Annotated in this window: 59 protein-coding genes, 1 tRNA gene and 1 other RNA gene (1 of these 61 cut by a window edge); 33 read left to right on the top strand and 28 right to left on the bottom strand. The window is 65.0% G+C overall.

Translation table 11 applies throughout. The annotated features are described in order from the left end of the window. On the top strand, positions 1 to 236 hold a 236-nt coding region (locus SPHI_RS15295; RefSeq protein ID WP_233130815.1), incomplete at its 5' end, for a hypothetical protein. A 187-nt stretch (positions 237 to 423) separates the two neighbouring features. On the opposite strand, the gene SPHI_RS15500 is transcribed toward SPHI_RS15295, so the two are convergent. The 3 genes from SPHI_RS15500 to SPHI_RS08855 form a co-directional block, all read right to left on the bottom strand. Beyond that, a complete protein-coding gene (locus tag SPHI_RS15500) occupies positions 424 to 663 on the bottom strand; it encodes a DUF6894 family protein (protein WP_076744574.1) in 240 nt (79 codons plus the stop codon). A 101-nt stretch (positions 664 to 764) separates the two neighbouring features. Next, positions 765 to 2,579 carry a M61 family metallopeptidase gene (locus tag SPHI_RS08850; RefSeq protein WP_158049664.1) on the bottom strand — a complete coding sequence of 605 codons (1,815 nt, stop codon included), beginning with the start codon at positions 2,577 to 2,579 and terminating at the stop codon, positions 765 to 767. Between the two features lie 512 nt (positions 2,580 to 3,091). Then, positions 3,092 to 3,463 (bottom strand): response regulator, encoded by a 372-nt coding sequence (locus SPHI_RS08855; RefSeq protein WP_076744576.1) that lies wholly within the window; start codon positions 3,461 to 3,463, stop codon positions 3,092 to 3,094. A gap of 213 nt (positions 3,464 to 3,676) precedes the next feature. Here SPHI_RS08855 and SPHI_RS08860 point away from each other — a divergent pair, with 213 nt between their 5' ends. Beyond that, on the top strand, positions 3,677 to 4,492 hold the full coding sequence (locus SPHI_RS08860; protein ID WP_076744577.1) for an HWE histidine kinase domain-containing protein: 816 nt from the start codon (positions 3,677 to 3,679) through the stop codon (positions 4,490 to 4,492). Next, positions 4,473 to 5,204: a Crp/Fnr family transcriptional regulator gene (locus SPHI_RS08865; protein WP_076744578.1), complete on the top strand. Its 732-nt coding sequence runs from the start codon at positions 4,473 to 4,475 to the stop codon at positions 5,202 to 5,204. Before SPHI_RS08860 ends, SPHI_RS08865 begins: the two co-directional genes overlap by 20 nt. 16 nt (positions 5,205 to 5,220) lie before the next feature. On the opposite strand, the gene SPHI_RS08870 is transcribed toward SPHI_RS08865, so the two are convergent. After that, positions 5,221 to 6,231: a methyltransferase gene (locus tag SPHI_RS08870; RefSeq protein WP_158049666.1), complete on the bottom strand. Its 1,011-nt coding sequence runs from the start codon at positions 6,229 to 6,231 to the stop codon at positions 5,221 to 5,223. Positions 6,232 to 6,461: 230 nt separating this feature from the next. Between SPHI_RS08870 and SPHI_RS08875 the strand changes: the two genes are divergently transcribed. The 5 genes from SPHI_RS08875 (at position 6,462) to SPHI_RS08895 (ending at position 11,840) form a co-directional block, all read left to right on the top strand. Next, positions 6,462 to 6,710, top strand: a complete 249-nt coding sequence (locus SPHI_RS08875) for a hypothetical protein (protein ID WP_076744579.1) — start codon at positions 6,462 to 6,464, stop codon at positions 6,708 to 6,710. 145 nt (positions 6,711 to 6,855) lie between these two features. Further along, complete coding sequence (locus SPHI_RS08880) at positions 6,856 to 8,004, top strand: zinc-dependent alcohol dehydrogenase (RefSeq protein WP_076744580.1); 1,149 nt, start codon at positions 6,856 to 6,858, stop codon at positions 8,002 to 8,004. 12 nt (positions 8,005 to 8,016) lie between these two features. Beyond that, the gene (locus SPHI_RS08885; protein WP_076744581.1) at positions 8,017 to 8,577 is read left to right on the top strand and encodes a hypothetical protein; all 561 of its coding nucleotides are present in this window, start codon (positions 8,017 to 8,019) and stop codon (positions 8,575 to 8,577) included. 311 nt (positions 8,578 to 8,888) lie between these two features. Next, a complete protein-coding gene (locus SPHI_RS08890; RefSeq protein ID WP_076744582.1) occupies positions 8,889 to 11,081 on the top strand; it encodes a hypothetical protein in 2,193 nt (730 codons plus the stop codon). Between the two features lie 15 nt (positions 11,082 to 11,096). Next, positions 11,097 to 11,840, top strand: coding sequence for an SDR family oxidoreductase (locus SPHI_RS08895; RefSeq protein ID WP_076744583.1), 744 nt, complete (start codon positions 11,097 to 11,099; stop codon positions 11,838 to 11,840). 156 nt (positions 11,841 to 11,996) lie between these two features. On the opposite strand, the gene SPHI_RS08900 is transcribed toward SPHI_RS08895, so the two are convergent. From SPHI_RS08900 to SPHI_RS08920, 4 genes are read right to left on the bottom strand one after another with little or no spacing between them, the layout of a single operon-like run. After that, positions 11,997 to 12,938, bottom strand: a complete 942-nt coding sequence (locus tag SPHI_RS08900; RefSeq protein ID WP_076744584.1) for an ROK family protein — start codon at positions 12,936 to 12,938, stop codon at positions 11,997 to 11,999. A 31-nt stretch (positions 12,939 to 12,969) separates the two neighbouring features. Further along, positions 12,970 to 14,103: an N-acetylglucosamine-6-phosphate deacetylase gene (gene nagA / locus SPHI_RS08905; RefSeq protein WP_076744585.1), complete on the bottom strand. Its 1,134-nt coding sequence runs from the start codon at positions 14,101 to 14,103 to the stop codon at positions 12,970 to 12,972. Continuing rightward, positions 14,100 to 15,872, bottom strand: coding sequence for a copper homeostasis protein CutC (locus tag SPHI_RS15450; RefSeq protein WP_158049667.1), 1,773 nt, complete (start codon positions 15,870 to 15,872; stop codon positions 14,100 to 14,102). Before SPHI_RS15450 ends, nagA begins: the two co-directional genes overlap by 4 nt. 4 nt (positions 15,873 to 15,876) lie before the next feature. Beyond that, the gene (locus SPHI_RS08920) at positions 15,877 to 17,196 is read right to left on the bottom strand and encodes a sugar MFS transporter (RefSeq protein ID WP_076744586.1); all 1,320 of its coding nucleotides are present in this window, start codon (positions 17,194 to 17,196) and stop codon (positions 15,877 to 15,879) included. A 230-nt stretch (positions 17,197 to 17,426) separates the two neighbouring features. Between SPHI_RS08920 and SPHI_RS08925 the strand changes: the two genes are divergently transcribed. From SPHI_RS08925 to SPHI_RS08935, 3 genes are all read left to right on the top strand, one after another. Continuing rightward, positions 17,427 to 18,548, top strand: coding sequence for an ROK family transcriptional regulator (locus tag SPHI_RS08925; protein WP_076744587.1), 1,122 nt, complete (start codon positions 17,427 to 17,429; stop codon positions 18,546 to 18,548). A gap of 102 nt (positions 18,549 to 18,650) precedes the next feature. Then, entirely contained in the window at positions 18,651 to 21,077 is a 2,427-nt protein-coding gene (locus SPHI_RS08930; RefSeq protein WP_076744588.1) for a TonB-dependent receptor, read from the top strand. 74 nt (positions 21,078 to 21,151) lie between these two features. Continuing rightward, complete coding sequence (locus SPHI_RS08935; RefSeq protein WP_083719911.1) at positions 21,152 to 22,690, top strand: M81 family metallopeptidase; 1,539 nt, start codon at positions 21,152 to 21,154, stop codon at positions 22,688 to 22,690. A 108-nt stretch (positions 22,691 to 22,798) separates the two neighbouring features. On the opposite strand, the gene SPHI_RS08940 is transcribed toward SPHI_RS08935, so the two are convergent. After that, positions 22,799 to 25,336 (bottom strand): putative bifunctional diguanylate cyclase/phosphodiesterase, encoded by a 2,538-nt coding sequence (locus SPHI_RS08940; RefSeq protein WP_233130819.1) that lies wholly within the window; start codon positions 25,334 to 25,336, stop codon positions 22,799 to 22,801. A gap of 175 nt (positions 25,337 to 25,511) precedes the next feature. Between SPHI_RS08940 and SPHI_RS08945 the strand changes: the two genes are divergently transcribed. The 6 genes from SPHI_RS08945 to SPHI_RS08970 all read left to right on the top strand — a co-directional run bounded on the left by SPHI_RS08945 (position 25,512) and on the right by SPHI_RS08970 (position 30,967). After that, a complete protein-coding gene (locus SPHI_RS08945; protein ID WP_076744590.1) occupies positions 25,512 to 25,856 on the top strand; it encodes an ArsC family reductase in 345 nt (114 codons plus the stop codon). Positions 25,857 to 25,887: 31 nt separating this feature from the next. After that, positions 25,888 to 26,748 carry a 3-methyl-2-oxobutanoate hydroxymethyltransferase gene (panB, locus tag SPHI_RS08950; protein ID WP_076744591.1) on the top strand — a complete coding sequence of 287 codons (861 nt, stop codon included), beginning with the start codon at positions 25,888 to 25,890 and terminating at the stop codon, positions 26,746 to 26,748. A gap of 67 nt (positions 26,749 to 26,815) precedes the next feature. Further along, on the top strand, positions 26,816 to 27,529 hold the full coding sequence (locus tag SPHI_RS08955; RefSeq protein ID WP_076744592.1) for a tetratricopeptide repeat protein: 714 nt from the start codon (positions 26,816 to 26,818) through the stop codon (positions 27,527 to 27,529). Then, on the top strand, positions 27,526 to 28,851 hold the full coding sequence (locus SPHI_RS08960; RefSeq protein ID WP_076744593.1) for an outer membrane protein assembly factor BamB family protein: 1,326 nt from the start codon (positions 27,526 to 27,528) through the stop codon (positions 28,849 to 28,851). The genes SPHI_RS08955 and SPHI_RS08960 overlap by 4 nt, the downstream gene beginning before the upstream one ends. A gap of 246 nt (positions 28,852 to 29,097) precedes the next feature. Then, the gene (der, locus tag SPHI_RS08965; RefSeq protein ID WP_076744594.1) at positions 29,098 to 30,447 is read left to right on the top strand and encodes a ribosome biogenesis GTPase Der; all 1,350 of its coding nucleotides are present in this window, start codon (positions 29,098 to 29,100) and stop codon (positions 30,445 to 30,447) included. An 82-nt stretch (positions 30,448 to 30,529) separates the two neighbouring features. Continuing rightward, entirely contained in the window at positions 30,530 to 30,967 is a 438-nt protein-coding gene (locus tag SPHI_RS08970) for an Hpt domain-containing protein (RefSeq protein WP_076744595.1), read from the top strand. Positions 30,968 to 31,000: 33 nt separating this feature from the next. Here SPHI_RS08970 and bfr read toward each other — a convergent pair whose 3' ends face one another. The 6 genes from bfr to SPHI_RS09000 form a co-directional block, all read right to left on the bottom strand. Further along, the gene (gene bfr / locus SPHI_RS08975; protein WP_076744596.1) at positions 31,001 to 31,486 is read right to left on the bottom strand and encodes a bacterioferritin; all 486 of its coding nucleotides are present in this window, start codon (positions 31,484 to 31,486) and stop codon (positions 31,001 to 31,003) included. A 98-nt stretch (positions 31,487 to 31,584) separates the two neighbouring features. Further along, positions 31,585 to 31,755, bottom strand: coding sequence for a (2Fe-2S)-binding protein (locus SPHI_RS08980; RefSeq protein WP_076744597.1), 171 nt, complete (start codon positions 31,753 to 31,755; stop codon positions 31,585 to 31,587). 86 nt (positions 31,756 to 31,841) lie between these two features. Further along, positions 31,842 to 33,098 (bottom strand): DUF418 domain-containing protein, encoded by a 1,257-nt coding sequence (locus SPHI_RS08985; RefSeq protein ID WP_083719913.1) that lies wholly within the window; start codon positions 33,096 to 33,098, stop codon positions 31,842 to 31,844. Between the two features lie 12 nt (positions 33,099 to 33,110). Beyond that, positions 33,111 to 33,905 (bottom strand): hypothetical protein, encoded by a 795-nt coding sequence (locus tag SPHI_RS08990; protein ID WP_158049668.1) that lies wholly within the window; start codon positions 33,903 to 33,905, stop codon positions 33,111 to 33,113. 128 nt (positions 33,906 to 34,033) lie between these two features. After that, positions 34,034 to 34,933 (bottom strand): RNA polymerase sigma factor RpoH, encoded by a 900-nt coding sequence (gene rpoH / locus SPHI_RS08995; protein ID WP_198927838.1) that lies wholly within the window; start codon positions 34,931 to 34,933, stop codon positions 34,034 to 34,036. 61 nt (positions 34,934 to 34,994) lie between these two features. Next, positions 34,995 to 35,942, bottom strand: coding sequence for an RluA family pseudouridine synthase (locus SPHI_RS09000; RefSeq protein ID WP_076744600.1), 948 nt, complete (start codon positions 35,940 to 35,942; stop codon positions 34,995 to 34,997). A 45-nt stretch (positions 35,943 to 35,987) separates the two neighbouring features. On the opposite strand from SPHI_RS09000, the gene SPHI_RS09005 reads away from it, so the two are divergent. The 9 genes from SPHI_RS09005 (at position 35,988) to SPHI_RS09045 (ending at position 43,883) form a co-directional block, all read left to right on the top strand. Further along, the gene (locus SPHI_RS09005) at positions 35,988 to 36,365 is read left to right on the top strand and encodes a M67 family metallopeptidase (RefSeq protein WP_233130821.1); all 378 of its coding nucleotides are present in this window, start codon (positions 35,988 to 35,990) and stop codon (positions 36,363 to 36,365) included. Between the two features lie 24 nt (positions 36,366 to 36,389). After that, on the top strand, positions 36,390 to 37,034 hold the full coding sequence (locus SPHI_RS09010; RefSeq protein ID WP_076744602.1) for a histidine phosphotransferase family protein: 645 nt from the start codon (positions 36,390 to 36,392) through the stop codon (positions 37,032 to 37,034). Positions 37,035 to 37,658: 624 nt separating this feature from the next. Next, positions 37,659 to 38,075, top strand: coding sequence for a hypothetical protein (locus SPHI_RS09015; protein WP_076744603.1), 417 nt, complete (start codon positions 37,659 to 37,661; stop codon positions 38,073 to 38,075). Between the two features lie 39 nt (positions 38,076 to 38,114). Beyond that, a complete protein-coding gene (locus SPHI_RS09020; RefSeq protein WP_076744604.1) occupies positions 38,115 to 40,388 on the top strand; it encodes a chemotaxis protein CheA in 2,274 nt (757 codons plus the stop codon). Further along, the gene (locus SPHI_RS09025) at positions 40,385 to 40,816 is read left to right on the top strand and encodes a chemotaxis protein CheW (protein WP_076744605.1); all 432 of its coding nucleotides are present in this window, start codon (positions 40,385 to 40,387) and stop codon (positions 40,814 to 40,816) included. Before SPHI_RS09020 ends, SPHI_RS09025 begins: the two co-directional genes overlap by 4 nt. 61 nt (positions 40,817 to 40,877) lie before the next feature. Then, positions 40,878 to 41,243, top strand: coding sequence for a response regulator (locus SPHI_RS09030; protein ID WP_076744606.1), 366 nt, complete (start codon positions 40,878 to 40,880; stop codon positions 41,241 to 41,243). A gap of 5 nt (positions 41,244 to 41,248) precedes the next feature. After that, positions 41,249 to 42,310 (top strand): chemotaxis protein CheB, encoded by a 1,062-nt coding sequence (locus tag SPHI_RS09035; RefSeq protein WP_076744607.1) that lies wholly within the window; start codon positions 41,249 to 41,251, stop codon positions 42,308 to 42,310. Next, the gene (locus SPHI_RS09040; protein ID WP_198927839.1) at positions 42,307 to 43,128 is read left to right on the top strand and encodes a CheR family methyltransferase; all 822 of its coding nucleotides are present in this window, start codon (positions 42,307 to 42,309) and stop codon (positions 43,126 to 43,128) included. Before SPHI_RS09035 ends, SPHI_RS09040 begins: the two co-directional genes overlap by 4 nt. Positions 43,129 to 43,193: 65 nt before the next feature. Continuing rightward, entirely contained in the window at positions 43,194 to 43,883 is a 690-nt protein-coding gene (locus SPHI_RS09045; protein ID WP_076744608.1) for an N-acetylmuramoyl-L-alanine amidase, read from the top strand. Positions 43,884 to 44,010: 127 nt separating this feature from the next. Here SPHI_RS09045 and SPHI_RS09050 read toward each other — a convergent pair whose 3' ends face one another. Then, positions 44,011 to 44,298, bottom strand: coding sequence for a hypothetical protein (locus SPHI_RS09050; RefSeq protein ID WP_076744609.1), 288 nt, complete (start codon positions 44,296 to 44,298; stop codon positions 44,011 to 44,013). Positions 44,299 to 44,548: 250 nt separating this feature from the next. On the opposite strand from SPHI_RS09050, the gene rnpB reads away from it, so the two are divergent. The 3 genes from rnpB to SPHI_RS09065 all read left to right on the top strand — a co-directional run bounded on the left by rnpB (position 44,549) and on the right by SPHI_RS09065 (position 45,817). Further along, positions 44,549 to 44,938, top strand: an RNA gene (gene rnpB / locus SPHI_RS09055) — RNase P RNA component class A. Positions 44,939 to 44,993: 55 nt separating this feature from the next. Further along, positions 44,994 to 45,530 carry a J domain-containing protein gene (locus tag SPHI_RS09060; protein WP_076744610.1) on the top strand — a complete coding sequence of 179 codons (537 nt, stop codon included), beginning with the start codon at positions 44,994 to 44,996 and terminating at the stop codon, positions 45,528 to 45,530. Further along, a complete protein-coding gene (locus SPHI_RS09065; protein WP_076744707.1) occupies positions 45,527 to 45,817 on the top strand; it encodes a hypothetical protein in 291 nt (96 codons plus the stop codon). The genes SPHI_RS09060 and SPHI_RS09065 overlap by 4 nt, the downstream gene beginning before the upstream one ends. 25 nt (positions 45,818 to 45,842) lie before the next feature. Here the strand turns inward: SPHI_RS09065 and SPHI_RS09070 are convergent, their stop codons facing one another. From SPHI_RS09070 to SPHI_RS15115, 9 genes are all read right to left on the bottom strand, one after another. After that, complete coding sequence (locus SPHI_RS09070; RefSeq protein ID WP_076744611.1) at positions 45,843 to 46,247, bottom strand: SufE family protein; 405 nt, start codon at positions 46,245 to 46,247, stop codon at positions 45,843 to 45,845. Between the two features lie 179 nt (positions 46,248 to 46,426). Next, a complete protein-coding gene (locus tag SPHI_RS09075) occupies positions 46,427 to 46,666 on the bottom strand; it encodes a hypothetical protein (protein ID WP_076744612.1) in 240 nt (79 codons plus the stop codon). Positions 46,667 to 46,706: 40 nt separating this feature from the next. Continuing rightward, complete coding sequence (locus SPHI_RS09080) at positions 46,707 to 46,955, bottom strand: hypothetical protein (RefSeq protein WP_233130823.1); 249 nt, start codon at positions 46,953 to 46,955, stop codon at positions 46,707 to 46,709. A gap of 26 nt (positions 46,956 to 46,981) precedes the next feature. Next, positions 46,982 to 47,269, bottom strand: a complete 288-nt coding sequence (locus tag SPHI_RS09085) for a hypothetical protein (RefSeq protein WP_076744613.1) — start codon at positions 47,267 to 47,269, stop codon at positions 46,982 to 46,984. Between the two features lie 13 nt (positions 47,270 to 47,282). After that, complete coding sequence (locus SPHI_RS09090; protein ID WP_076744614.1) at positions 47,283 to 47,609, bottom strand: hypothetical protein; 327 nt, start codon at positions 47,607 to 47,609, stop codon at positions 47,283 to 47,285. Between the two features lie 27 nt (positions 47,610 to 47,636). Continuing rightward, entirely contained in the window at positions 47,637 to 48,020 is a 384-nt protein-coding gene (pspC, locus tag SPHI_RS09095; protein WP_076744615.1) for an envelope stress response membrane protein PspC, read from the bottom strand. Further along, on the bottom strand, positions 48,020 to 48,307 hold the full coding sequence (gene pspB, locus SPHI_RS09100) for an envelope stress response membrane protein PspB (RefSeq protein ID WP_076744616.1): 288 nt from the start codon (positions 48,305 to 48,307) through the stop codon (positions 48,020 to 48,022). The genes pspC and pspB overlap by 1 nt, the downstream gene beginning before the upstream one ends. Position 48,308: 1 nt before the next feature. Further along, positions 48,309 to 48,989, bottom strand: coding sequence for a phage shock protein PspA (gene pspA / locus SPHI_RS09105; RefSeq protein ID WP_076744617.1), 681 nt, complete (start codon positions 48,987 to 48,989; stop codon positions 48,309 to 48,311). A gap of 79 nt (positions 48,990 to 49,068) precedes the next feature. Further along, positions 49,069 to 49,206, bottom strand: coding sequence for a hypothetical protein (locus SPHI_RS15115; protein ID WP_198927841.1), 138 nt, complete (start codon positions 49,204 to 49,206; stop codon positions 49,069 to 49,071). A 251-nt stretch (positions 49,207 to 49,457) separates the two neighbouring features. On the opposite strand from SPHI_RS15115, the gene pspF reads away from it, so the two are divergent. Then, entirely contained in the window at positions 49,458 to 50,507 is a 1,050-nt protein-coding gene (gene pspF, locus SPHI_RS09110; protein WP_076744618.1) for a phage shock protein operon transcriptional activator, read from the top strand. 83 nt (positions 50,508 to 50,590) lie between these two features. Next, a complete protein-coding gene (locus SPHI_RS09115) occupies positions 50,591 to 51,199 on the top strand; it encodes a superoxide dismutase (protein ID WP_066781089.1) in 609 nt (202 codons plus the stop codon). Positions 51,200 to 51,524: 325 nt separating this feature from the next. Here SPHI_RS09115 and SPHI_RS09120 read toward each other — a convergent pair. The 3 genes from SPHI_RS09120 to moaA all read right to left on the bottom strand — a co-directional run bounded on the left by SPHI_RS09120 (position 51,525) and on the right by moaA (position 53,451). Beyond that, positions 51,525 to 51,599 (bottom strand) — tRNA-Asn (locus SPHI_RS09120). Between the two features lie 65 nt (positions 51,600 to 51,664). Then, positions 51,665 to 52,444, bottom strand: coding sequence for an NAD kinase (locus SPHI_RS09125; protein WP_076744619.1), 780 nt, complete (start codon positions 52,442 to 52,444; stop codon positions 51,665 to 51,667). Beyond that, positions 52,441 to 53,451 (bottom strand): GTP 3',8-cyclase MoaA, encoded by a 1,011-nt coding sequence (gene moaA, locus SPHI_RS09130; protein WP_076744620.1) that lies wholly within the window; start codon positions 53,449 to 53,451, stop codon positions 52,441 to 52,443. Before moaA ends, SPHI_RS09125 begins: the two co-directional genes overlap by 4 nt. 95 nt (positions 53,452 to 53,546) lie before the next feature. Between moaA and SPHI_RS09135 the strand changes: the two genes are divergently transcribed. Beyond that, a complete protein-coding gene (locus SPHI_RS09135) occupies positions 53,547 to 55,118 on the top strand; it encodes a GGDEF domain-containing phosphodiesterase (RefSeq protein WP_076744621.1) in 1,572 nt (523 codons plus the stop codon). Next, positions 55,115 to 55,414: the 5' portion of a YybH family protein gene (locus tag SPHI_RS09140; RefSeq protein WP_076744622.1), read on the top strand. The gene runs 117 nt beyond the window's last position; 300 of the gene's 417 nt are visible here — the first part of the coding sequence; the start codon lies at positions 55,115 to 55,117; its stop codon lies beyond the right edge, outside the window. Before SPHI_RS09135 ends, SPHI_RS09140 begins: the two co-directional genes overlap by 4 nt.

Below are 55,414 nucleotides of genomic sequence, written 5' to 3' on the forward strand. Positions count from 1 at the left end.
TTCACTCCAGCCTCGTGCTCACGCAGCACGCCTATGATCTGATCCTCGGTAAAACGGCCTCGCCGCATCGCTCGTCTCCATCTGACCAGCTAACTTACCAATGGCATGATTTCCGGGGAGCAGGTCAGTGCGCCTTTACATGCGTGGTGTGGATAGACGAGGCGACGGGCACAGGTCCAGCACCTGCCATTTCCTCGAGCAAATGCCGCCATATACCGCGTGACCGCCTGTTCTAGCGATTGTAGATCGTGGTGGGCGGCCATACTCGGCTGGCGTGTCCCGCTATCTGCATCCGGTATTCAGCACATGCAGAAGGCCCAAAATCGCTGTTCGATCGTCCACTCGCGTGCCGGGTCTGCCACGCGGAAGATGCGGCACTATCTCTTTCTACGCCGAGTCAGACAGCCAAATGCACTGCTACCTTCACCTCATCTGTTGGGCCACCTCGCGAAGGACGAAGCGGGCGATCGGCTGGCTTGCCTCGTTTTCGATGTCCAGCGTTCCGCCGATCGCCATGTGCCCTCGGCGGACTGGATTTCTAACCAACGTCCGCGCGAGGCGTGACGCTTGAGCCATTGCTTGTTCCAGATCAGGAAAGTCGTGCAACTCCGTTCGGTGCGGTGACTTGTCCGGGGTGCGAACGCGAAAGATGAAGCTGGGCATGTTGTTGTAAATGCCTCAAAAACTAACTAGTTTCTGGCTTAAACACAGGTTGTGGAGATTTGCGCGGCGCCGCCGTTGCCGAGGCGCGCGCCGCTTGTTCTTCACTTCGCCGACAATATCTCGTCCAGCCGCCGCCGTGCTCCCGCAACGGGCTCGAGGTGGGGGTAACGATGGCCGCTGGGTAGCGCGATCGTCACGCTACGCTGATGCTTGCCTGCTTGGAGCAGTAGATCGATCGGTTCTCCGTCGCCAGCCCGGGTGATCGCCAGCGATAGCGTTTCCTGGTCAAAGACCCGGCCGTTGACGCCGGCCAGCGTGGTGCCGGCCGTGATGCCTGCTTCGAAGGCCGGGCTGTCCCAGCGCACTTCTTGCACCTGGCCATCCGATTTGACGGACAGGCCGAGCGAAAAGATGAAGCTGCGGATTCCGACGAGCCGCTCCCTCGCCTGCCACAACTCGCTTGGCGTATCGCGATAAACGAGGCGGTAGCCGCCGCGTTCGATCCCGGCGAGCGGCGCATCGTCGCGGGTATTGTGAAGTCTATCGCGGAAGAACGCGGACCAGTCATCGTCCGCGATGTCGCGAAGCGTGCGAACCACATCGTCAAAGAGATAGGTACTGGTGACGCCGTCAATCGGTGCCTCTGCCGCGAAGAAGGCGCGGGCGAAATCGTCCAGCGAGCGTGCCTCATCGGTCAGTTCGCGGATGCGGGTATCGACATCGAGCCACACGAGCGCGCCTTCGGTGTAATAATCCTCGCTGCGCTGCCAGCTTGGCCATGGCAGCGGGGCGCGGGCGGCGATGATCGGATCCTTGGTGGTATCGCTCATCGGGCGCCAGCGCGAGCCCGCCTGCATGTCATGCGTCGCGGCGATGTCAGCAAGCGCCGCGAGCGATTGTTCGCGCGTCCAAAGGCCGGAGCGCGCGCAAAGCACGCGGTCCCAATATTGGGTCTGCCCCTCATAGACCCACATCAGGCTGTTGCGGATCGGCTTGTAGAAACACGGTGCCCATGAATCGGCGCCGCGGCGGTGCTTGCCGTTCCAGCCATGGATATATTCGTGCGGGAAGCTGTCGCGCCGGGGAAAGCAATTCTCCCAATCGGCGAAATAGCCGGGCACGCTCGCGATCTCGCACGAGCGGTGATGCTCGACGCCGATGCTGCCGATCTCCTCGCTAAGCGCGAGCAGCACTTCATAACGGTCGAACGGGCGGGCGCCGAACAGCAGGTCGGCCTGCTGGATCACGCCACGATGCGGCGCGATCTGCTCTTCGGTGGCGGCGAGCTGGTGTGGCGCGTCCGCGAACACGTTCAGCGCCACGTTTCCGTCATCAAGCTCGATGCGTCGATAGTGGCGCCCCGCCATGACAGGCGAGTCCACCAGTTCATCGAGAGCGACCTGTTCGAAGCGGATCTTGTCTCGCTCTCTGGACCGAACCGGTAAGGCCGAGGCGATCTGCCACTTCGGCGGCACGGTCAGGCTCGCATCGACGGCGATGCGCCGCGAGAAATGGCCTGCCGGATAGAGGGTGACGCAATTCCATTCGAGGTTCAGCAGTTCAGGGCTGACGACGACGCGCCCCTGCGCCTCATTGGTGGGCGACAGGAACTGGAAGCTAGCCTCGATCTCGTTGACGCCGCCGGGCACATCGACGTGAAAGGCGTGAACCTCCGTGGGGTGCCGCGTCCAGTGCAACCGGCGTCCTGCCGCCTGGATCTGCAATCCGGCCAAGAGCTCGATCGGAGCCTGCGGCGCGTGATAGCCGGGCAGCCACTTGGGCAAGAGCAGGGTCAGTACGCCAGGGCGCGCAACCGGGATCACCTCCTGCACACTGAAGATGCGGCGCACAACGTCAGTGACGTCGACATGAAGCTGAAGCGGGCCGCAATAATCGACGTCTTCCGGTTCGGGCATCGGAAGCGGCTGCGACAAGGGCTGTGGAAGCTCGCTCATCACTGCACCGGCCAATGCAAGAAGAAACTGCCAAGGCGGTTGGGATCAGGGAATGTGGCTTCTCGCCGGTTCTTCGTGGGAATACTGAGACGGTGGACACTTACATGTGTTAAGTTCATTTTTTTCTTGGCCGAAACAATGGTTGACTGTCGATCAACATCGATCCCGGGTCGGCGTTCCGGCCAATCGTGTTGATCTCAGTCTATGTCGTCAGTTGCGGCAAGACGGCGCTACCTGAGCGCCAGGGTCGCCGATCCGATGCGCGTGCTAGGAAGGAACTGGCGAACCACTGCCGCGCCGTGCCTTCCACGGTGCTGATTCACAAGCGAGTGCCGGCAGACCGGGCGGGATCTGATCGAATGCGTATCGCACTAAGAGTTCGCCCCGCACGACCTGTCGAATGGACAGCGCTGGCGTGCATGGCAGGACCTATCCGGTGTCCGCCGTCACCGAAAAGCCCGCAAACACGACAGCTAAATCGTTTCGATCCCGCGAAAAGCGGCAAGCAACGCGTTCGGATCGACCGGCTTGCGCAGCGTCGGCTTGCCCGTGAATCGATCGGGCAGTGCCGATTGATCATAGCCCGTGACGAGCACATAGGGGATGTCCCGACGATCAAGGTCGTCCGCCATGTCGAACGCGAACTCGCCGCGCAGATTGACGTCGAGCAGCACGCAATCGATGGTCGGCTCGGCCTCGATAAGAGCCGACGCCGCGGCAATGGTCGGCACCGGGCCAAGAACCTCTGCGCCTGCCGCCGACAACAACGACCGGGCGTCGTCCGCGAGATAATATTCGTCCTCGACGATCAGGATGCGCGATCCCGCCAGCTTCTCATTCGACATAAACATTCTCCGGCTAGCGAGTTGCCTGAATACCACGTGACCAAGCGGCGACCTAATGGAACCGCCGACAGTCGCGGTTCGGGCGGCCAAAGTAGATCGAGGTTAAGGCGATAAGCCGATGTAAAAGGGACATTGCAGCGTCAACCTGCGTTCTTTGTTACGGGTCGGGCACTCACGGAGACGTTGCTGTCCGAAAGAAACGAAAGCGCATGCGTGCAGGAGCAAGATCGTCCTTTTACCGGCCCAGCGACGGCGCCTGACGCGGGCAGCCTTGCGGACGTGGATGCAGCAGCCAGGCTGGACGAGGCGGACCGGACGATCCGGGAGCTTCGCGCCGCGCTGGGCGCCGCCGCCGCGCGCGAACGCAAGTTGGCGCACGAGCTGCAGCATCGAGTGCGAAACATTCTTGGCGTTATCCGATCAATCTACCGGCGGTCGCGTGCGAATGGCGCATCGCAAGACGAATTCGCCGAGCACTTCGAGGGGCGGTTGAACGCAATCACCCGGTACGAGGTGAACATTGCCGAAATCGGGCACGCGGGCGTCGAGCTGGAAGACGTGATCCGCGACGAGTTGCTCCAGGTTCATTCGGGGCCGGAGCACCGGCTGACGATCGCCGGTCCTGCGGTGCGGCTGCGAGGCAAATGGCTGGAACTGATCGGGCTTGCTGTTCACGAGCTAGCGACCAATTCGATCAAGTTCGGCGCCCTTCTGCACCGGGGCAAGCTGAACGTCGAATGGGCGCTTCGCGCCTCGCGTGAAGGCCAGCTTCTCGACCTGCGCTGGACCGAGCATGGCGTGCCCGCCGTAGCACTGGCGCCGCGACCGAGCGGCTTCGGCCGCGAAGTGATCGAGCAGGCGCTGCCGTACGAGCTTGGCGCGACGACGATGTTCGAGATCACGCCCGGCGGGATGGCATGTTCGATCGTGCTGCCACTCCCGCCCCACGACGCTTCGGCGTCCAACAACAGCATCAATAATGATGCGCTGCTTCCTTCCGAGTGGAGTGATGACGATGACCAAAGCTGATGCGCTGCCGCTCTCGTCTCCCTTGCGGACCCGTTTGCGTGCGCTTGCGCCATTGAGCGGCGCCGAGATGCAGGCGCTGGCAGCAGCGGAGCGCGACCAGCGTCGCTGGCCGGCCCGCCGGGAGATGATCGCCGAAGGTGCACCGATCACGCAGGCGCGCGCGATCGTCAGTGGTTGGGCCTGCCGCCAGCGGATCTTGCCGGATGGCCGCCGCCAGATTCTCGATTTTCTTCTGCCGGGCGATCTGATCGGGGTGTCGCCATTGAGCAATCCGCTGGCGCCGGCAACGATCCTGGCCGTGACAGAAGTGGTCACGTGCGCTTTACCGGCCGCTGCCGCCGGGATGCCCGGGCTTTCCCACGCTTATACCGTCAGCGCGGCGCTGACCGAGCTTTACACGCTGGCGCAGGTGACGCGCCTTGGTCGCCTCAGCGCCCAGGAACGATTGGCCGACTGGTTGCTGGAAACGCGCGATCGACTGGCCCTGGCGGGGCAGACGGTGGGGGACAACCTGCCGGTGCCGCTGACACAGGAATTGTTGGCCGACGCGCTCGGGCTCACCAGCGTTCATGTGAATCGCACGCTGCAGTCGATGCGGCGCGACGGGTTGCTGGCCGGAAGAAGCGGCATGTTTCTGCTGGCCGATCGGCAGCGGCTGGAAATCCTCGCCGGCTACAGAAGCGCCCGCGTCACCGCCGATACCGAGCCATGAGGGCCCGGCGCTCCGGTCAGCCGTTGCTGACCGGATCGCGGGTGACGCAAAGACCGATCGCGGCGATCCGATCGACCTCTGCATAAGGCTCCGTGTCGAGCTCGTCCCCGAAGATGTCGGGATCGAGCACGCGATAATCGTAGCGGTAGCCGGTCGCCGGCATGGCCGCGTCCAGTGCGTCGCGCACCACGTCACGGCCGCCGACGATCGACACGCCGGTATGCATGATGAACCTGCCCCCCGGCGCGAGCTTCTCGATTCCGGCGAGCGTCCAGTCGAGCGAGAGCTTTCCGCCGTAAAGATCACCGCCGTCGCGGTAAGCGCGGCGATCCGGATCAATCATGAAGGGCGGGTGGGTGACGATCACGTCATAGTCGCCCGCAACGTCCGCCGGGCTCCGCGCGATGGTCGTTTGATGCTCCACGCCCGCGAAGCTCGCGTTGACCGAGGCGAGCGCCAGCGCCTTGGGGTTGATGTCCGCCAAAGTGAGGTCTGCGTTGCCGTGGAGGGTTGCCGCCACGATCCCACCAACGCCCGCACCCGCCGCATAGTCCAGAATGCGCGCAGGGGACCGTACACCGGCGAGATTGCGGGAGATGAAGTCAGCGAAACGATAGCTGTCGGGACCCAGGAAGACCGAGTCATGTTCCTGCGTGGGGTAGCGAGAGTGGACGAACAGCTTGCCGAAGACGTTCGACACCCGCACCTTTGACGCGACCAGCCCGTCGGGGCGCGGCTCCAGCAACTCGGCGCCGTCCAGCGCGGCGACGATAGCCGGCGGCAATCGGTCCTCGCGACAGGGGAGGGACCAGCCAAGCAGGTCCGCCACGGTCGCGCCAACCTGCCGATCGGGGCGGGCGAGCACCCGCGCCTGCGATGCTGGTGTCGGCGCGAGGAAATCATAATCGAGGCCGCGCAGTTCGCCGAGGAGAGGAAGCAAAGTTCGCCGCAACCTGCCACCACCGGCAGCATCGGCAAAGGTCATTTCCCGAGTATCGGTATCGAGACTTGGATCGGTTGAGTTCATATTGCCGTGCCACGAAATCATCGGAGGTTTCTGTAACCGAGGCAGCGTTCAAGCGTTCCGGAGATTCTTACTGATCTCGGTCTATGCGGTGGAAGCGGATCGGAGCGCGCGCGTGCTTTCATGCGCTTTCCGGCGGAACGCCGCTGTGGCCCCTCCGTTGATCACCTCAGGAACGAACTGAGACGCTGGTCGCCGCAGGGCGGTGACTTCTTCTGTCCAAGGAGAGACATATGACCGACAAGCAGCCGATGCAGGCGGATGGGGCCGGAACCAAGCCGCACATGCCCGATGAGAATGGCGAGGTGGCCAGTCGCCGTCATAGCAGCGGCGAAAGCCAGGGCGGCTCGTACCCCAATCCGCATACGGGCAAAGATGGTGGCGGTTTCGACGGCGGGCAGACCGAGCGCGGTTATCACGGTACCGGGCGACTGGGTGAGCAGAAGACCGGCGAACAACCGAATTCTGCATCCAGCGAATAGGAAGAGGCGCGGCCAGGGCAACAAGTCCTCGCCCTGCCGCCCAACTGGCCTGATCTTGGTTAATGGCGGCAACCCGATCGTGGGGTCCGCGTTGCCGAAGGGCTGATCTGCCGCATCGCGGTGCTTGCTCAGGAGGAATAACAGGATGCTGGCGATGAACTATCGCGGACCATATCGGGTTCGCGTCGAGGAAAAGCCGATGCCGGTCATCCTCCATCCGGAAGATGCAATCGTGCGTGTCACGCGTTCGTGCATCTGCGGCTCGGACCTGCATCTTTATCACGGCATGGTGCCTGACACGCGCGTTGGTATGACCTTCGGGCATGAGTTCTGCGGCGTGGTGGAGCAGGTCGGCCCCGAGGTCCGCAACCTCAAGGTCGGCGATCACGTGCTGGTGCCGTTCAACATCGCCTGCGGCAAATGCCATTTCTGCCAGCAGGGCCTGTTCGGCAATTGCCACGAAGCCAATGCGCAGGCGACGGCGGTTGGCGGGATCTACGGCTATTCGCATACCGCCGGCGGCTATGACGGCGGGCAGGCGCAATATGTCCGCGTGCCCTACGCCGATGTCGGTCCGACGGTGATCCCCGACTGGATGGACCCAGACGATGCGGTGTTGCTGACCGACGTGGTGCCCACCGGCTACCAGGCGGCGGAGATGGGCGGCATCAAGCGCGGCGACACGGTGGTGGTGTTCGGCGCGGGCCCGGTCGGGCTGATGGCGGCAAAGTCTGCATGGCTGTTCGGTGCCGGCCGCGTGATCGTGATCGACAGCCAGGATTACCGTCTGGAGTTCGCGCGGGTCTTTGCGCATGCCGAGGTCTATAACCTGCGCGAGATCGACGACATGGCCGTCTTCCTCAAAAAGCAGACCGACTCGCTCGGCGCCGACGTGTGCATTGACGCGGTGGGCGGCGACGCAGTCGGCAACGGCTTGCAATGGCTGCTTGGCACCAAGCTGAAGCTTGAGGCGGGCAACGCCATCGCACTGCACTGGGCGATCAACTCGGTAAAGAAAGGCGGGATCGTCTCGATCGTCGGGGTCTATGGCCCGACCGGCAACATTATCCCGATCGGCAATGTCGTGAACAAGGGCATCACCATCCGCGCCAACCAGGCGTCGGTGAAGCGCCTGCTGCCGCGGCTGATCGAGCATATTCGCCTGGGCCACATCAATCCCAAAGCGATGATCACGCATCGCGTACCATTGGAGGATGTGGCGGACGCCTACCACATCTTCTCGTCCAAGCTCGACGGCTGCATCAAGCCCGTCCTGATCCCCAACGCTGCCTGAAGGAGACGCGAGATGAGCAAGGCCATCGTCGACACCGCCTCCATTCCCGGCTGGGGCGTGGATGCCGATCCGGACAATGATCCGACCTATCCGATGCGGCATATCGAGAACCAGCAAAGCCGCGGGCTGACATGGGATCGACCGGCGCAGCAGCGCCCCGACGTCGAGATATTGCAATCGATCGAGCACAATCGGCTGCCGGCTGTGATCGGCACGTCCACCCCGCCGGCTGGCCTCAGCGGGGCGATCCGCCGTTCTGCCTTTCGCCGCAGCGAATCCGACTGGTGGCATTGGCTGCTGCTGATGGGTGCGGATCGGCTGAATGTCGTGGAAGGAGTGGTGCAGGATCTCGCGCGGGGCAAAGTGCCCAACGTGCCGGCCGAACTCGGCTGGCGATCCGAACTGCGCCACAATCCCGCTGGCATGGCGAAGAAAGCGGGGGTGGTCGTGGCGCTCGGCGCCGCCCTGTTCGCCTGGTCACGCCAGGGGCGATCGGGCCGCGCAAAGCCGCACGCGCGCGAGGGCGCCGGTGAGCACCGTGACCATGGGGACGTGACCTTTCCGAGGTACTGAGCCGCTGGCGCTCTCGTCCACTCTGGCCGCCGACATCGGCGTCAGAACATCAGGCGGATGGAGGCACTGGGCGTGGGCGACTAACGCCCACGCCCACACGAGCTGGCATGCGGGCAATGGACGAGCCAAGCCGGCTTCACAACGCGCCGCGCCGCGGAATACGCGTGGTTTATCAACGACCTGCAACCCGCTCGCTCAGCATTTTCATTGAACCAGGTTAGTCTCCGGGAACGAGCCCCCATCGTGCCTCTTTATCGATCACGACAGAAAGGAGGCCGAAGTTGTCGGTGACGACGAAGAACAGATCATCCATGGCTGTGAGCCCACATCTGCTGGCTCTCAAAGCGACGCTCGACGAGGACGGCAAGGGGCTGGCAAGCTTTACGACGGGTGAGCTTGAGGTCGAGGTCCGGGCGGCGCATGATTCCGTCTTCGCGATCGTGCGGCGACCGGGGCAGGGCGGGCTGGCAGTGCGCGTGGCCTATCCGGCTGCTCCCTTCCGCTGCAAGGCGCTGCGCTGCGGGCCGGGGGAGGCGGCGCGGATCGAGGTGACCAGCCCCACTGGCACGCACATCATCACCTTCTTCAAGAGCCGCGAAGCGCTCGAGCGGCTGCGGATCACGGTGGAGCTGACGCCAGCCGCGACGATGGTCCTGCCGTTCGCGCCGCGTGATCTTTACCCGCTGGGGATCAATGACGATCCCCTTGCCGCGCGCGGGAATGTCGAAGCGTCTCAGCGTGGGCTCAACGCGGGCATGCTCTATTTCCGGATTGACGAGCCGGCATTCGGCAACGTTCTTTATCTTCAGAACTTCACCGCACTGAACGACTATTTTCGCCCCACCGGCACGACCCCGGACGGCGCTGTTGGCGGCGAGTGGCCGGAGCTTGGCTATCTCCTGCCGGCTGCATCTCGCGAGGCGGCAGCCGAAGGGGTGGCGTTGGAGGCGGGAGAGCCGGTTACGATATCGGACGTGATCCTCGTCTTCCGGCACGAGGCGCCCCCCCAAGAGCGCGAATCGGCACGGCAGTTCGTCCAGATGCTTGGCACGGCGTATCAAATTATGGACTTGCCGGCGGTCGAGTATCGCGACTGGGTGGATCGCGCAGAGCGCGCAGCACGCGATCTGGCCGAGGCGCCGGCAGCGACCATCCGCCATTACGGCAATTTGTACGTCCATCCGTACACCGACGCCGAATACCCCGACATCATGGTGCAAATGTCTGTGATCGCCGCGCTCCATGACTGGGGAAAGTGGCGCGGCGAGCCCGATCCGCTCGAAGCCGAGCTGAAGAAGGGGCTGCGCAAGTTCTATGATCCCAAGCTCAAGACCTTGCGGCGATACTTGCCAAACGTTGGCAAGGACAAGGATGCCGATGCCGTCGACAGCTGGTATCTTTATCACCCGCTGCTCAATCTCGGCAGGCTGGCGCTCGACGGGGACGAGGACGCGCGCACGCTGTTCATGGACTCTATCGACTATGCGATCCGGGCCGCGCAGCATTTCCAATATAAGTGGCCGATCCAGTACAAGGTGACCGATTTCGCGGTGATCGAAGAGACGGCGCCGGCGGACGGGCGCGGGCAGACCGACGTTGGCGGGATCTATGCCTGGGTGATGCTGCAAGCGTTCGAGTTGACCGACGACAAGCGCTTCCTCGATGAAGCGACTGCCGCGATCGACACCGCCATGGGGCTGCGCTTCAACGTCAACTATCAGGCGAACCTCACCGCCTGGGGCGCGGCGGCGTGCATGCGGCTGTGGCGGATCACCAACCGCGACCTCTATCTGGAGCAGAGCTACGTCTATCTGGCCAGCTTCCTCCACAATGCGGTGATCTGGGAAAGCCGGATCGGCCACGCCGCATCCTATGAGACGTTCTTCGCCGTCACCTGTCTTCAGGACGCGCCGTACATGGCGATGTACGAGTGTTTCGACAGTTTCGTCGCGTTCGAGCAGTACCTCAAAGATGGCGGGCCTGACCTCGAGCCCGAGGCGCGCATGCTGCTCAGCGAATATTGCAAATACGCGCTGTCACGCGCCTGGTATTATTATCCCGACGCGCTTCCGCCCGAGGCGATCGCCGACAAGCAGCGCAAGCCGAACGGTTACATTGACCCGAAGCTCTCCTTTCCGGTTGAGGACCTTTACCCGGATGGGCAACAGGCGGGACAGGTCGGGCAAGAGGTTTATGGCGCCGGCGCGGCCTTCATCTTCGCCACCCGCGCGTTCCACCACGTGGAGGGCGCGCCGTTCCGGCTCTTCTGCGACTATCTGGTGCGCAGTGTGGAGCGCACCGGCGATCGCGCGCTCACGATCACGCTCGACGGCGGGGAGACCTGCGTCGCCAATCTCCGGTTCGTACGGCTGAAGCGGCGCAAGCTGACCAAGACGACGGTGATGACGGCTGGCGGCGATACGCTGCGTGCGCACGCCGTTTCCGAGGATCGTATCGACTATCACGTGCCCGCCGACGGCCGGCTCGTGATCACGTGGGAATAAGTTTGAGGAGTGACCATGGCGATTGAGCATACCGACCTTGCCGGAAAGCGCATCCTGCTGACCGGCGGAACGACCGGGATCGGGCGGGCGACGCTGGAGCGCTTGGCGGGTGAGGGCGCGCGCGTTCTGACTTTCGGCCGCCACCAAGAGCCGCTGGAGGAGGCGCTGGCAAAGGCACGGAATGGTGGCGGCGAGGTGTTCGGGATCACCGCGGATTCCTCGACGCGTGAGGGCATCGAAAAGGTCTTTGCCGCAGTTGATGAGCAGCTGGGCGGCGTGGACATGCTGGTCGCCTGTGCCGCGCTTGGCGCCGAGCCGATCCACGAAATGGCGGACGATGACTGGCGGTTGGTGATCGAGACCAACCTCACCGGCTATCTCGCCTGCGCCAAGGCCTCGATTGAGCGAATGGAGCGCCAGGGCGGCGGGCACCTGCTGTTCGTCGGATCGATCAGTACCGAGATCAAGGCCGAAGGGGAGAGCGTCTATGCCGCGACCAAGGCGGGCGTACAGGCGTTCGCCGAGACGCTGCGCAAGGAAATCGCCGACAATAACATCAAGGTGAGCGTTGTCCAGCCCGGCTCGGTCGAGAGCGACATGCAAGAATGCAGCGACGAGGAGAAACGCGACGCGGTCGCGGAGCAGCAGATGCTTCACGCGGAGGAAATCGCCGAAGCGATCCTGTTCGTCCTCACCCGCTCGCCGGCGTGCGACGTGGTGAACCTGCGTATCGAGCCGCGGATACAAAAGACGAGCTGAGTGTCAGGCGGAGGCGATGCTCAGCTGTTGATCCTCGCGACCACGTGTTTGTATAGCATGCGTGTCGGACGGGCCGAGCTTGGCCGCCTCCTTGCGCAGCAAAGCTGCGCCGAGGTTGGACCCTTCCGCGACAGCGGCTCTTTTCCCCCGCGCCGCTCATCTCTGGCTTGGTAGAACGTCCTCGATCAACAAGGAACGGGTGGACGCTAGCGCCGCACCGAGCAGTCCGGCCCGGTCGCGCAATTCGGTGCGCACCACCACTTGATCGACGGGCCGCGTCAGCATGCCGGTGCGCACGCGCCGATCGAGTAACTCGATCAGCGGCTCGCAGTTGGACAGCCCCCCACCAACGGGCACGATCGTCGCGGGAAAGCTATTGAGGAACGTCGCGATCGGCCCGGCGAGCAGCCGGCTGTAATATTCGATCGTCGTCCGACACGCGGCATCACCGGCGATCCATCTCGACGTAATCTCCACGCTGGTCGCGTGAGCGCCGTCGTGCAGCCAAGCATGCAGCCGCTCCATGCCGCGCGCGCCGCCAATCGTGTCGAGGCAGCCGGTGCGCCCGCATCCGCATTCGAACACCGGCACGCTACCCGGCGCAATCGGCGAATCGACTAGGATCTCGCCATGCCCCCATTCGCCGCCAATGCCATGCGCATCCACCAGTATCGTGCTATCTTCGACCAGTCCGCCGCCCACGCCCGTGCCTAGGATGATCCCGAACACGCGACGATGGTCGCGTCCGGCGCCCAGCGTAGCCTCTGCCAGCGCAAAGGCATCAGCATCGTTGATGATCGATACGGGCCGGTCAAGGGCGGCGCCGAAATCGTCAAAACGACGACCATGGACGCTGGGCGTGTTGGAACTGGTAATCGTGCCGCTCGCGGGATCGGCGACGCCGGCGAGCGAAATGCACACCGGTGTATCCGCGCCGATGATGCCGCCGTGGCGTTCGAGCGCATCGCGGAACAAAGTGACCAGCGCGTGCCAATCGCCGACGGGCGTAGGATGGCGCTGGCGATCGCGAATATCTCCGCTCGCGTCGACGATCCCCATATCGACGAACGATCCGCCAATGTCGGCGCAAAGCCTCACTCACACTCTCCTTGAAACAGAGTCGCTGCGCTCAACCGGCGGCGACCAGCTGGCCGCCGATCCACGTTCCGAGCGGGGCAAGATCGGCGCTCAGCCATGCGAGGTCCGCACGCGCACCCGGCCGCAGCGCGCCGCGGTCGTCCAGCGAGAGGAACGCCGCTGGCGCGCTCGCCGCCATCATCGACGCCTCGGCCACGCTCAGCCCGAGCATGCCAACCGCGTTGCGCACCGCCGTCGCCATGTCGAGCGCAGAGCCTGCGAGCGTGCCATTTTCCTCGACGCACACGCCGTCCACGATGTGGATCGTCTTACCTTGCAGATCAAAATGATCGGCATCGGTGCCGACCGTCGACATGGCATCTGTGACGAGCATGAAGCGGTCGCGCGGCCGCGCCGCCAGCGCGATGCGAAGCGCGGCCGGCGCGACATGCCGGCCATCGACGATCAGACCGGCATAAGCGCTCTGGTTCTCCAGCGTTGCGCCGACCACGCCCGGCTCGCGATGGTGCAGCGGCGACATGGCGTTGAACAGATGCGTCACGCCGCTCACCCCGGCGGCGAAGGCGCCGCGCATCGTGGCATAATCGGCATCGGTATGACCGGCCGAGACGATCACACCCACCGCCGTGAGCGCGCGGATATCGTCAGGCGTGCACATTTCTGGCGCTATCGTCACCATCGTGCGCCCGCGCGTCAGGCTGCTGAGCAGCCGGATCGCCTCGGCGTCCAGCCGCACGAAGCGCGAGGCATCATGCGTCCCCTTTCGCGCCGGGTTGAGGAAAGGTCCCTCGATATGGATGCCCACAACGCCAGGCACGCCCTCGGTGATGGCCTGTTCAGTCGCGCGCATCGCCAGATCGACCCGGTCGAGCGTGTCCGAGATAAAGGTGGGCAGGAAGGCAGTGGTGCCGAACCTGGCGTGTGCTGCGCCCATCCGTGCAATTGCCTCAGCGCTGGGCTCGTCATTGAACAGCACGCCGCCACCACCGTTCACCTGCGTGTCGATAAAACCCGGCAGCAGCCAACCGCCTTCCAGATCAATCGTCAGGTCCGACGCGCCATCGAGAGCAGCGACGATAAACCCGTCAGAGACATGCAGACGATCCGTCACGTGTCCATTGCTCAGCAAGACCGAGCCATTCTCGAATGTGATGCTGCCGGTCATCGAGTCTCGGTCACTTTCTTCAGGTGTGGCGGCGCGTCCGGGTTGATCCCGCGGGCGACGGCCAAGGCGTTCACAAAGCGATAGAAGCTCTGCACCATCAGGACCGGTTCCAGCACCGGATCTGCCGCGATCGCCGGTAATCGCCCGCCGGCGGTGGCATCGGCCAGCAGCGCCACGGCACCGCGCTCGGCAAACTGAACGGCTGCGGCACGCACGTCATCGCCTGAGGTATCGGACGTGGCGAATCCCAACAGCGGAAATCCCCGTCCGACGATCGCCATCGGCCCGTGCCGGACTTCAGCGGCCGAAAAAGCCTCGGCGTGCAAGCCACAGGTTTCCTTGAACTTCAGGGCCGCTTCCTGCGCCACGCCAAAGCCATAGCCGCGGCCGAGTACAAACAGGTTGCGTGCGCCGAGCAGCGGCGGCAGCGCCGAGCTCCAGTCCAGCGCGAAGGCCTGCGCCATCGTGGATGGCAGCTCGGCGAGACGGTTTGTTAGACCATCGTCCCCCGCCCAGGCGGCGGCGAGGCCGGCCTGTGCAGCGAGGGACGCGATATAGGATTTGGTCGCCGCCACCGATCGCTCCGGCCCCGCGCACAGCGGCAAAACCTCGTGAGCCAGGGCGGCGAGTGGCGACTCCTCGTCATTGACCAAAGCAACAACAAAGGCGCCTGCATCCTTGTATGCCGTGGCCGAGGCAAGCAGGTCCGGGCTGCGGCCCGACTGCGAGATGGCAAGGCACAATGCGCCTTCTGCGCGCATCGGTGTGTCGAAAACCGAGGCGATCGACAGCGCTGCGGAGGCGACCGGGATGCCGATCTTGGTTTCGAAGAGATACTTGCCATACGTCGCCGCGTGATCCGACGAGCCGCGCGCGCAGGTAACGATGAAGGGCGGCGGCTGATCGCGCAGCCGCGTGACGATCCGTTCGATGGTTGCCCTGTTGCGGTCGAGCAGCCGCGCCACCACCGCCGGCGCCTCGCCGGCCTCGGAATGCATCAGCGTCGTTGCAGGATCGGGGGGTATGGCTCCAGGTGCAGGTGCGGCGGGCGCACGCTGCAATGCTGCCCGCAGTGCGGCGACTTCGGCACGGTCGGTGGTGCGTGCCAGCGCCGTTTCGAATCCCATCTCTACCGACTTCGGCCACGCGTGGCGCGGCATGGAACAGGACGCATGAACTGCGCGCACTCCCGTCCGCGCCACGAGCGCCGCGACATTCACCGCGCGCACCCCGCTGCCTGCCAGTATCTCCACCCGGTCGCCCGCGCGCTCTCGCATTTCGGCGATCGTATCCAAGCCCTCGCTCGCGATGGATGCGCCGCCCGAGGTCAGGATCGTCGCAATGCCTAGCCGCGCGGCAATGTCCACCGTCGTCGCGGGATCCCGCAGCAAGTCCACGGCGCGGTGCAGCGTTACGTCCAACCCCTCTGCGCGCGCGACCAGCGCCTCGAGCAGCGGAATGTCGAGCCCGCCGTCCACCGTCAGCGCACCGATCACCACCCCGCTCAGCCCGGCCTCGCGCGCCGCGTCGATATCGCGAAGCATCGTCGCTTTCTCGGCCTCGTCATAGTGGAAGTCGCCTTCGCGCGGCCGGATCATCGCCCGCACCGGCACCGGGCAGTCGCGGGCGAGCGCCAGCAGTCCCGGCGTTGGGGTGAGCCCGCCCAGCGCCAGCGCCGAGCACAATTCGATTCGGTCCGCCCCGCCAGCCACGGCATCGCGCAAGCCCTGCGGGCTATCGACGCAAATCTCGATCAGCACGTCGCCCACCGGCTCAGCCCTCCGCCCGGCCAGGCGCGGCGTCGCTGCGCCCCACCACGGCCGCCGCCGCGCCACCCGCGCGGTATCCGCGCAGCGCGTAGAACAGGATATAGGCATAGGCCGGTGCCATCAGCGCCACGAACACGGTCTGAAACGGCGCATGTGCCTTCAGCACGGCGAACAGCTGCGGAATGATTGCGCCGCCGCAAATGCCCATGATCATGATCGCCGAGCCCGTCTCGGTATGCCGCCCGAGCCCGCGGATCGCGAGCGGGAAGATCGCCGGCCACATCATCGCATTGGCAAAGCCCAGCGCCGCGACGAAGCCAACCGAGACATAGTCGCGCGTCAGGAAGGCGCATAACGTAAAGACGATCCCCAGCACCGCCGATATCGCCAGATACCGTTCCTGCGACACGAAGCGCGGGATCAGCACCAGCCCGACGAGATAACCGACCAGCATGCCGCCCAGCGTCAGCGACGTGAAAAACGCGGTCTGCTCGGTCGGCAGCCCGAACGCCTGGCCGTAGATGCCGATCGCATCGCCCGCCATCACCTCGACACCGACGTAGAGAAACAGGCACAGCACGCCCAGCCACAGGTGCGGAAAGCCGCCCAGGCCGCGCCGGTCGCCGTGGTCCGCCAATCGCGGCTCGTCCGCCGGCTTGATCTCGGGCAGCGGCGAATAGCGCACGAACAGCCCCAGCAGCGCCAGCAACGCGGCCATGATCATATAGGGCGTGTGGATCTGCGCAGCGAAGCTCTCCAGCAGCCGTTCACGCGCCGCCGCATCCGACAAAGCGGCAAGCTGCGCTTCCAGTTCGCCGATGCCGCTCAGCACCAATATGCCCAGCACGATCGGCGCCAGTATGCCGGCGATCTTGTTGCAGATCCCCATCACCGCGATCCGCTGCGCCGCGCTTTCGATCGGGCCGACGATGGAGATATAGGGATTGGCGGCGGTCTGCAGGATCGACAGGCCGGCACCGATCACGAACAGGCCCGTCAGCGCGCCGGGAAAGATGCGCATCGTCGCGAACTGCCCAAACATCGCCGCACCCGCCGCCATCACCAGCAGGCCCAGCGTCATGCCCTTCTTCATGCCCGTGCGTCGCAGGATCCAGGCCGCGGGCAGGGCCAGGAAGAAATACGACATGTAGAACACCATCGGCACCAGAAATGCCGAGACGTCGTCGAGCGTGAAGGCGAATTTGACGAAGGTGATCAGCGGGCCGTTCAGCCAAGTGACGAACCCGAAGATGAAGAACATCACGCCGATGATCGCGATCGTCATTGGAGATTGCCGGCTGGTCGTGCCGGTGTAGGTAGCCATCTGCGCCCCCCTTTGGCGATGTGCTCGCTCCCGCTGCTTTGGTTCAGCGAACGAACAAACGTCGAGCGCCAGCGGCGGCTGCGACGCGTGGGACTAGCTACGGCGTCCTTCTGGGCCTTGTCAAATTGCGAATTTGTTGCGGTCTGGTGCTCAAGATCGTCACATGCTTGCAACATGGTTCGGATCGTGATCTAAGATAGTTCGACTCACGTTCTAAGTGCGAGAGGTTGATGCTGACCGACGCCCATGCCAGTGTTCTTCGACTGATCAATCAGTTCGGCCCTCTGAGCCGGACGGAACTGGTGGGTCAGTTGGGGATCAGCAAGGCTTCGATGTCGGCGCTCGCGGCGGACCTGATCGATCGCGGCGTGCTGGCCGAGGGCGAGATCGTCTATGGCGCGGGGCGGCCGTCGGTCCGGCTCGAACTGTCACCCAATTCCGCCTTTTTCGTCGGCGTGTCGCTGGCGACCTCGCCGTTCACGCTGACGCTGACCGATCTGCGCGGCGGCGTCCTGTCGGCGACCGAATTGTCGCACGGGGCCGGTCCGGCGGCGATTGTCGCGGAGATCGCAGCCGCGATCGCCGATCTGCTCGCCAGCCACCCGCAGGCGCATGGCCGGCTCGCCGGTATCGGCCTGGCCGTTCCCGGCGTGGTCGATGCCGCAACGGGCACCTGCGTCCGCTCGACCTTGCTCGATTGGCGCGACGTGCCGATCGGCTCGTGCGTCGCCGAGGCGACCGGCTTTCCCGCTTATGTCGAGAATGACGCCAACGCGCTGGCGCTCGGCGAGCATCTGTTCGGCTCGCTGCGCGGCTGCGATCACGCCACGATGATCGCAGTCGGTGATGGTATCGGCTGCGGCCATATCATCAATGGCGAGCTGCATCGCGGCGCGCGCGGCGGCGCGGGCGAGATCGCCCATGCCACGGTAGAGCCGGGCGGCCTGCCATGCCAGTGCGGCAAGCGCGGCTGTCTCGATACGCTGGCGTCGGTGCGCAGCATCGCCGCGGCGGCGCGCGCCGCCGGTCTCGACTGCGGCCTCGCCGCGCTCGACAGCGCCGCCAACCGGGGCGAGCGCGCCGCGATCGACATTCTGCACGGAGCAGGGGCCGCGCTCGGCCTCGCGATTGCGCAGATCGTCCAGTCGCTCGATCCCGCCCGCCTCGTCGTTGGCCTCACCGATGGCCCGGTCGAGGGGCTGTTCGCGCGCGTCATCCGCCAGACGGTGGAGGCCAACGTCATGCCCGACGATGCCCGCCGCCTCGATCTCACCATCACCCGGCTGGAGAACCAGGCCTGGGCCGTTGGGGCCGCGAGCATCGCGGCGGGACGCGGTTTCTTCCGCGTCTGAACCGATCACCGAACTTCCACTGAGGCGGCACAAGACCGCCCGGTCATTCGCAGGACGAATAAAGGGAAGCGCAACCACCTGCACCCAAAGGGGGGAACGAAGTTGAAGACCAATCACGTATCGCGCTGGCTCCTCGCCACCGCACTCGGCACGCTTGCGATCGCGCCGGCTCACGCTCAAACGACCGATGCCCAGACTACGACTGACACGGCGGAGCAGGCCGGATCGTCGACGCCCGGCTCCGCCGCGCGCGAGCGCTTCGACGGCACGGCCGACGCAGGTGATAGCGACATCGTCGTGACCGGCAGCCGCGGCTCGGCGAACGGCGTCACCAACTCCACGCCCGGCGGCGGCCTGATGTCGGTGCAGACCGGCACCAAGCTGCGCAGCACCATCACCCGCGACTATATCGACGTGCAGGCCGGTACGACCAACAGCTTCACGCTGATCCGCAACCTGCCGGGCGTGGTGCTGGGCAGCGGCGATCCGTTCGGTAGTGCGCCGAACCTCACGATCCGCGGCCTCAGCCAGACGTCGCTCGGCTTCAACTTCGAAGGCATGCCGATCGGCGACCAGCTGTCCTACAGCGCCTTCCCCAGCGAATGGTCGGACACCGAGAACGTCGGCCAGCTCAATCTGACGCGCGGCTCCACCGACATCACGGCGCCAGTGTACAATTCGGTCGGCGCGCTGCTCCAGTCCGAACTGATCATGCCACCGAAGAACCCGGGCGCCTTCGCCTCGGTCAGCGTCGGAAACTATGGCCTGCGCCGCTATTTCCTGCGCCTAGAGACCGGCGAAATCGGCAACACCGGCATTCGCGGCTTTGTCTCGGGCTCGCGCACCTACAGTGAGGCATGGCGCGGTCCGGGTGTCAGCTACCGCAACCACATCGACAGCAAGTTCGTGAAGGAATTCGCCAATGGCGACACGATCTCGCTGGTCGCGACCTACAATGAATCGAACTCCACCGCCGGCGCGCGCAACCCGACGCTGGCGCAATATGCGCAGTTCGGGAAGGACTTCGCCTGGAACGCAGAGTACGTGCCGGGCAGCAATACCAACAACGAATTCTACCGCCTGCGCGCCAACGATCGTCAGAGCCTGTCGGTCAGCATGCCGTCCACCTTCACGCTGACCGACAATCTCGATGTCGTCGTGACGCCCTATTACCTGTACACGCACGGCGTCACCAACGGGGCGAGCAACCTCAATCTCGGCGGCGCCTTTTTCGGCAACGAGCCGACCGGTCCGCTGGTCGCGCCGCGCGCGGTGATCAATCCCAATGGCGCCGCGACGATGATGAACGTCGACTATTACGACCAGCATACCTACGGTCAGAACAGCTACCTGCGCTGGAATGTTGGCCTGGCGCAGTTCCGCCTGGGTTACTGGTACTCGAACTTTACCCACACCGAACTGTCGGCGTATCAGCCGGTCAGCGCGGAGGGCACCGTTCGTGACACGTTCGGCAAGACCGGCTCGGTCACGCTGCAGGACGGGCGCATCCTGCGCAACTTTGCCGCGCGCATCGAGCAGAACGTCAACGGCGTCTATGCCGACATGACCACCAAGCTTGCCGACGACAAATTGCTGATCAACTTCGGCTTCAAGTTCGTCTGGGTCGATCGCACCGCCACCAGCGAGTTGCCGGGCAACCCGCGGGTGGACAGCCTCAGCGCCAAGCCGTTGCCGCAGGCCTCGATTCGCTACAGCTTCGATGACCGCAACCAGGTGTTCGCCGACATCACCACCGCGTTTCGCGCGCCGTCGGCCGTGTCGTCGTACATCAACATCTACAATGTCGCCACGGGTGTCCCGTCGAGCACGCCGGCGGCCAGCTTCGAGCCAGAATATTCGGTCGGGCAGGAAATCGGCTTCCGTCACCACGGCGATCTCGTCCATTTCACGATCGCGGCGTTCAACTATGACCTGACTGATCGTCTGGTGCAGGGGACGCAGCTGGTCGGCGGCACCAACGTCGGCTTCGCAGTCAACGTCGGCGATCAGAGCGCGCGCGGCGTCGAGGCGGAAATCGGCCTCGTTCCGTACAAGGGCTTCAGTCCCTACGTTTCGGGCCAATATCTGAAGGCCGAGACCAAGGACAATTACCCGACGCGTGGCGTGTTCCTGCCCACCGCGGGCAAGCGCGCAGCGCTCAGCCCGGAATGGGTCGCCTCGGCAGGTCTGCGTTACGACGACGGCAAATTGTTCGCGCTGGTCGAAGGGAGCTACGTCAGCTCGCAATATTCGACTTTCATGAACGACCAGGAACTGCCCAGCTACCACGTCATCAACGGCTCGCTCGGCTATCGCTTCGACACGATCGGTTTCATCAAGAAGCCACAGTTCACGCTGAACATGACCAACTTGACTGACGAAAAACAGCTCGTCGGCATCCAGGGCGTAACGCCGAACGCGCTGCCGACGCGCAGCACTGACGGCAGCATGCTGATCCCCGCCTCCAACCCGACCTATACGATCGGCGGCGGGTTCGGCATCACCGCCTCGCTCAGCGCCGCTTTCTGATCCATCCTCGCCGCCGCGTCCCACCGACACGGCGGCGACTTTCTTTTTGACGAAGACCAGCGGAGTATTTGTCCATGGAACGCCGCTCTTTCCTGAAATCCTCTTCCGTCGCCGCCATCGCCGCGACCGCAACCTCCGCCACCGCGCAGATCATCCCGCCGTACAAGAAGCAGCCGCGCATCGCGATCGGCGGCATCGCGTCGGAATGCAGCACCTACAGCCGCATCCGATCCCGGCTGGAGAACTTCCGCGTGCTGCGCGGGCAGGAGATCCTCGACAACGCGAACTTCACCTTCCTCAATCGCTACGATGTCCCCTTCCTCCCCACGCTCGTCGCCAACGCTGGCTCAGGCGGCCCAATCGCGCGCGACGCTTATGAATCGCTCAAGACCGAATATCTCGGCATGCTCCGCGCGCTGCTGCCGCTCGATGGCGTCTATTGCGCGATGCACGGCGCGATGTTCGTCGAGGGGATGACCGACGCCGAGGGCGATTGGTATGCGGCGACCCGACAGGTCGTCGGCCCCGATTGCCTGATCTCGGCCAGCTACGATCTGCACGGCAACGTCAGCCAGAAGATCGTCGACAATCTCGATTGCATCACCGCCTATCGCACCGCGCCGCACGTCGACCGCGTCGAGAACACGATGCGCGCCACGGACATGCTGACGCACTGCCTGCGCTACGGTCTGAAGCCCAGCATCGTCTGGGCGACGATCCCCGTCGGCCTCGCTGGCGAGCAGAGCAGCACCGAATGGGATCCGGGCCGTCGCCTCTGGTCCGACCTTAGCGAGTACAACCGCATGCCCGGCGTGCTCGATGTGTCGCAGCTGGTCGGCTATGTCTGGGCGGACGAGCCGCGCTCGGCGGCGTCGGTGTGCGTCACCGGCACCGATCCCGCAATGCAGGCGCGCATCGCCGCCGAGCTCGCCGCGCGCTACTGGGACGCGCGCAAGGAATTCAAGTTCGGCAGCCCGACCGGCACGATCGAGGACACGATCGCGACTGCCATGGCCGCCAAGACGCAGCCGGTGGTGATCTCCGACTCGGGCGACAATCCGGGCGGCGGCGGCAATGCTGACCAGACGCACTTCCTTCAGGCGATCATCAAGGCCGGCGCCAAGAACGTCCTGATCGGCGGCATGACCGACAAGCCCGCGACCGACGCCTGCTATGCGGCGGGCGTCGGCAAGACGATCCCGCTGTCGGTCGGTGCGACGCTCGACCCGGTTGAGAGCAAGCCGGTGAAGGTCAACGCGACGGTAAAGTATCTCCACCCGGTCACCGATCCCGCCGAGCGCGAGGCGGTGATCGAGTTCGACGGCATCACCATGACGCTGTCGTCCAAGCGCCGCGCCTATCACGCCGCCGAGGCGTTCCGCGATCTCAAGCTGGAGCCGACCGCGTTCAAGATCGTGGTGCTCAAGTGCGGCTATCTCAACCCGACGATGAAGCCGCTGGCCAATCCGCATCTGATGGCGCTGTCGCCGGGCGCAATCGACCAGGACATTCCCAACATCGAAAACAAGAACCGCGTCCCCACCTTTCCTTGGGTGCAGGACCTCAAATACGCGCCGCGCCCCTATCGCTCGAAGCGGGCCACCCGCGCCTGAGGCGTTCGGCTGCTTCTTGTCACCTCGGACCAAGTCCGGGGTGACGAGCGAGCGTCAGGGAATTTGCAAACCTTCGAAATTCAAAAGGGCGGATCCGTCTCCACCGCGTTATCCCGCGAGCACCCGCAGCCGTCGTGCGTCCGCCTGGCGCAAATGAGCCAGCGCCGCGGCCATCTCCGGCGGTCCGGCATCCACCAACTCGGGCTGCGGGCGCCCGTAGAGATAACCTTGGCCTAACTGGCAGCCCAACTGCCGCAGCCGGTGCGCCTGCGCCTCGGTCTCAATCCCCTCGGCGACCACCACCTTCCCCAAGCCCCGGCCGAGGCCGATGATCGCGCGCACGATCGCCAGCGTGCCGCCGTCATCATGTTCGTCGATGCCCGCGACAAACGAACGATCAATCTTGATCCGATCGACCGGCATCTGGCGCAAATGCACCAGCGAGGCGAAACCGGTGCCGAAATCGTCGAGCGCAATGCACACACCCGCCGCGTGCAACGCCCGCAGCGTCGCCAGGATCGTGTCGGCGGCGCGATCGAGCATCACGCCCTCGGTCACTTCGACGCACAGCGATGAAGGCGGCACGCCATGGTGCGCCAAGCGGTCGAGCACACGCCGCGCCGCGCGTGGGCCGGATAGCTGGGCCGACGTGAAATTGACGCTCAGCATGCCGACGCGATCGCCGTGCTCGCGCAGCCATGATAAGGCTAGCTCCAGCACATGTTCCTGGATGCGCAGCCCGATCTTCTCCGCCACCAGCACTTCCGCGAAGCGATCCGGCCGCATCAGGCCGTGGTCGGGATGGTTCCAGCGCAGCAGCGCCTCATAGCCCTCGACCTGGCTGGTGCAGAGCGACACGAGCGGCTGGTAATGGAGGCAGAACTCGCCGCGCAGCAAAGCCGCGTCGGCATCGCTGGTGAATTCAATCTGCAGGTCGTGCAGGATGCGCTGCAGCGGATCATAGCGGTAATGTCGCGCCCGACCGAGCCGCTTGGCATTGTACAACGCCAGATCGGCGTTCTGGTACAACAGGTCGAGCGCCTCGGCATCGTCGGGGTAGCGGGCAGAACCCACGCTGAGCGAAATAGGCCGTTCCTGCCCGAGGAAATGCCAGTTCTCGTCCTGAAGCTCTTCGAGCCGTTGCGCCAGCCTTGTTTCGGGCCCGCCGTCGCCGGGGCAAAGGATCGCGAACTCGTCGCCGCCGATCCGCGCAACGCGCGCCGGCGGCAGTGCCTTACTGATCTCTGCCAGCGCTGATCCAATCCGCCGCAGCAAGGCGTCGCCGCCGGCATGACCGAAACGATCATTGACGTCCTTGAGGTAATCGACGTCGATCAGGAACAGGCTGAACGGCGTGCCGCGCGCGATCAGGCCGTGCGCTTCGTTCTGGAAGGAGGCTCGATTATCGAGGCCGGTCAGGAAGTCAGTTTGCGCCGCAAGCCGCAGCGCCTTGGCCTCCACCCGATCAATCTCGCGGCGTTGCCGGCTGTCCTCCAATTCCTGCCGCATCAGCCGGAAACGATCCGCAATGGCCAGCGACAGGACCAGCGCCTCGAATGCCAGCGCCGCAAAGGTCGCTTTGTCGACCAGATCGTTCTGCGGCAACAAGCCCAGATTGCGCGCCAATCGCGCCAGGAATACGCCGATCACCGGCCCCCAGCCGATCATATAGAACCAGATCACTCGGCTGCCGCGCCGAACCGCAATCCAGGATGATAGGGCGACCGTCACGCCAGTGCCGGCGATCACGTAATTGAGCAAACGGTCGGTCAGAACCGCCGGAAACCATCCGTCCGCCGCGGCAAGAAAGCCGAGCAGTGCGCCCGCCGCGGCCGTGGCCCGCCCCACGATTAGCAATCCGCGCGGCAGCACACCTTCCTCGATCAGGGCGAAGAAGAACATGTTGCCGGCAGCGACCATCAGCCCAACCAGCAGGAAGTCGAGCCGCACCGCTGTCGGCCCGACCAGACCGGGCACCACGAACGCCGCCATGTTGGTCCACACCAGCCCGTAGGCGAGCGCAACCGAGACCCACAAAAGGTACCAGCGCTGAAACGCATTCCGCTGCCCGGCGTGAATCACGAGATTGTAGAGCAGGGCGGAGAGCAACGTGCCCGCGAACAACCCCATCAGCAGCAGCCAGCGCGCATCGCTCGTCGGCGCGGCGGTCGCTGGCGCCGCGATGATCTTGCGCATCAGAGACAGGTCGTCGATCTTCTGAAAACCAAGGTACAGGCCGCGAACATCGCGGCCCGGCGTCGGGATGACGAACTTCAGCAGCCCACCGGGTGCCCAATGCCCATCCAGCGCGCCCGCGGCGTGCGTCGCGCGCACGCTACGGTCTGCTTCTTCCACGATGATCGCGATCCGCCTGAACCGCGTCTGATCAACCAGCAAATTCCAGTTTGGCGGCAGTTCGGCCAGGCTGGATGCATCAAGTCGGAGCCAAAGCCAGGCGTCGCTGCGTGTCGCTGCATCGGTGCCGCACCGATAAGGGGCAGACGTCACCGCGGCGTCGCCCGCGCCATTCGCCAAGGTCGCGGTGCAGACAGACCGGTGCAGGTCCACACCAGCCGCGAACGCGGCCTGCGGAAGGAGCGCCAGGCAGAGCAGCAGCACCGCACACCAGAACGCCCTGAACCTCAAAATCAACCCTCACGAACCCCTGTCTGCAACTGTGGTAGCGAACAGTTCCTAACAAGAGACAACCATCATAGCGCGATCGTGCTTGATGGCTGATCGCTTGGGGAGGCGCTCATGTCGCCCTTGTTTCAGCGCACACCGTGTCGCAAGCGAACGCCCGACAGGTCTGGAGATTGACGTGACAACGACCCTCTACGGCATCCCTAATTGCGACACGGTGAAAAGGGCGCGGACCTGGTTGGACGGGCAGGGGATCGCCTACACATTCCACGATTACAAGAAGGCAGGCGTAGACACGACCGTCCTCGCGCGCGCGATCGAACGACTTGGCTGGGAAAGGGTCCTCAACCGTCGGGGCACGACCTTTCGCACACTGCCAGAGGCCGACCGCGCCGATCTCGACGCAGACCGCGCTACGGCGATCATGCAGGCGCATCCCTCGGCGATCAAACGGCCGTTGCTGGTCCATGACGACACGATCGAAGCCGGCTTCTCGCCCGAACGCTACGCCACCATCTTCTAACTCCTCCCCGAACCCGCTAAGCCCCCTCTCTATGTCCACCACCTTCACGATCGACAGCGCCACCAGTCGCGCCACTCCGGTCTCGGCGCCGATGAAGCGGGTCACCGTTCCCGCCGTCCGCCGGCGCAAGGGGGCCGAGCCGCTGGTGATGCTCACCGCCTATACGGTGCGCACCGCGCAAATCCTCGATCCCCATTGCGACATGCTGCTGGTCGGCGACAGCCTGGGGCAAGTGATCTACGGCCTGCCATCGACGGTGCCGGTGACGCTGGAGATGATGGCGGCGCATGGCGCGGCGGTGGTGCGCGGCAGCTATCATGCGCTGGTCGTGGTCGACATGCCGTTCGGCAGCTATGAGGCAAGCCCGGAGAAAGCGTTCGAAAGCGCCGCCTGGCTGCTCAAGCAGACTGGCGCCGCTGCGGTGAAGCTGGAAGGCGGCACTGCGATGGCCTCCACCGTCGCTTTCCTGTCCGAACGCGGCATTCCGGTGATGGGTCATGTCGGCCTCACCCCCCAAGCGGTTAACGCGCTGGGCGGCTATGGTGCCCGCGGCCGTTCGGAGGCGGAGGTGCGCAAGATCGTCGGTGACGCGCAGGCGGTCGCTGAGGCGGGCGCCTTTTCTGTCGTCATCGAAGGCGTGGTGGAGCCGATCGCGATCGAGATCACCCGCACCATCGACGTGCCGACCATCGGCATCGGTGCTTCGGCGCAATGCGACGGCCAGGTGTTGGTCGCCGAGGACATGCTCGGCATGTTTGAGCGCACGCCCAAGTTCGTAAAGCGCTATGGGGACATGGCCGGCTATATCGGCGAGCGCGCCGCCAGCTTTGCCGAAGAGGTGCGAAGCCGCGCCTTTCCCGGTGAGGAACAGACCTACGCCCCCAAAGCGTGATCCGCTTTCGTTTTCCGGCGCGCGCGCCTAAGGTCCGCCGCCTTCCCGTCAAAGTTTGGAGTAAGCCGTGGCGCTGACGCCGCAGAATAACGAAGCGTTCCTGCGCGAAGTCGACGAGGAACTGCGCAAGGATCAGGCCGCCGCGCTTGCCCGCCGCTGGGGCCTTGTTGTCCTGACGCTGGTTGTGCTCGGCCTGGTGATCTTCGCGGGCTATCTGTTCCGGCAGCATCGTCAGCGCGAAGCGGCCGGGCGCGAGGGCGAGCAGCTTCAGATGGTGTGGGACAATCTTGCGGCGGATCAGACCGCCAAAGCCACGCCCGCGTTGGCGCAGCTCGCCCAGTCGGACTCCGAGGGGTACCGCGCCGTCGCGCTGTTCACCCAGGCCGATCTGCTGCTCCAGAAGGATGATCTGAAGGGCGCAGCCGCGAAGTTTGCTGCCATCGCCGCTGACGAGTCCCTCGCCGAGCCGTTCCGGCACTTGGCGCTGGTGCGCCAGACCACCGCGGAATTCGACACGATCAAGCCCGAGCAGGCCATCGAGCGGCTTCGTGCCGTCGCTGTGCCGGGGAACGCCTATTTCGGTAGCGCCGGCGAGCTCGTCGCGCTTGCTTATCTCAAGCAGAACAAGCGCGATCTGGCTGGCAAGCTGTTCGGCCAAATCGCTCAGGACGAACAGGTGCCCCCCTCGATCCGTCAACGGGCGGTTCAGATGGCAGGCGTACTGGGCGTTGACGCCGTGCCGGCGGATGCAGGTGCGAAAGAGGACGTAAACAAGCAATGAAGAAGTCGATTGCCGCGCCGATCGCGCTAGCCGCGTTGATGGGGCTGAGCGCCTGCGGCATTTTCAAGGGCGGTGGTTCCAAGAAGACGCCGACCGTGGGCAATCGCGTTCCGATCCTGGTTTCGGAAAACGCGGCGGAAGCCGATCCTGCGCTGGCCGGCGTCCAAGTGCTGCTGCCTGCGGCGGTGGCTAACCCGGAATGGTCGCAGCCGGGCGGCAACGCCGCCAAGTGGATGGGCCATCTGGCGCTTGGCGCTGCGCCGACGCGACTGTGGACGGCAGCGATCGACGGCGGCAGCAATCGTCAGCGGCTCGGCGCCGCGCCTGTGGTGGCCGAGGGCAAGGTCTTCGCCGTTGATGTCGATGCGCGCGTTCACGCCTTCGCCGCGGATACCGGCGCGTCGCAATGGACCACATCGCTGACGAACAGCGACGAGAACAAGGCCGCGCGCTTCGGCGGCGGGGTCAGCTATGATGGCGGACGCGTCTATGCCACGGATGGCTTGGGCGACGTTGTCGCGCTTGGCGCTTCGGACGGCGCGGTGGCATGGCGGGCCAAGCCCGGCGGCCCGCTGCGCGGCGCGCCGACCGTGGCCAACGGCCAAGTCTATGTCCTGAGCCAGGACAATCAATTGTTCGCGCTCGACCAGAATGATGGCAAGGTGCTCTGGACGGCCAGCGCCAGCGTGGAGACGCAGGGCGTGTTCGGCGTCGCGGCGCCGGCGGCCGCGGCCGGTACGATCGTCGCCGGTTTCTCCTCGGGTGAGCTCAACGCCTATCGCTACGAGAACGGTAGGACGCTGTGGCAGGATGCGCTGTCGCGCACCAGCATCTCGACCTCGGTATCCAGCCTGGCAGATATCGACGCCAATCCGGTGATCGCCGATGGCCGCGCTTATGCCGTGGGGCAGGGGGGCCGGATGGTCGCGGTGGAGATCGCCACCGGCCAGCGCCTGTGGGAGCAGAATTTCGCCAGCATCTCCACGCCTTGGTTGGCGGGTGAGTGGCTGTTCGTCATCACCGACGATGCGCGGCTGGTTTGCCTGTCACGTGCCAATGGCAAGGTGCGATGGATCGGCCAGCAACAAGCCTATCGCAATGTCGAGAAGCGCAAGAACGCTTACACCTGGTTCGGCCCGGTGCTGGCCGGCGACCGCTTGTGGCTCACCAACTCGCGCGGCGAACTCATCGGTGCCTCGCCGGCCGATGGCAGCGTGCAGATGACGATCAACGCGGCTAAGTCCTTCACCCTCCCGCCGGTGGTCGCCAACCAGACGCTGTATGTACTCGATCAGGCGGGGAAGCTGTCGGCGTATCGGTGACGCACGTTCGTCACTCCCGCTTGCGGGGGGGGGGTTGACAAGGGTGAGTGGCGTGGCGCCTGCAATGCCGTCACCCTGAACTCGTTTCAGGGTTCACCGATCCGCCTGCGCGGCTGGGGCGTGTGCCACGGTGGATGCTGAAACAAGTTCAGCATAACGGCAGGCGAGAAGGCGGGATGCCGCCGCGCATGCTACAACGCAAAGCTCCCGCTTCCGCTCGCTCCTCCATCACTGTAGGGCCGATCGATGGCACGTCTCCCCACCGTCGCGATTGTCGGCCGACCCAACGTCGGCAAATCGACGCTGTTCAACCGCTTGGTCGGCAAGAAACTCGCGCTGGTCGATGATCGTCCCGGCGTAACCCGCGATCGTCGAGAGGGCGATGCGCATCTCCTCGGCCTTGATTTCCGCATCGTCGACACCGCCGGTTACGAGGATCACGACGCGCAGTCGTTGCCCGGCCGCATGCGGCTCCAGACCGAGGCTGCGGTCGCGTCAGCCGACGTCGCGTTGTTCCTGGTCGATGCACGCGCCGGCGTGGTGCCGCTCGACGAGGAGATCGCGCGCTGGCTGCGCGGCTCGACCACGCCGATCGTGCTGGTCGCCAACAAGGCGGAAGGGCGTGCTGGCGAACAGGGCATTCTCGAATCGCTTGCGCTCGGTTTCGGCGACCCCGTCCAGCTATCGGCGGAGCATGGCGAGGGGGTTGCCGACCTGTTCGAAGCGCTCCTGCCGCACCTTGAACGCGATGAGACGGTGGAAGACGAGCCGGAGGATGATGATCCCGCCGCGCCGCTGAAGCTCGCCATCGTCGGCCGGCCGAACGCCGGCAAGTCGACGTTGGTCAACCGGATCCTGGGCGAGGATCGCATGATTACCGGCCCAGAAGCCGGCATCACTCGCGATTCTATTGCCATTGACTGGGAATGGCAGGGCCGCCCCGTTCGACTGATCGACACTGCTGGCATGCGCAAGCGCGCCAAGGTGCAGGACAAGCTGGAAAAGCTCTCGGTCGCCGATGCGTTGCACGCGGTTGATTTCGCGGAAGTGGTGGTGCTGCTGCTCGACGCCACCTTGGGTCTTGAATCACAGGATCTGCGTATTGCCGATCGTGTGCTTGAGGAAGGACGCGCGCTGATCATCGCGCTCAACAAATGGGACGTCGCGCAGGATCCGTCGTCCCTGTTCAACGGTGTCAAGGCGGCGCTGGGCGAGGGCCTCAGCCAGGTCAAGGGCGTCCCGCTGATTACTGTCTCGGCGATGACCGGGCGCGGCATCGACCAATTGCTCAGCGCCGCGTTCGAGACGCGTGAGGCCTGGTCACGCCGCGTGCCTACGGGTGAGCTCAACCGCTGGTTCGAGCGCGCGATTGAAGCTAATCCGCCGCCCGCACCGGGCGGCAAGCGGATCAAGATGCGTTACGTCACGCAGGTGAAGAGTCGCCCGCCCAGCTTCGTGATCTTCGGCACCCGTGTTGACCAATTGCCGGCGAGCTACGAACGCTATCTCGTCAACTCGATGCGGCGTGATCTGGGGTTTGGGGCAGTGCCGGTGCGCCTGACCTTGCGTGCTCCGAAGAATCCGTTCGGCGGCTGACGCTTACCTTACGTTTACGCTGTCCGGATAATCGGGCGCGCAGGAACCAAGGTCGCGTGCGACCCGGTTAGGGGACGGGATCGTGTCGTTTGAGGGCAGCGCTTTGCTCGATTGGGCCGCGTTCGCGCAGGCGAAGGCGGAACTAGGCGCTGCCTTCGTTCGGATCTTGGGATATTTTCGCGAGGACGGGATCAAATCCGTATCTGCGATTGAGGCGGCGATGCGGGCGCAGAACGCCGCCGCGCTTGTTATTCCCGCGCATACATTAAAGGGGGAGGCGCGCCAGTTCGGCGCCATTCCGCTCGCGATATTGGCTGAAAAGATCGAAGTGATGGCGCGCGATTGCGTCGAAGCGCATGAAACGCCGGAAGGTGCGCTACAGGACGTGGTGGCGCTGCGCCCGTTGTTCGTCAGCACGCTGGCGCTGCTGGAACGCGATGCCAACCCACCCGCCGAACGACGCCCCGTGCAGGGTTTTGGTCGCCGATCGATATCCGGGACGATTGCGGGAAGCGTCTAGGCCGGCGCGGGTCGTGCGCCGGCCCGCAATACATCAGGCGTGTGGAGTGTCCGCCTCGGAGTTGAGCTGGATATAGTTCTGCAGCCCCATGCGCTCGATCATCTCGAACTGGCGCTCCAGCGTATCGACATGTTCTTCCTCGCTGATGAGGATTCTGGTGAACAGGTCGCGGCTGACGAAGTCCTTGACCTCTTCGCAATAGGTGATTGCGGCCTTCAGCTGCCCGACGGCCTCGATCTCCATCGCGAGATCGGCCTTGAGCACCTCTTCCACCGTTTCGCCGATGCGCAAGCGACCGAGCAGCTGGAAGTTGGGCAGACCATCGAGGAACAGGATCCGCTCCGCCAGCCAGTCGGCATGCTTCATCTCATCGATGGATTCGTGCCGCTCGTACTCGGCGAGCTTCTTGATGCCCCAATGTTCGAGCAGGCGGTAATGCAACCAATATTGGTTGATCGCCGTCAGTTCGTTCTTCAGCGTCTCATTCAGAAACTCGATGACGCGCGCGTCGCCCTTCATTGAAAATACCTCCGTGTCGCCGCGCCCTTTAACTTGGCGATGGTTCGGTCGGCAATCAAAAAGTGGCGGTTTTCTGCGGCTTTCTGAAGATGCAACTGTTATGCAGCAGCACGCTCTTCATCGATAATAGCTCGCGCAAACGGCGTGCATTGCCCGCATTTCGGCTGAAGGCCCAATTTCCGATAAGCCTGGCACGCCGTCGTTGATCCGGCGCGTGCAGCTTCCCGCACCTGGCATTCGCGGATGGCATTGCAGACGCATACGACCATGAACGGCTCCTTCCGTTGCGACGGTCATTACCGCTAGTGAGAACAGGTCGCAAGTGCTTTTGCGCGTCGTTCGCAACAGCATGCACTCAGCCTAACGGAGCAGCGCGTCGCATCAACGCAGCGATCCGGGCGCTTGCTGCACGCCACGCCCACTCCGCGGGGCCTTGGCCGAATCGCGCAAGCAACGGCTTGGACCAGCAGATAATCGCAATCCAGACCGCGGCCACGACCGGATAGAGCTGCCACCGTTCCAGCGCGCCGAACCATCCCAGACCATAGCCGTGGAACAGATAGGTACAGATCAGACTCGTGCCGAGATAGTTGCTGAGCGCCATCTGCCCCACCGCGGCAAGCCGCTCGGCGAGGCGGGGGAGGGCGCCGCTTTGCACCAGCCATATCGTCGCGGTCGCGTAAGCCAGCGTCACCGCCGGGCGGAGCAGCACGAGGTGGAGCGGTTCCGTCAAAAGCAGGGTGATTGGATCGAAGCCGCTGGCGCTGATCCACCACGCGACCAGCGCATATGAGGGGAGGCCGATACCGAAGCCGAGGAGCAGCACCGCACGCTGCTGTTGCCGGGGCCAGCGGCCGTGGAAGAACCCGCTGCGATACAGCGCCATACCGGCCAGCATCAGCGCCAGCGTTTCCGGAATGGTTCTGGGCAGGACATTGCGGTGCGAGTCCCAGGTGAGCGACACGCGCATCGAGGCCGCTTTTCGCCAGCCTTCGCCAAAGGCGGCAACCTCTGCCGAAGCTTTTCGGTGAACGTCGGCAATCCCAGCCTGATATGTCGCCCATTTTTCGCGTACGTCAGATGCCGCATCCGCTGCCGTGGCGCGCGCTTCGAAATATCGCGCGGCGCTATGATCCATCACGCCGCTCGCCAGTTGTGCCACCATCAACAGTGCGGCGATGGCGAGCAGCCGCGATACGTCCCACCGCCACGCCACGAACGCCACCGCGCCGCAGATAGCGTACAGGACCAGGATATCGCCCGACCAGATCAGATAGGCATGCACCATTCCAATCGCCAACAGGCTGATCATGCGGGCATAATGCACAAAGACGGGCCGCCCGCCGCCGGCCGCAGCACGTTCCGCGATCAGCACGGTGGAGGCGCCGAATAGCAGGGTGAAAAGGCCGCGCATCTTGCCGTCGGCCACCACAAAGGTGACCGCCCAGGCCCACCAGTTCGCGCCCTCCGCCCCGCCGTAAACGGTCGGGTCGAGATAGGCATAGCTCGGCATGGCGAAGGCGACGATGTTGGGCAGCAGGATGCCGAGCACCGCGACCCCGCGCACGACATCGATCGTCGCGATCCGATCGGTTGGGGCCTGCGCCGTCACCGGTTGCGTGCTTCAGCCGTCCGCGAGCTTGACATTCCTGCGCTCCGCCGCCCGCTGTGCCGCCAGATAGGCGACGCCAGCGCTGGTGAGGGCGAGCAGGCCGACGACCAGCGCATCCGCGACCATCATTACCCAGACAAGCCAGTCCGCTCGACCCATGGCGCCATAGCCGAGCGCATGATGAAGCAGCATCAGCGGCACCGTGCCAGCGACGGTATAGCCGACCGTCCGCCAGAAGCTGCCCGCCATCAACGCGATCGACCGCGGCGGGCCGATCCGCGCATTGCCGAGCGGCCAGGCAACGAGCCAGGCGGTGAGGTAGATGCCGATCACGCTGGCGCCGATCGCCCCGGCGAGGGTCACATAGCTCGACAGGCGCGGACCCAGGCCGAGTACAAGGCCCACCGGCGGGCCGAACAGGACCAGCCACTGAATGATCGCCTCGAGCGCGAAGAGAATGCCGAACAGCGTCGCCGCCGGGCGCTCGATGCGCTTGGCGCGATCGGCATCACGGTTCCAGGCCATGTAGCGGACGAACCAATAGCCCGGCAGGATCATCGCCAGCGTTTTGGCGAAGCCGAGCGTCAGCCGGCGTTGGTCGAAGATCGCCGCCGCACCGAGCCCGTGCCGGTAGAGGCCAAGATCGATTTCAACGACATGCTGCGCGAATTCGACCAGCACCGGGATGGAGAACAGCACCGGCAAAGCTAGCGAAAAGGCGCCGGCGTCGGCGTAGAGCCGCTTGATGTCGTTCCACATGGTGCCTGCCCGCATGTCGGGAGAGGGACAGAGAGGCAAGTCGCTCACGCCTAGGCGGCACGGGCAAATCGCGCCAACGGACTCGTCACCCCGGGCTTGACCCGGGGTCCCGCTTATCAACGAAGGGGTCCGAAGCAGCGGGACCCCGGGTCAAGCCCGGGATGACGGGAATGAAATCACGCCGTCAGCAGGCGCTTCTCACCCGCGATCTTCATCATCGCCTTTTGCAGCTTCTCGAACGCACGCACCTCAATCTGGCGGACGCGTTCGCGGCTGACGCCATAGACCTGGCTGAGTTCCTCCAGCGTCTTGGGATCGTCGGTCAGGCGACGCTCGGTCAGGATGTGCTTTTCGCGGTCGTTGAGATTGTCCATAGCGCTGACCAGCATGCCATGGCGCACGTCGGCTTCCTGCGCCTCCGCCACGACCTGGTCCTGCAACGGCGCATCATCCTGCAGCCAATCCTGCCACTGGCCTTCGCCATCTTCGCGCATGGAGACGTTGAGCGACGTGTCGCCGCCCATCGCCATGCGGCGGTTCATGCTGACCACGTCCGCCTCGGTCACGCCGAGATCGGTGGCGATCTTCTGCACGTTCTCGGGCGTGAGATCGCCGTCCTCGAACGCGTCGAGGCGGGCCTTCATGCGGCGCAGATTGAAGAACAATTTCTTCTGCGCGGCGGTGGTGCCCATCTTCACGAGGCTCCACGACCGAAGGATGAATTCCTGGATCGAGGCGCGGATCCACCACATCGCATAAGTGGCGAGGCGGAAGCCGCGATCGGGCTCGAACTTCTTCACGCCCTGCATCAGGCCGATATTGCCCTCGCTGATCAGCTCGGACACGGGAAGGCCATAGCCGCGATAGCCCATCGCGATCTTGGCCACCAAGCGCAGGTGGCTGGTGACGAGCTGCGCCGCCGCCTCCGGATCGCCATGCTCCTGAAAACGCTTGGCGAGCATATATTCCTGCTCGGGCGCCAGGATGGGAAACTTCTTGATCTCGGCGAGATAGCGGTTGAGACTCTGCTCGCCGCCGAGTGCGGGGATCGTCGCAGGGACGTTGCCGCTTGCCATGATTACCTAATCTCCCTTTCCGGGGAAACGCCTTCTCGCGTCCTCGCGAAGCGCTTTCACCCTATACGTCGAGTTGACTGAACAGTTCCTGCATGTCTGTCGGCATCGCGCTATCGAACGATAAAGCGACGCTTGTAATAGGATGAACGAAGCCTAACCGGGCGGCGTGGAGCGCCTGACGGCGGAACGAAAGTTCATCAAGTACACGCTTGTGAGCTTGTTTTGTTCTACCATAAACCGGGTCGCCCAGCAAGGCGTGGCCGATCGAGGCCATATGGACGCGCACCTGATGGGTGCGGCCCGTTTCCAGCCGACATTCGACCAGCGCCGCCTCGCGCAGGCGCTGCTCGGTGCGGTAATGAGTCACCGCGCGCTTGCCGCCCTGCACGATCGCCACCTTTTTGCGGTTCTGCGGCGAGCGGGCGAGGGGAGCGTCGACCTTGCCCTCGGGCGGCATCGGGCGGCCGCCGACGATCGCCTTGTAGCGGCGATCGATCGTGTGCGCGGCGAATTGCTTGGCGAGGCCTTCGTGAGCGCGATCGGTCTTAGCGGCGACCATCAGTCCGGATGTGTCCTTGTCGATGCGGTGGACGATGCCCGGTCGCGCGACGCCGCCGATCCCGGACAGCGAGCCGCCGCAATGGTGGAGCAAAGCATTGACCAAGGTGCCGTCGAGATTGCCCGCAGCAGGATGGACGACGAGGCCCGCGGGCTTGTCGATGACGATGAGGTGATCGTCCTCGAACGCCACCACGAGCGGGATGTCCTGCGCCTCGTTATGCGCTGGCGTGGGGGCGGGGACGGCGACCGCGAACACCTCGCCCGCGGCGGCGCGCTTGGCCGGATCGCGGACCAGCACGCCTTCGCGCTGCACCTGGCCGCCGTTGATCAGCACCTTCAGCCGCTCGCGCGACAGCGTCGGCACGGCGTCGGCGAGCGCGCGATCGAGCCGCCAACCATCGGCGGCCGGCGCGATCGTTGCTTGAATGATGGAAACCCCCCGGTCCATTAGGTGTACTAGATGGATATGACGCTCCAGATTTCAAGATCGCTGGTGGACCAAATCAACTCGGAAACGATGCGTTCACGACTGGAGGTCTGCGGATTGCTGCTGGGCCAGCGCAGCCAGGTGGAAGCAATCGCGCCATGTGCGAACGTCCACACGACACCCGCAACTCACTTCGAGCTCGACCCCGCTGCATTGTTTCGCGCGCTGCGGGCGGCGCGGGGGGGCGGATCGCGGGTAATCGGCCATTATCACTCGCACCCTTCCGGCGACGCCCTTCCCTCGATCACTGACGCCGCGTCCGCGCCGCCGGACGGTGCCTTTTGGCTGATTGCTGCAAGCAGCGATCTCACCGCTTGGCGCGCGGTGCACGACGGAGCGGTGCACGGGCGCTTCGATCCGGTGACGCTCGCCATTGCGCCCTAGACTCTGCTGCGTCATGGAACGGCCATGACCATCGACCCCGTCGAGTTCGCCAGCCTCCTCTGCTCGCGCCTGTGCCACGATCTGCTGTCGCCGATCGGCGCGCTCAACAACGGGCTGGAGCTGCTCGCCGACGAGACCGATCCGGCGATGCGCGAGCGATGCATGGAGCTGATGGCCGAAAGCGCGCGCACGTCCGCGGCGAAGCTGAAGTTCTTCCGCCTGGCGTTCGGCGCGGCGGGCGGCTTTGGCGAAGCGGTCGATACGCGCGAGGCGCAGCAGGCGATTGAGGGGCTGTTCGGCGAGGCCAAGCGGCTCAAGATCAACTGGCTGGTAGAGGAGCCGATGCTACCCAAGGCGGCGATCAAGGTCCTGTTGAACCTGTCGATGATCGCCGGTGATACGCTGGTGCGCGGTGGGTCGCTCGATATCGGCAGCGAGAGCAGCGACGGCGCGATCGAGATCGTGCTCAAGGTGGAAGGCCCGCGAATCACGCTGGACGAGGAATTGCGCGGCACGCTGGTGGCTGGACGCGCGTCGGACGCGGTAACCCCGCGTGCGGCGGCGGCGTTCCTGGTGCATGAGATGGTGAAAGCCGCCAACGGGCGCGTCCTGGTGAGCGCGCCGGCGGATGGCGTGCTGTTGTTCGGAGCGACGATGCGCCCGAAGTAGCGCCTCTGATCCTCCCTGCCGTGAGAAGCCCTATCCGGTGGGTGAGGGGCGGCGCAGCAGGCCACGGCCGAGTTACGTTACCCGGCAAGGTTTCATGATATAGCGTTCGAGACCCATATCGATCGGGGTTTGGTCCGGTCGTCCCGGCAATCGCGTCGTTGAGGATCCGCATAGTGCTTTGGCTCGCGTTGCTCCTTCAATCTGCCCAGCCTGCACAAGCCGAAGCAATGCCGCCGCCGCTCCATGGCGGGCCACGGGACATGGTCTGTCCTGTCGGCGGTGAGCGCTTCGCCTCATGGCAGGCCTCAAGTTACAGCACCTGGGGTGAACGACCTGATGGCCGACCGTACGGTTACATGCGGTTTCCATTCCCGCTCCCTGAATGTCCCGGCAACAAGCTGGTCGTGTTCAACGCATTCTCGGCCGCGGAAACGACTGAACTGAGCCGTTTGATCGCACTGCCGGCGTATCGGAGGATGATTGAAGCGGAGACGAGCTATTATCGTGCCTATTGGCTGGCGACCAATCTCGGGCGGCCGAAAACCGAAGCCCTTTGGTTACTGCTATCTGCAATATGGCAGGTTTCGCCTGACGACAGGGCGGGAGCCGCGGCCGTCAAAGCCGATGCAACGCCTCACCCGTTACCAGAAAGTCTTCGTGCGTGAGATTCAGCGTCTCGACGCTGCGGTTTCGGCAAAAGATCGCGTGGGGCTGGAGGCACGAGCAGCTAATGCGATGCGGCAGATGGGGCAATTTCGTGTGGCAGAAGGCTTGCGACAGCAGGCCGAGCAATCACTTGATGGCATGACCGAGAAGGAGGGATGGAACATCTATCTTTCCCGGTTGACGGCTCCGATCGCACGTCATGATTCCAGCATCGAGCCGCTCGACATGATCCCGACAATGCAAGTTGCATTTGCATGCGCGCGCGTCGAACCGGCGAGCACCTTCGATCGAACGGCGTGCGCCGAGCCGGAAGTGGCAGAGAAGGTGCGCGAGCTTCGGCGAATCCGGCAGAAGAATCCGCCAGCGCCGCGGTAAACCCGGAATTTACCGGTGCCGGCGCACTGTTGGCCGGCAATGGACGATCTGCTGCAGGAATTCATCGCGGAAACGCGCGAAACGCTTGGCGCTCTGTCAGGCGAGATCGTCGCGTGGGAGGCCGATCCGGCTGATCGCGCGCGGCTAGATGCGATCTTCCGCTTCGTCCACACGGTGAAGGGGAGCTGCGGCTTTCTCGATCTCCCGCGGCTGGCGCGGCTCAGCCATGCGGCCGAGGACGTGCTGCAAAGCGTTCGATCGGGCGAGCGGGTGCCCGACCCCGCGCTGGTCAATGCGGTGCTCGCGATCATCGACCGAATCGGCGAGATCGTCGAGGCGATCGACGCCGGCAACGCGCTGGACGATTCGACTGAAGACCAGTTGCTTGCTGCGCTGCAGGGCAAGCCTGCCGAGGCACCGCCGCAGCTCGTCACGCCTGTTTCGAATGCACCGCGCGCGCCGGCGCGTAGCATTCGCCTGTCCGTCGATCTGCTCGACCGGATGATGAACGGCGTGTCGGAGATGGTGCTGGCGCGCAACGAGCTCGCGCGTCGTTTGCGCGACAGCGGCGATGCCACGCTCGAAACAGCGATCGATCGCCTATCGCTGACGGTTGCCGAATTGCGCGATACGGTGACGCGCACGCGGATGCAGGCGATCGAATCCTTATTCTCCGCGTTGCCGCGGCTGGTGCGCGACACGGCCGGAACGCTGGGCAAGCGTGTGTCGCTGGCGATCGACGGCGCCGAGGTGGAGCTTGATCGCGAAATGATCGAGCTGCTGCGCGATCCGTTGGTCCACATCGTCCGTAATGCGATCGATCACGGGATCGAGGCACCCGAGGAGCGCCGTCGTGCCGGCAAACCTGAGGTTGGCCGGCTGTCGATTGTCGCGCGCCAATCGGGCAATCGCATCATCGTCGAGATTGCCGACGACGGACGTGGGATCGACACGGCGCGGCTCGTTGGCAAGCTGGCGCGGCAGGAGCCGGACCGCGCGGCCGAGCTCAACGCGCTGAGCGAACGCAGGCGGCTCGACCTGGTGTTCGAGCCGGGCTTGTCGACGCGCGACGAGGTGACCGCCATGTCGGGGCGTGGGGTCGGCATGGATGTGGTGCGCACCAACGTCGAGCAGATCGGCGGCAGCATCCGGCTCGACAATGTGCCGGGACGCGGGCTGACGACGACGATCGAAGTGCCGCTGACGTTGGCGATCCTGTCGGCGGTGGTCATCGAGACCGGCCGCGCGCGCTATGCCGTGCCGCGGCAGTCGGTGGAGGAGATCGTTGCCGCTGGTTCGAGCGCGGTTCGGATCGATGCGGTAGGCGATGCTTTGCTGGCGACGGTGCGCGGGCGGCGATTGCCGCTCGTGCGGCTCGGCGATGTGCTGGGTGTCGGCGATGCGATCGGCACCATGCTGATGATCGTGAACCTGCCCGGCGGCACCTTTGCCCTGGGCGTCGATCACGTCGACGATACGCAGGAACTGGTGGTGAAGCCGGTTGCCCCGGCGGTGATGGCGGCGGGCCTTTATGCCGGCCAGATGCTGCCCGATACCGGCGTGCCGCTGCTGTTGCTGGATTGCGCAGGGGTGGCCGCGGCCGCCGGCGTATCGTTCGAGCGGGTGGTGGAGGCAGAGCCCGAGATCGAAGAGCCGGCGCCTGAAGGGACATCGGCGCTGCTTTTCGAGGCGCTGGACGGGCAGCGACGGGTAATCCCGCTGGCGGCGGTGGAGCGGATCGAGCCGGTGCCTGCCGGATCGACGCGCGCGGCGGGGGGGCGCTGGTGGGTGTCGGCGCGCGACGGCGTGCTGCCGTTGATCATCGATGCTGGTAAGGCACCTGGAGGATCCGATCTGGCCATGCTGATGCTGGCGAGCACGGAGGCGGCCACCGGTTATCTGGTGCGGCGCGCGCTCGACATCGTCACGATTCATGATGATCTGCTGCCGTCCAGCAACCCTGCCATAGCGGGCATCGTGGTGATCGAGGGCGAACCGCTGGAGGTGATTGATCCGGTGCGGCTTGCCGGTGGCGCGGCGCGCGCGGTGAAGCGGCCAATCTGTCTGGTTCAGGGGCTGGACGGCGGCTGGGCGGATAGCATGTTGCGCCCGATGATCGAGGCGGCCGGTTATCGGGTCGCGCAGGCGCTGGCGCCCGGCGAAGTGGCTGCCGTGACATTGGCAGCCGGTGATGAGCGAGCGACGGGCGGGAATGTGGTCTGGCTGAGCCGCGATACCGCGACCGGGCGGCCGCAGATCGACCCGCAGGCACTGGCTCAAGCGCTGGCGCTGGCGCCGGGAGCGGGCCGGTGAGCGGCGCGCTTCATCTGCTCGCGCATGTCGGCGGGCGGGCCATCGCCGTTTCAGCGGAGGCGGTCGATTCGGTGGTAGACATCCCGGCGATCGTACCTGCACCACGGTCGCATCCGGCGGTGCGCGGTTTGGCGGCGCTTCGCAGCCGAGTGGTGACGGTAATCGATACCTGGCAAGTGCTCGATCTGCCGCGCGGTGACGACGATGCACGGCGCGCGATCATCACGGTGATCGACGGGCACCATCATGCCGTGTTGGTCGATACACTGGAGGATGTCGCGCCGCTTGAGGTGGAGCCCGTCCCCGCAGGCCTGACTCTTGGGCCACGTTGGGCATCGGTGGTGACAGGATCCGCGGAACGCGACGGCGAGCCGCTACTGGTGGTTGATCTCGCGCGGCTGGTCGGCGGAATCGTCGCGGCCAATTAACGCGGTCCTTACCGTTCGGCCTGCACAAGCTTTGGACAGATAAGGTGATGGGGTTCGCGTGATGAAATCATGTCTGGTGGTCGACGACTCCAAGGTGATCCGCAAGGTCGCCCGCCATATCCTTGAAGGACTCGATTTCACGGTTTCGGAGGCGGCGGATGGGCGCGAGGCGCTCGACGCCTGCCTTGCGAGCACGCCCGACGTGATCCTGCTCGACTGGAACATGCCGGTGATGAGCGGGATGGATTTCCTGCGTGCGCTGCGCGAAACTCCGCTGGGTGCCCGGCCCAAGGTGGTCTTCTGCACCACCGAAAACGGCGTGGCGCACATCCGGGCCGCCATCGAGGCCGGTGCCGACGAATATGTGATGAAGCCGTTCGATCGCGAGACGCTGCAAAGCAAGTTGCAGATCGTCGGCGCCGCCTGAACGCCATGGCATCGCGCCCGGCCCGATCATTTGCGCCCGCGGGCGCGCGGCAACGCGTGCTGATCGTCGATGATTCGGCGGTCGCGCGCGCGGTCTTGGCGCGGATGGTGGAGGATGCGGGCGGATGCACCGTGGCAGCCGCGGTGAGCGACGTGCCGCGTGCCTTGCGCTTTCTGACCGAGGAGACCGTGGACGTCATCCTGCTCGATCTGGAAATGCCGGGGATCGACGGCTTGACCGGCCTTCCGGACCTTCTGGCCGCGGGAGCCGGGGCCAAGGTGCTGGTGGTTTCCTCGGCAGCGGGCGAAGGCGCCGCAGCGACGATCGAGGCGCTGGCGCTTGGCGCGGCGGACACGCTGGTGAAGCCGGGCCGCGCCGTGACTTCGGGCGGGTTTGCCCAGGCACTCGGGGAGAAGCTGGCGCGGTTGAACGAACGGCTAGAGCCGGTGGTGAACCCCGTTGCGCGCCTAGCGGTTCCGCAGCGCGACTTTGACGTGGTGGCGATCGGTGCATCGACGGGCGGCATTCATGCGATCAATGCGCTGTTGCAGGCGCTGCCGGCCAGCTTCCACGCGCCGATCGTCATCACTCAGCATTTGCCGGCCGCTTTCATCCCTTATTTCGTCGGCCAGTTGGAGGCGGCGACCCGGCGCCGTTGCGTGGTGGCAAGCGACCGTATGGCGCTGGACGCGGGCATGATCGTGGTGGCGCCAGGCGACGCGCATGTGGTGGCGGCCTTGCTGCCGAGCGGCCGGACAGCGGTGCGCCTGTCTCGCACGCCCGTGGCGAACGGCAACATGCCCTCCGTTGATCCCATGTTCGAGACGTTCGCGGATCGGTTCGGGTCGCGGCTGCTCGCGGTGGTGCTGAGCGGGATGGGACGTGATGGGCTGAAGGGCGCGACGCGGGTGCGCGAACTCGGCGGCACGGTGCTGGCCCAGGACCAGGCAAGCTCGGTTGTTTGGGGCATGCCCGGCGCGGTGGCGGCGGCGGGCATTGCGGACGCGGTGCTGGCGCCCGAGGCGATCGGTGCCTTTATCGCCGAGCGCAGAGCCGTGGCGGCATGACGGCCGTACCCTCCGGCGATACCCCGTACGCCACCCCCATCACGCTGACCGCGCTGGCATCGCTGCTGGAATCGCGCACCGGCCAGCGGATTGCCCCCAATCGGGCGTGGCGAATCGATACGGCGCTGAAGCCGCTTGCGGCGGAAAACGGCCTAGGCTCGATCGATGAGTTGGTTGGTCACGTTCGCGGCGGCAGCAATCCGGCGCTCGCTGACCGGATCGTCGACGCGCTGCTGAACCAGGAAACGTCGTTCTTCCGGGATGCCGGGGCGATCGAGGCTGCGGCGGAAGCGATCGCCAGCATTGCGCCGGGCACACCGCGCATCTGGTGCGCGGGCTGTGCCACGGGACAGGAGCCGCTGTCATTGGCCATCGCCTTTGCCGAGCGTGGCGGGGCATTGGCCGATCTGATCGCGACCGACGTATCGGCCGCGGCGATCGCACGGGCGCGGGCGGGGCGCTTCACCCAGTTCGAGATTCAGCGCGGCTTGCCAATCCGGCGCATGCTTCGCTGGTTTGAGCAGGACGGCGATGATTGGGTCGCACAGGCGGAATTGGTGCGGCGGATCGTGTGGCGACGTAGCAACCTGGTGGTGGATGCCGCGCCCGGCGGCCGGTTCGATGCGGTGTTCTGCCGCAACGTCCTGTTCTACCTCGCGCCCGAAATGCGGACGCGCGTGTTGGATCTGATCGCCGGTAGCTTGCGGCCCGGCGGGCTGCTGATGCTGGGTGCGGGCGAGACGGTGATCGGGCAATCCGGCCGCTTCGTTCCAAGCAAGCGCTTTCGCGGCCTCTACGAGCTATTGCCCGCGCGTTGAACGGCGTAGCGGCGCACGCAGCCGCAATGTAAGGCAAGCGGCATACCGGCCGCGCAGGAGTTTCCATGACGCCAATCGAGGCGCCATCGCCCAATTTCGACGACCGCACGCTGCCGATCACGATGATCGTGCTCCATTATACCGGCATGGCGGACGGCCCGTCGGCGGTCGCCCGGCTGCGCGATCCTGCGGCCAAGGTGTCGGCGCATTATGTCGTGGAAGAGGACGGCAGCGTGTTTTGCCTGGTGCCGGAAGACAAGCGCGCCTGGCATGCCGGCCGTTCGCACTGGCGCGAGATCGAGGACGTGAACTCCGCCTCTGTCGGTATCGAGATCGTCAATCCCGGGCATGACCATGGCTATCGGCCGTTTCCCGACGTGCAGATCGATGCGGTGATCCGGCTCGTTCACGGGATCAAGGATCGGTACGAGATCACGCGCGGCAACATCGTCGCGCATTCCGACATTGCTCCCGCCCGAAAGCGCGATCCCGGCGAGCTGTTTCCCTGGCACAAGCTCGCGCGGTTACGCCTCGCGCTGCCGCGGCCGACGAAGAACCTGATGGACCCGATGTGGGGGGAGGCGGCGTTCCTGCTCGCGCTGGAGCGCTTCGGCTATGACGTGGCCGACAAGATGGCGGCGATCATGGCCTTTCAGCGGCGGTTTCGCCCGGAACTGATCGACGGGGAGATCGATGCGGAATGCCGCATGATCCTGCTGGCGTTGTTGCTGCCCAGACCGCAGGGAGATGATTGAGCGCATTGTCCTGCGCGTCCATTCGTCCCGAAGCATGAGCACAGCTGACCTACAAAAAAGAAAGGGGCCAGCGTGTTAAACGCTGATCCCCTCCCATTGCTGTTGTTTATTGGTGGCCATGCGAGCCTTACTTCTCGCCGTTGTCCTTCACGCCAACGACGGGAACCTCAACCTCGGTCTTTTTGGTGCCGACGACGACTTCCTTGCTGTCGAGATCGACGTCGGGCATCGCGCCGCCCTTTGCACTCACGTCCACGTCGGGAAGTGCGCCTTCCTTCACGTCGGCGCTCCAGAAGCCCGTCGCGAAGAGTAACACTGCGATGACGGCGACAATGCCGAGCACGATCGCAATCACGCGACCACCGCCGCGGCGGCGAACGCCTACACCGTCATCGGTTGCGCGATAATCCGCCATATTACTCTCCCGTTACACGTTGTTTCCAGATAGCCGAACCGCCACAGAACGGTTTTGTTCCGGCTTCGGAATGACGGTCATTTGCAACGAACGGGCGTTTGTTGTCGGCTTGGTGTCGTTATGTTGAGTGCTGTTGGCGGGTACGGCTCCATCAGGTTCGCCGCCCGGACAACAAGCAGCTTCGCCAATAGGCGTCTGCCGCTGCGCGGTGATTGCTTTTCATTGCAGTCCCGCTACACGCCGGCGCACATCAGAGGGCCGGGCGGCCGCGTCGTGGTTCGCCACGTCGAGGAAAGTCCGGGCTCCGCGGAACAACGGTGGCGGGTAACGCCCGCCGGGGGTGACCCCAGGGAAAGTGCCACAGAGAGCAGACCGCCTAATCTTTTAGATGAAGGCTTCGGCCAGGCAAGGGTGAAAGGGTGCGGCAAGAGCGCACCGCGCTTCCGGTAACGGCGGCGGCATGGCAAACCCCACCGGGAGCAAGACCGAATAGGGGCGGCATGGGGACTTGATCCCCGGGGTGTGTTCCCACCTGCTGCCCGGGTTGGTTGCTGGAGCGCGTCGGCAACGGCGCGCCGAGAGGAATGGTCGCCCATCCCGAGAGGGAGGACAGAACCCGGCTTACAGGCCCTCTGGTGTCATCTTTAACCCCGCCCCTGTTTAACCTTGGCGCTTCAATCGCTAGATGGCGGGGGATGGCGCGTTCTTCCCGTTCCAATGATTGGGGTTTTCCCCGCTGGCGTGCCTATGGCGCCGCGCGTGAGGCGACGCAGGTGCGGTTATGCGATCGTCACGGCTGCGAGGAGCCGGGCAATTGCCCTGCGCCCAAGTCCCCCAATAGCCCGGAGCGCTGGTATTTCTGCCAGGCACATGCCGCGGAATACAACAAGGGCTGGAATTACTTCGAGGGCCTGAACGCCGAGGAAGCCGCTGCGCGCGAGCAGGCGGAGCGGCGCGATGCGTCGGGCTTCGAACAGTCGCGCTATCAGAGCTGGGCCGGATCGGGCGACGGCAGCCGGTCGCGCGACGAGATGAAGGCGCTGGAAGTGCTTGAGGTAGAGGTGGACGCCAGCTTCGAGGATATTCGCACGGCATGGCGGCGGCTCGCGAAGTCCAACCACCCCGATGTGCGCCCCGGCGATGCGGAGGCGGCCAAGCGCTTCCAGGCGATCCAGGCGGCGTACGAGGTGCTGCGCACGGCGGAAGAGCGGCGGAGTTGGAAGCCCGCGTGAAGCGCGCCAAATCAGATTGGAGCGGCGCGCTGCTGGTGTGCGCCAAATGTTCAAAGAAGGTGGGCGGCGGGTTCGGGCCGAAGGGACGCGAGCGGCTGGCCAAGGCACTGCGGCATGAGCCGGGCTTCGGCAAAGGGCGCAAGGCCGCATTCGGCGTGATCGAGGTGAAGTGCCTTGGCCTGTGCCCGAAGGATGCGGTGACGGTGGTGGATACGCGCCGTCCGGGCGAGTGGCTGGTGGTGCCGGCTGGGAGCGATGTCGCGGAGCTGGCAGGGCGGTTTTCTTAAACTCCTCCCCGTGCCGGGGAGGAGTTTAGAGGTAGCGTTTCGCCGTTTCGCGGATCAGTGCGATCATGTTGGGGACGCCCTGGGTCCGGTTCGAACTCAGCTGATTCTTCAGGTCGAACGGCGCCAGCGCGCCCTCGATGTCCGTTGCCGAGATCTCGGAAGGCGCGCGATCCTGCACCGTCTTCAGCACCAGCGCGATGATCCCCTTGGTGATCGCGGCATTGCTGTCGGCGAGGAAGTGCAGCGTGCCATCGGCCGCGCGCGTCGGATAGACCCAGACAGAGGCGGAACAGCCGCGCACCAGCGTCGCATCGGTCTTCAGCGCATCAGGCATCGGCTCCAGGGCGCGACCCAGATCGATCAAGAGGCGGTAGCGATCGTCGGCGTCGAGGAACTCATATTCGTCGCGAATGTCGGCCAGCTCGGTCATGGCGGCTGCGCCTAGACCTTGGGTACTCAGGGGGCAACCGCGACGGTGTTGCCGGCGTCACCATCAACCCGTTCGTGCCGAGCTTGTCGATGCACGTGTTGCGGAAGGTGCCGCTTGTGACACGCCATTCGACAAGCTCAGGGCGAACGGTGATGTATGTCCGGCGCGTGGGTGCTGGCTTAAAGATCCACGCCTGCAGCAATCGCCTCCAGCTTGCGGATGCGTTCGCGCAGGTCGGCGATCTCGATCCGCGCGCTGGCGCTGGTCGGCGCTGGGGCGCGAGCGTCGGCGTCCTGGCGCAGTTCCTGCTCTTTTAGCCGGAGCCAGCCGCGCCAGCCAGCGAGGCACGCGGAGATCAGCATCGCCAGCCCCGCGAGCGCGGCGGTTGCCATGATCAGGTAGAAGCTCGGGTCAGGCATGACAGTGGCTCCCTTATTTAACGGCTCAGCGTCGAAAGAATCAGCGGTCGCGCAGTTCTTCGATCTGACGGCTCAGATCGGCGCTGCCGTGATTGTCGGTGATGACGCGCTCCAGCACGGCGATCCGCTCCTTCAGCTGGCGGATCTCCTCGCGGCTGGCGATCGCCTCGGCGGGGAGCGCATGCTGTTCGCCGGTGCGCCCCATGGCGCGGTACTTTTCCTTGGAAACCCGCGCGATGGCGGTGATCAACACGATCCCGAGGACCATGAAGACAACGGACCAGGGCATCTCAAATCCTCTTCGTTCGAGTGGTTCTAGTTGGTGCGCACAAAGGGCGCCGGCAGTTCACGCAAGCAGTCGATCTCGTCGGAAATGGCGATGCCCTTGTCCGTCACGATCCGTTCCAGCACGCGCACGCGCTGCTCCAGCCGTTCGGTATGCGCGGCATATTGTGCCGCCTTTTCGGCCGTCTGAGCGGTGAGCGCCTCCGCCATCCGCTCCTTGTGCTTCAGCCAGCGCTGGAACATGCAGCTGCCGATGCCCAGGATGACGGGCAAGCCGACCACGATCATGAAGAAGGCGAGGAAAACCCAGGATTGCATGGCGTGAGGCCTTTCAGTTCGCGCGGTCGCGCAAAGCTTCGATCTCGTGGCTGAGCATGTGGCCGCTGTCGGTGACGATCCGCTCCACGTTCTGCAGCCGATCCTTGATCGCCCCCAGCTCGGCTCGAAGCTGGCCGTTCTCCTGCGTCAGCAGTTTTACCCGCTCCACCGTTTCGTCATCGCGCTTGGGATAGATTGCCTGGCCCCAGGCGCCGTCCAGCGGATAGCCGTTCTTGATGCGCAGCCAGGTGGTGAGCACCCAGCCGGCGATACAGACCGACACGAGCAGCGCGATCAGCGGGAACAGGCCTTGGATGATTTCGAGCTTTTCTGGCGACATGATTGTTCCTCTCCCATCGGCGCGCGTTCAGCGCAGCCGCTCGATCTCGTCCGCAAGCTGAGTGTTGCGGCTGGTGTAATGGGTCTCGATGTCAGCCAGTCGCCGGTCGAGTTCACGGAATTTGGAGCGGACCTCCGCGGTGGTGCGCTTCGGGTTGGAGCGCACGCCTTGCCAGAACTTCGCGTCCTCGGGCGATCCGTAAAGGTTCGCGGGGCGATCCTGCGCCATCCAGCCGATCAGCAGATAGGCGATGAGCGTCCAGGGGAAGCCGCCGGCGAGCGTCAGCAGGATCATGCCGATGCGAACCCACAGCACCTCGATCCCGGTATAGTCTGCAATGCCGGCACATACGCCCTTCCACTTGCGATCCTGGCGGTTGAGGTAGAATTTGGTGCGGCTGTTGTCGGCCATCAGTTCCTCCCCTTGATGCGATCTTCGAGACGATAGTCGGGCTGCGAGTGATAGTCGGCGAGGCCGGGGCGGAAGTCGGGATTGTCCGCAGCGACGATGCGCTCCACCGTGTTGACCCGGTCCTCCAACCGCTTGGCCAGCGAGTGAAGCTCGTCCAGCAGCGCCTCGTCTTCCGTAGTCATGCCGCCCGGCGCCTGCTTCCACTTGGTCACGTAATGCATGATCAGCCAGGGCAGCCCGATGAAGAGCATGCCGACGACGAAGATCGGTACGAGCACGTCTTCCATCTCAATTATCCCCGTTCGAGCGGTTGTTCAGGCGCGCCTTGAGCGCGGCGAGTTCGGCATCGACGCGGTCGGACGCCTTTAATTCGGCGATTTCCTCGTCGAGGCTCTTGGGCTGGGCGCCCAGCCCCAGGGCATCGGCGCGGCCCTCGGCTTCGTCCACCTTGCGTTCCAGCATCTCGAACCGGCTGAAGGCATCGTGGGTGCGGGGGCCGTTCCACATCTCGCGCAGACGGGAGCGGTTGTTGGCGCTCTCCAGCCGCGTTGCGATGTTGTTCTGCCGGGTGCGCGCTTCGCGCAGCTTGTTCTGAAGCTTCGCGATGTCTTCCTCCGAGCCGCGCAGTGTATCGTCGAGCACGGCGACCTCGGCGCGCAGCTGGTCGATCATGTCGGTCGCCTTTTGGCGCTCCATGAGGGCCGCCTTGGCGAGATCCTCGCGATCCTTCGACAGCGCGAGCTCCGCCTTGTCGGTCCAGTTGGTCTCGATGTCGGAGAGCTTGGCCATGTGGCGGCGCATCTCCTTGATATCCGCAATCGTCCGCGCGGCGGACGCGCGCACCTCGACCAGCGTCTCCTCCATTTCCAGGATGATCATGCGGATCATCTTGGCCGGATCTTCTGCCTTTTCGAGCAGCTCCGCCATGTTGGCGGCGACAATGTCGCGGGTGCGGGAAAATATGCCCATCAACGAAACTCCTGGTGATGCCCTTTTATAGGCTTGCCGCCGGGACGAGGCGAGGGAAGACCTGTCCCGGCGGCGTCGTTCACGCGACCGCGCGAACGATGGGGGTGGCCGATCCCGCTTGCGCCGGGCCGACCGCGCCGAGCACCATGGTGGTGCTGAGCACGATGGTGCAGGCGATGGCGGCAAGGGTGCGGCCGATGTTTGCGAACTGGGTCATGGCGGTGTCTCCTGTACCTGCTATTTCGGTTCCCGTTTTCCGGGGATGCTCGATGCTTTGCAGGGGGCGTGCCAATTTCATCAGGTGGCTCAGCTACGGCGACGCGGACAAGGCGAAAGCACGGAGATACAAGGACTTGGCCGTTTGAGGCTGTGTTTTCGTGCGGCTTGAAGGTGATATGAAGCGCTGAAACACGTCTTGCCAAGCATTGGGAAAATGCGCCAAGCGTTGGGCGAACGGGGCGAGGCGCAATGGTCGAACGGGCGACACAAGTGATCGGTCAGTCGGGCGCGTTCCTCGACGCGCTCGAGCGCGCCAGTCGCGCGGCGGGGCTGGACCGGCCGGTGCTGGTGATCGGGGAGCGCGGCACCGGCAAGGAGCTGGTCGCCGAGCGGCTCCACCGTCTCAGTCCGCGGTGGGATCAGCCGCTGGTGGTAATGAACTGCGCCGCTCTGCCCGAAACGCTGATCGAGGCCGAACTGTTCGGCCATGAAGCGGGGGCTTTCACGGGCGCGACCAAGGCCCGTGTGGGGCGGTTCGAGGAGGCGGACGGCGGGACGCTGTTCCTCGATGAACTCGGCACCTTGTCGATGGGGGCGCAGGAACGGCTGTTGCGCGCGGTCGAATATGGCGAGGTGACCCGCATCGGCGCCTCGCGCCCGATCCGTGTCGATGTGCGCATCGTCGCCGCGACCAACGAGCATCTGCCCGACAAGGTCGACCGGCACGAATTCCGCGCCGACCTGCTCGACCGGCTGTCGTTCGAGGTGGTTACGCTGCCGCCGCTGCGCGCGCGCAAGAGCGACATCATCGTGCTGGCGGATCATTTCGGGCGGCGTATGGCGGCGGAAATGGGCTGGGAGCGCTGGCACGGCTTCGCGCCGGCGATGCAGGATGCGCTGCGCGATTATCGCTGGCCCGGCAATGTGCGCGAGCTTCGCAACGTGGTGGAGCGGGCGGTTTACCGCTGGGATCGCGAGGGGCCGATCGAGGTCGTGGAGTTCGATCCGTTTCAGTCGCCGTTTCGTCCGGGAAGCGCCGCCACAGCGCCGATCATGCCGACTCCAGCGCCGCAAGAACCCCAGCCGACATCCTCCAGTGACGGTGACGAAGTGGCCGCGTGCGATGTCGGCCCGTCCGATTTCAAGAGTCGCGTGGCGCTGTTCGAGAAGGAACTGCTGTCCCGCGCGCTGGCGGACAATCGCTTCAACCAGCGCGCGACCGCAGATGCGCTGGGGCTGACATACGATCAGTTGCGCCATGCGCTGCGCCGGCACGATCTGATTGGGGCAGGAGGGTGATCGCATCGGTTGCGTAACGAGCGCGCCGGAGCCATTTGGGAAGCGTCGCGTTCCGTTTCGCGAACCCCAGAAGGAGAAATCCCATGGCATTCGAATTGCCGCCGCTGCCGTACGACTATGACGCGCTGGAGCCGGTCATCTCCAAGGAGACGATGACGTTCCACCATGACAAGCATCACGCGGCCTATACCGCCAAGTTGAACGAGGGCGTTGCCGCCGATCCGAAGCTGGAAGGCAAGTCGATCGAAGAGATCCTCGGCCAGATCTCCTCGCTGCCGCCGCTGGTGCGCAACAATGGCGGTGGGTACTGGAACCACGACTTCTTCTGGAAGATCATGACTAGCCCGTCGAAGAGCGGCCAGCCGACCGGCGCGCTGAAGGACGCGATCGATGCGTTCGGCGGCCTCGACAAGCTGAAGGAAGAGTTCAACACCAAGGGCGCGGGCCAGTTCGGTTCGGGCTGGGCGTGGGTGATCAAGGATTCGTCGGGCGCGCTCAAGGTGACCTCGACGCCGAACCAGGACAATCCGCTGATGGACGATGCCAAGGACAAGGGCACGCCGATCCTGGGCAATGACGTGTGGGAACACGCATATTACCTCACCTACAAAAACGACCGTCCCGGCTATCTGAAGGCGTGGTGGGATCTGGTGAACTGGGAAGAGGCCGGCCGGCGTTTCGACGCGGCCTGATTTCTTTCGCCGCGATTGCGGACATCAGGAGGGGCGGGCCCAGTTGGGCCTGCCCTTTTTTGTTGCGCGCTGGTGGCGGGGCTTGTGTCGGCGCTCCAAACTGCCGTCATGCTGAACTTGTTTCAGCATCCACCGCGCCAAAGGCGAGGCCTCCCTGTGCGGAGAAGTGGACCCTGAAACGAGTTCAGGGTGACGGCGAAGGAGACGCGTGGGTTGCGGGATTTTCACAACTGCGGCGGGACCCCGGATCAAGTCCGGGGTGACGGATAGATGGTGAGAATGGCGCGGCAATCGCTCGCTAGGCGGCGGGCCGAAGAAGGCCCGCTGGCTCCCTGAGTAGGATTCGAACCTACGGCCGCTCGATTAACAGTCGAGAGCTCTACCGCTGAGCTATCAGGGAACGCTGCGGGAGGCGCGTCTTTAGCCGGAATTCTGGCGCTTGCAACCCCCCGTTTTCCGGAAATCTCAAGCGACGAACTGTTCCATGGTAATCCGGTCATCCAGCGCGTGTTCGGGATCGAACAAAAGGGTCAATTCGCGTGCGCGGTCGATCGCGATATCGACCTCCGCCACCTCGCGAATCTCGCGCTGGTCCGCCACGGCTGACACCGGGCGCTTGGCGGCATCGAGCACACGCAGGCTGACGCGCGCCTTGTCCGGCAGGATGGCACCGCGCCAGCGGCGGGGGCGAAAGGCGCTGATCGGGGTGAGGGCGATCATTGCGGAGCCTAGCGGCAGGATCGGGCCGTGCGCGGAGAGGTTATAGGCGGTGGAGCCTGCGGGCGTGGCGACGAGGATGCCGTCGCATGCCAGCTCTTCCAACACGATACGATCGTTGACTCGCACCTCCAGCTTCGCCGTCTGGCGGGTCTCGCGCAGCAGCGACACTTCGTTGATCGCGGGAATGGTATGCACGCGCCCGTCGATGCCTGTCGCGGTCATCAGCAGCGGCGTCACCTTGAACGCACGTGCGTTCGACAGCCGCTCGTCAAGATCATGCTGCCGCCACTCGTTCATCAAAAAGCCGACGGTGCCAAGGTTCATGCCGAACACCGGCAGATGCGCGCGCCGGGTATCAAGCAACGTGTGCAGCGTTTGCAGCATGAAGCCGTCACCGCCGAGCGCGATCACCACATCGGCTTCGTCGATTGGGCACCAATCCCATGCATCGGCAAGCGCGGCGCGAGCGGCCTGGGCCTGAGCGGTGGGCGAGGCGACCAATGCCCGCCGGACGTAGTCGGTCATCCGCCCGTCACGCTCATGTGGCGCGCCACCGCCGGAGCGGCGCCTCGCTCGATGCGGAAGTCATGCCGAGCGGGCTTGCCGGCGATGCCAAGCCGGATTGCGTCATCAAGCGCCGCCACACCGCCGTCACGCAAGGCGGCCTTGAGATCCACTTGATCATCATGGCCGAGGCAGGAGTAGAGCTTGCCTTCGGTGGTGAGGCGCACGCGGTTGCAGCCGTCGCAGAAATTGGCGGTGAGCGGGGAAATGAGGCCGAGCCGGGTCGCCGTGCCGTTCACCTGCCAATAGCGCGCCGGGCCGCCAGTGCCGTTCGCATCGCGGGTGAGGGTGAAACGATCCGCCAGCCCTTCGTAAATCGCGGTCAACGGCACGAAGCGGTCGGTGCGGTCTTCGTCGACGACGCCGAGCGGCATGGTTTCGATCAGCGTCAGGTCGTGCCCCTCAGCGAGGCACCAGTCGAGCATCGGAGCGATCTCGGTTTCATTCAGCCCCTTCAGCGCAACCATGTTGATCTTGACAGCCAGGCCCGCGTGCTTGGCGGCGGTGATGCCGTCGAGTACCTGCGTCACGTCGCCGTGGCGGGTGATGTAGCGGAAGGTTTCGGGATCACGGCTGTCCATGCTGACGTTGACGCGCCGGATGCCCGCATCCGCCAGCGCCATCGCGTGATCGGCTAGCCGCGTCGCGTTGGTCGTCATGGTGAGTTCGTCCAGCCCGGCGCCGAGGTGGCCGCCGAGCCGCTGCACCAGTTCCACCACATCACGGCGCACCAGCGGCTCGCCGCCCGACAGGCGAATCTTGCGCACGCCGAATCCAATGAACCGTTCGGCGATGATCGCGATCTCTTCCAACGCGAGCAACTTGCTGCGCGGAAGGAAGGTCATCTTCTCCGCCATGCAATAGCGGCAGCGCAGGTCACAGCGGTCCGTGACGGAGATGCGCAGATAGCGGATCGCGCGGCCGAAACCGTCGATAAGGCCGGGGCCGGCGTCGGGCGTATCTCCCATAACGGAACAGCTAGGCGCTGTGCGGCTGAGCGACAAGGGGCGGACGACCATTGCCGTGCGCCGCGGCGGGCCATACGGGCGGACTTGTGGGCGAGATGATCGACGATATCGGCGAGGTGGCGCTGGCACCGGGCAGCGAGGCCCTGGCCGAACTGGTGCGCGCCGCGGGATGGCGGATCGGCGGCGCGCTTGCTGAAGTCCGGCTTGTCGATGCCCGTGTTGAGATGCGCGGGATTGCCTTGGAAGATGGCGCCGCCTCTGCGGCGCGCGCTGCGCTGCTGGCGCTGGTGCAAGACGAACCCGCAGCGCTCGCCGCCTATGACGAGGGTGCGACGCATGTCTGCGTCGGGCCGGTGACTGGCGCTGCGCTATACACGGCGTTGCGGTTCGCCGGCCGCCACGCCCGGCGGCTTCGGGGCACGGCGCGGATGCGGCGGGCCGGTGAGGCGGGCAGCGCGGCCGAGCGCTTCGTTGCGGCGTTGGCGGAGGATGAGGAAGCGTCCGTCGCAGTGATCGCCATGACCCGGTTCGACTCGGTGAACGCCGCTTATGGGCGCGTGGCCGGCGACCGGCTGCTGCGCGAAGCGGCGGGGCGGATCGTAGCAGCGCTGCCCACCGCAGCGGTGATCGAGCGTGACGATGGCGCACGCTTTGTCATCGCCTTGCAGGAGAGTCCGCAAGCGGCGCTCGGGCGGATTGCGGCCATCGAGGCAGCGCTCGGCCGCCGCTTCGCACTGGGGCAGGAGGAAGCAAGCATCGGCGCGCGGATCGGCGTGGCGCACCGGGTGAGGGGAGAAGCCCCGGACGCGCTGGTACGCCGCGCACGCGAGGCGCTGGGCGACGCGTTGGTGGGCGAGGGCGCTGGCGTCCGCACCGCCCCGGATCCGGCCGTGAGCGGCGGGCTCGGTCTGGCCGCCGACCTCCACCGCGCGATCGATCGGAACGAGATCGACATCCTGTTTCAGCCGCAGGTGACGCTGGCGGACGGCCGGATCGTCGGCGTCGAAGCGTTGGCGCGCTGGGAGCATCCGATGCACGGCATATTAGGCGCGAATACGCTGTTCACCGCGGCAGATCGCGCCGGGCTGGGGCTGGCCCTTTCCGAGCACATCCAGCGTCTGGCGCTGACGCGTGCGGCGGCGTGGCGGGGGGCGCTTGCACGATTGCGCGTGGCGGTGAACGTCACCGCGGCGGACCTGGCCCGATCCGACTTTGCGGGGCACTTCCTCAGTCTGGTGCAGCGATCGGGGATCGAGCCCGCGCGCGTAACGGCGGAGGTGACCGAGAGCGGCTTCGTCACCGATCTGGCGATCGCGGCGGAACGCCTGAGCCAGTTGCGCGGCGCGGGCCTTCGCATCGCGATCGACGATTTCGGAACGGGCTATTCGAGCCTGGCTTACCTCAAGGCACTACCACTCGATTATCTCAAAATCGATCGCAGCCTGACCCAGGATATCGCAGGCGGGGCGCGCGCGCGGGTGGTCGTGCGCGGTATCATTGCCATTGCCGCCGGCCTCGGGCTGCGCACGATCGCCGAGGGGGTGGAGGACAAGACCGAGCGAGATCTGCTCGCCACCGAAGGTTGCGACCTGTACCAGGGCTTTCTGTGCGCCGGGCCGCTTGATGAGCGCGCACTGGGCCTGCTGGTGGAGGGGAATGACGCATGATCCTTGTCGCTCTGGTGGCCCGGGCTGCAGTTGCAACCGCTGTCGCGATGACGCCGCAGGCGGCGATCGAGCGCGAGATGGCGGCAAGCGCGGCTGGCTGGAATGCCGGGGCGCTCGATCGTTTCATGGCGATCTATGCCGAGGACGCCTTTTACGCGTCGGGCAAGGACCTGGCGCGCAGCAAGGCGGAGATCGCCAAGCGCTACGCCGCCAGCTTCGCGGGCGGGGCGAACAGCCGCGGACGATTGTCGTTCCAGCCGGTTGGTTGGCGGACGATCAGCAACGTCCATATGCTG

Source organism: Sphingomonas jeddahensis, assembly GCF_001981525.1.
Lineage (GTDB): Bacteria > Pseudomonadota > Alphaproteobacteria > Sphingomonadales > Sphingomonadaceae > Sphingomonas > Sphingomonas jeddahensis.

Excerpts from the sequence above, each read along its gene's own strand:
- SPHI_RS15500 (WP_076744574.1), bottom strand. The coding sequence starts at position 663 with ATGCCCAGCTTCATCTTTCGCGTTCGCACCCCGGACAAGTCACCGCAC.
- SPHI_RS08850 (WP_158049664.1), bottom strand. The coding sequence starts at position 2,579 with ATGCCCGAACCGGAAGACGTCGATTATTGCGGCCCGCTTCAGCTTCAT.
- SPHI_RS08855 (WP_076744576.1), bottom strand. The coding sequence starts at position 3,463 with ATGTCGAATGAGAAGCTGGCGGGATCGCGCATCCTGATCGTCGAGGAC.
- SPHI_RS08865 (WP_076744578.1), top strand. The coding sequence starts at position 4,473 with ATGACGATGACCAAAGCTGATGCGCTGCCGCTCTCGTCTCCCTTGCGG.
- SPHI_RS08870 (WP_158049666.1), bottom strand. The coding sequence starts at position 6,231 with ATGAACTCAACCGATCCAAGTCTCGATACCGATACTCGGGAAATGACC.
- SPHI_RS08875 (WP_076744579.1), top strand. The coding sequence starts at position 6,462 with ATGACCGACAAGCAGCCGATGCAGGCGGATGGGGCCGGAACCAAGCCG.
- SPHI_RS08880 (WP_076744580.1), top strand. The coding sequence starts at position 6,856 with ATGCTGGCGATGAACTATCGCGGACCATATCGGGTTCGCGTCGAGGAA.
- SPHI_RS08885 (WP_076744581.1), top strand. The coding sequence starts at position 8,017 with ATGAGCAAGGCCATCGTCGACACCGCCTCCATTCCCGGCTGGGGCGTG.
- SPHI_RS08890 (WP_076744582.1), top strand. The coding sequence starts at position 8,889 with ATGGCTGTGAGCCCACATCTGCTGGCTCTCAAAGCGACGCTCGACGAG.
- SPHI_RS08895 (WP_076744583.1), top strand. The coding sequence starts at position 11,097 with ATGGCGATTGAGCATACCGACCTTGCCGGAAAGCGCATCCTGCTGACC.
- nagA (WP_076744585.1), bottom strand. The coding sequence starts at position 14,103 with ATGACCGGCAGCATCACATTCGAGAATGGCTCGGTCTTGCTGAGCAAT.
- SPHI_RS08920 (WP_076744586.1), bottom strand. The coding sequence starts at position 17,196 with ATGGCTACCTACACCGGCACGACCAGCCGGCAATCTCCAATGACGATC.
- SPHI_RS08925 (WP_076744587.1), top strand. The coding sequence starts at position 17,427 with ATGCTGACCGACGCCCATGCCAGTGTTCTTCGACTGATCAATCAGTTC.
- SPHI_RS08935 (WP_083719911.1), top strand. The coding sequence starts at position 21,152 with ATGGAACGCCGCTCTTTCCTGAAATCCTCTTCCGTCGCCGCCATCGCC.
- panB (WP_076744591.1), top strand. The coding sequence starts at position 25,888 with ATGTCCACCACCTTCACGATCGACAGCGCCACCAGTCGCGCCACTCCG.
- SPHI_RS08960 (WP_076744593.1), top strand. The coding sequence starts at position 27,526 with ATGAAGAAGTCGATTGCCGCGCCGATCGCGCTAGCCGCGTTGATGGGG.
- der (WP_076744594.1), top strand. The coding sequence starts at position 29,098 with ATGGCACGTCTCCCCACCGTCGCGATTGTCGGCCGACCCAACGTCGGC.
- bfr (WP_076744596.1), bottom strand. The coding sequence starts at position 31,486 with ATGAAGGGCGACGCGCGCGTCATCGAGTTTCTGAATGAGACGCTGAAG.
- SPHI_RS08980 (WP_076744597.1), bottom strand. The coding sequence starts at position 31,755 with ATGGTCGTATGCGTCTGCAATGCCATCCGCGAATGCCAGGTGCGGGAA.
- rpoH (WP_198927838.1), bottom strand. The coding sequence starts at position 34,933 with ATGGCAAGCGGCAACGTCCCTGCGACGATCCCCGCACTCGGCGGCGAG.
- SPHI_RS09000 (WP_076744600.1), bottom strand. The coding sequence starts at position 35,942 with ATGGACCGGGGGGTTTCCATCATTCAAGCAACGATCGCGCCGGCCGCC.
- SPHI_RS09010 (WP_076744602.1), top strand. The coding sequence starts at position 36,390 with ATGACCATCGACCCCGTCGAGTTCGCCAGCCTCCTCTGCTCGCGCCTG.
- SPHI_RS09015 (WP_076744603.1), top strand. The coding sequence starts at position 37,659 with ATGCAACGCCTCACCCGTTACCAGAAAGTCTTCGTGCGTGAGATTCAG.
- SPHI_RS09020 (WP_076744604.1), top strand. The coding sequence starts at position 38,115 with ATGGACGATCTGCTGCAGGAATTCATCGCGGAAACGCGCGAAACGCTT.
- SPHI_RS09030 (WP_076744606.1), top strand. The coding sequence starts at position 40,878 with ATGAAATCATGTCTGGTGGTCGACGACTCCAAGGTGATCCGCAAGGTC.
- SPHI_RS09035 (WP_076744607.1), top strand. The coding sequence starts at position 41,249 with ATGGCATCGCGCCCGGCCCGATCATTTGCGCCCGCGGGCGCGCGGCAA.
- SPHI_RS09040 (WP_198927839.1), top strand. The coding sequence starts at position 42,307 with ATGACGGCCGTACCCTCCGGCGATACCCCGTACGCCACCCCCATCACG.
- SPHI_RS09045 (WP_076744608.1), top strand. The coding sequence starts at position 43,194 with ATGACGCCAATCGAGGCGCCATCGCCCAATTTCGACGACCGCACGCTG.
- SPHI_RS09050 (WP_076744609.1), bottom strand. The coding sequence starts at position 44,298 with ATGGCGGATTATCGCGCAACCGATGACGGTGTAGGCGTTCGCCGCCGC.
- SPHI_RS09060 (WP_076744610.1), top strand. The coding sequence starts at position 44,994 with ATGGCGCGTTCTTCCCGTTCCAATGATTGGGGTTTTCCCCGCTGGCGT.
- SPHI_RS09070 (WP_076744611.1), bottom strand. The coding sequence starts at position 46,247 with ATGACCGAGCTGGCCGACATTCGCGACGAATATGAGTTCCTCGACGCC.
- SPHI_RS09075 (WP_076744612.1), bottom strand. The coding sequence starts at position 46,666 with ATGCCTGACCCGAGCTTCTACCTGATCATGGCAACCGCCGCGCTCGCG.
- SPHI_RS09080 (WP_233130823.1), bottom strand. The coding sequence starts at position 46,955 with ATGCCCTGGTCCGTTGTCTTCATGGTCCTCGGGATCGTGTTGATCACC.
- SPHI_RS09085 (WP_076744613.1), bottom strand. The coding sequence starts at position 47,269 with ATGCAATCCTGGGTTTTCCTCGCCTTCTTCATGATCGTGGTCGGCTTG.
- SPHI_RS09090 (WP_076744614.1), bottom strand. The coding sequence starts at position 47,609 with ATGTCGCCAGAAAAGCTCGAAATCATCCAAGGCCTGTTCCCGCTGATC.
- pspC (WP_076744615.1), bottom strand. The coding sequence starts at position 48,020 with ATGGCCGACAACAGCCGCACCAAATTCTACCTCAACCGCCAGGATCGC.
- pspB (WP_076744616.1), bottom strand. The coding sequence starts at position 48,307 with ATGGAAGACGTGCTCGTACCGATCTTCGTCGTCGGCATGCTCTTCATC.
- pspA (WP_076744617.1), bottom strand. The coding sequence starts at position 48,989 with ATGGGCATATTTTCCCGCACCCGCGACATTGTCGCCGCCAACATGGCG.
- SPHI_RS15115 (WP_198927841.1), bottom strand. The coding sequence starts at position 49,206 with ATGACCCAGTTCGCAAACATCGGCCGCACCCTTGCCGCCATCGCCTGC.
- pspF (WP_076744618.1), top strand. The coding sequence starts at position 49,458 with ATGGTCGAACGGGCGACACAAGTGATCGGTCAGTCGGGCGCGTTCCTC.
- SPHI_RS09115 (WP_066781089.1), top strand. The coding sequence starts at position 50,591 with ATGGCATTCGAATTGCCGCCGCTGCCGTACGACTATGACGCGCTGGAG.
- SPHI_RS09125 (WP_076744619.1), bottom strand. The coding sequence starts at position 52,444 with ATGACCGACTACGTCCGGCGGGCATTGGTCGCCTCGCCCACCGCTCAG.
- moaA (WP_076744620.1), bottom strand. The coding sequence starts at position 53,451 with ATGGGAGATACGCCCGACGCCGGCCCCGGCCTTATCGACGGTTTCGGC.
- SPHI_RS09135 (WP_076744621.1), top strand. The coding sequence starts at position 53,547 with ATGATCGACGATATCGGCGAGGTGGCGCTGGCACCGGGCAGCGAGGCC.